Genomic DNA, 55,875 nt, shown 5'->3' on the forward strand with positions numbered 1-55,875 from the left:
GCGAGGTGATGACGGCCTATCTGGCGCGTATCGCCCGGCTCAACCCGCAGCACACCGCCATCGTGGCCCAGGCGGCCGACGACACCCTGCTGGCCCAGGCCGACGCCTGCGACGCCGAACTGGCCGCCGGCCGCAGCCGTGGCTGGCTGCACGGGCAGCCGGCGGCGATCAAGGACACCGGGCAGGCCACCGGCTTTGCCACCAGCTTCGGCAGCCCGCTGCTGGCGCGCCAGAGCGCGCGCGACGACAGCATCTACGTGGCCCGCATGAAGGCGGCCGGCGCCCTGGTGATCGGCAAGACCAACATGTCGGAGTTCGGCCTGGGATCGCACAGCTACAACCGGCTCTACGGCACCACCCGCAACGCCTGGGACCGCACGGTGTCGGCCGGCGGCTCCAGCGGCGGCGCGGCGGTGGCGCTGGCGCTGCGCCTGCTGCCAGTGGCCGACGGCTCGGACTTCATGGGGTCGCTGCGCAACCCGGCGGGCTGGAACCATGTCTACGGCCTGCGCCCCAGCCAGGGCCGCGTGCCCTCCTGGCCCCGGCCGGACCTGTTCGTCAGCCAGCTGGGTATTGATGGCCCCATGGCCCGCACCGTGCGCGACCTGGCCCACCTGCTGGAGACCCAGGCCGGCTACGACGCCCGCACCCCGCTGGCGCTGGGCGACGCCCCCGGCACGCCGATGGTGCCGCCGCCGCAGGACTGGGACAGCGGCCTGGCCGGCAAACGCATCGCCTGGCTGGGCGACCTGGGCGGCCACCTGGCGGTGGAACCCGGCATCCTGCCCCTGTGCGAAAGCGCGCTGGCCCGCATGGCGGAGGCTGGCGCCGTGGTGGAGCCCGCCACGCTGGACACCGACCTGGACGCGGTGTGGAACGCCTGGCTGGCCTGGCGCTGCGCGCTGGTGGCGCCCATGATCGGCCAGGCGCTGCAACTGCCCGGCGCGCGCGAGCAGATCAAGCCCGAGGCGCTGTGGGAATACGAACGCGCCCAAGGCCTGCAGCTGGGCGACTTCATGCGCGCCGCCCAGGTGCGCAGCGCCTTCTACACCCGCCTGGCCACGTTGCTGGAGCACTTTGATGCCCTGGCCCTGCCGGTGGCGCAGGCCTGGCCGTTCGACGCCAACCTGCACTGGCCCAAAACCGTGGCCGGCCGCGCCATGGACACCTACCACCGCTGGATGGAGTGCACGCTGTACGCCACCTTTGCCGGCCTGCCCGCCATCAGCCTGCCCGCCGGCTTCAGCCCCGACGGCCGCCTGCCGATGGGCATCCAGCTCATCGGCCGCCCGCGCGGCGACGCCGAACTGCTGGCGCTGGCGGCGGGGTATGAGGCCCGCATGCACGACCTGCTGGCGCGCCGGCCGCCGGAGACGCCGTGACCGGCGGCAGAAATCACTACATTAACCGTAGCAAACAATGACCTTTTTACGCTGGGTATCGGCTGTTTTCGCCTGAAAACCTGTCGAAAAGGGCCAAAGGGGTGGCGGTGGGCGGGAACTTGCGCTTGCTATGGTGACGAGGGGGCAGGTCACCTGTCCGACATGTCAGGCAGGACTGTCGGGCTCGGCGATGTCGAAGTGCAGTACTTCTTCGCGGGTACCCAGCTTGGTGTACAGCGCGACAGCGGGCTCGTCTTCAACATCTGCCTGGACGAAGACGACATGGGCGCCTTTGGCTCTCGATACTCTCTGAACCTCCCGGATCAGGGCAGTCGCGATGCCTTGTCTACGGAAAAGTTCGTCAACCGCAAGGTCGTAGATGTAGGTTTCGGATCGCGCCTGCTCGAATTTGACCAGAACATACGCCGCGAGCCCGCCGACAACACGGCCTTCAGAGACGGCTGCCACCGCAATGAAATCAGGCCTGGACAGCAGCGTCGCCAGGTAGGCGTCGTCTGGCTGCTTCTCGGTATACCTGGCGACGTCTTCAAAAGCGGCCCCGAACATGCCAAGCATGCGCCGCATCAGATCAATGTCCTCAGGCGACAAGACTCGAATCGCAACCGCCTGTTTCATGGCACTTGCTCCGGGAAGGGTGATTTGTGCGGCTTACGTTTGAGCTGAGGGGCCTCCAGCGAGGGGTTAGCCATCACCTGCCGCAGCACGTGCCTTCGCCTTCTCTAAGTCGCGTGACAGCCAAACAGCGATCATCGTCGGTACCAAGGCGCACGCCGCCATTGCGATGATCCATGCGAGGGGGACGCAAGCAAACTTCGAGTGAGCTTTCAGCAAGCTCTGGCCAAGCATTAGGGTCCACAACAATCCAAGAACAACAAGACCAAAGAACCTTAGTTTTCGAACCGTGAGTCCGCGGTAGCCGTTTAGGTACTTCCACTCACCGCCCGTTCGACGATTCAGTATGGCGAATACTCTGTCCTGAAAGTCACCGAACCTGCGGACTGAGTAGAGGAAAAAAGAGAAGGCTGCAATGGAAGCGATCGCAGCCACAAGTACCGACTCCGGAACAGCGTCCTTCCATCCTGAAATCATCAGACCCATCGGTGCGAGGGAGATCGCAACATACACGGTCTCATGATGCGATACACGGGTGTCCCAATGGCGGAACATTTCGAGTAGCTGCTCATTGGAGAGGCTGGCGGCCCGAAGCGGCCGGTTGAGTCCCTGAGACTTAGGCATTTAGAACACTTTCAGACAGGAGGCCTCTGCGGAGCAACGACGAAGCCAAGCAAATGCGAAGCTCAGGTGTCCATCGCCTGCGCCTTTCAGATTCAGCCAACCAAAACATCTCCGCAGCCGCCTGTGTAGACACGTCGACAAATTTAAGGTCACGTGTATCCTTGTCCCTAGCGTGGTGTTCCCACCTATATCGAACCTCTTGCTCATTGAGGTCAGTCGAAGCATCACCGAAGAACTTGAGGTCACGCACATCCTTGGCCCATGCAAGAAGGTGAACCGTGATCCCGGGGCTAGCAACGTGCTGCTTGTAGAGCCCCAGCTCTTCGCGAAGACCCCTTAGACCGAGCACGCTAAGTACGTGAAGTTGCTTCAGGTCGGAACGAGTGAAGTCCTTCCGGATCGCATTCTCGCCGACCCCATTCGTGAGACGTCCACCGTACCACCCAACTACGTCGTCCTCCGGGCTAGAGCGGACGCCGAGGACAACAGTCTTGCCTGAGTTGCAGTACACCGTAAGACCAAGTCCCAGGGGATTCGGGAAGGACTCTACTGGGACGAACGGCTTGGCCTTTAGCAAGTACTCGTTGAGGCAAGTTGGGGTGCTGTCACCTAGCGCACTCTTGTGAGTAGCCAAGAAGTCAAACCATCGGTAGACGTGCGCAGAAACCGACATCTTTAAGGGAGCGTTGGAGTCGATGGTCATTTGCCTGAGTCCGACGTTTGCCTTGTCCTTTGCTCCCCGATCTCTCCACTGCCTGAAGTTCTTCGCGCGAATCTCGCTTCTGACGGTCGCCGGCAGTTCGTACATGCCCGAGAGGGTCAAGTCAATGCTGGCGAGAGAAAGTAGATCACCGTCTATTGGAGTCGATGGATGAGCAAAGAGTGTCCCGACGGCATCTTCATACTGCTTCCACTGTGAGGCAAGAGGCGATGATCGTTGGTCGGTCGTAGGCATGACGGCATGAATGTGATGGCTAACGAATGAAAGGGACTTTCCCGTCCCGAATGATCCGCGTAGTTGCGGCATGCGGCATCCGGGTGCCACGTTGGGAAGTGCGAAATCTCATCGCATCACTTGATTTGTGAGAGGGGAATTCATAACCGTTAACGCCATCGGCGTCGGTTTTGACGAGACCATCCCCACGATGACGTCAATGCTTCCTGTTCTTACCCAATCCATAGGCGCCACCACTAACAACTCGGCCGCGATCGAATACATCATCGCTGCTGCCGCCATCGAATCCAGATTTCGCGCGCCAATACGCCTCGCGTTCGCGATCAGACTTAAACATGTTTTGTGGCTCCGAAAGACCGACTAGAGCCAGCATTTCCAAGGGCGCAGGCGATTTGTGAGCGGTTGCATAGTGGCTTTTTATCTCAGAAAGCTTAATTCCATGTTTACACGACGCGCATTTGACAACTGTTCCCAAATATACCCGCCGCGCCTGATTAACAATCTTCAAATTGTCACCAGCGGCTGACTGTCTTTCCTTTTCTGCCGAGTGGGCGCGGGCAAGGTGTCGCTCAATATTACGCCTCGCAACGGTCTGGCCGCACTTTGGGCAGGCGACCATCTCGGTTTCAATCTTGCTCTCTAGAGATTTCATGGAAACTGCTAACGCAGAAGTCACCGGCGCTGCGCGGCTTTATCGCGCAACGTCCGTGTGGACTGCCGGGTTATGCCTCGCGGATTCACAAAGTAAGTACTAAAAGTTCTACCAATTATCCGCAAGCGCCTTTGCCAAAGTTCCGAAGACTGGTTCAACAGTGGTGCACGGTCCGTCCGATCCCTTTTGCTTAAGAACCAATACCACCTGATTCGTCTCAATGTCTGTAAGCATTAGCGTGAAGTGATGAATATTGAAGTCCGTAAAGGCACATTTCATGGGGCTATATTGAGTTTGTAAGCTGATACCCCAGCGGGTTGTTGCCTCATTGTATTTTGCGATGCGGTTCGGACTTTGAAGCTCAGTTATCTGCTGCTGGGTTGGCATCGGTTTGACAACAAAACCATTTTCAGCAAGAGAGATGCTCATTTCGGCAATGTATGGTGTTTTGTTGAGGAAGGTAACTATTTTTTTGCCCTTTTCTGGCTTGCTTAGATTGCTTACCGTTACAGGTCCGCTAGACATCATTACGCAGCCCGCCAGCAACCATACTACGAGGCCAAGCAAAGAGAGTCTGAATGCGTTCATACGGGTACTCCTGAGTTAATTTTTTCGGGCACAACTTGAAGTAGAGGTATCTGCGCGTCTCCAGTGGACTGCCGGGCTGCGGGCGTAGTGTTCGCACAGATGGCTTTCATCTTCTTGCGGAGCTTCTTCCATTCCTCGCTTTCCCAAGTAGCTGTGCCGAGCCTGTCACAGTAATCGGTAAGTGAGCCGTCCATTTCTCTAAGGAAGACCGTTGCATCGATGGTCTTAGTGGGAGCATCAAACAGCGTGCCCAAGTCTCGCCGGATGTGCCACCCACCAGTAGTTTCGGCTTGATGCATGATGCCGCAGCGAACGTGTGCGTAAAACGCTTGAGCGTGCCCACGGAACGGCAAGAAGCGGTCTTCTCGATCGAAGAATTGGCAGAACGCTAAGGCGCTGTCGGGAGATTTACGCCAGCCATTCCAGAAAGACACCAATGCTTCAATCATGAGGCATGCGGAGGCCATCATGATGAAGCCGCTCTTCTTGGGGTTGTTGTCGAAGGGCAGGATGTACCGCTCATAGAAACGCTCACGGATAAAGGTAGCAATTCCATTTCCGTCCTTGGCTTTCTCCATTGCAAGATACTGACTCACAGTGGTTGACCTGGACAGCAGAGAATTTCGTTCAGACGCGTTCATTCAGGGTCGCTCTAGGAGGCATAACGCAATGTTTCCCGCAAATTCTGCCGGATAAGCTGGACCGCGCGGGATATTCTGGGCGCGGGTTCCTCCGGAAAATTGTTGTACATCAAGAGATTGCAAGCCTTTTACTGGACAAATTGACAGGCATAAAGCACCCCCGAAACCCGGCAGCCCACAGTTGCATCGCCCCGGCTGTTTCAATACCGCGTTGGGCTTGGTGTGGATGGTTGACGGCTTGGCGCGGGTGCAGAACCCGGCGCGGCCCCGGGTGGAGTACCACACCGGGCCTGATCGGCCCTGAAAATAGTCCTGTTTTCATAGCAAACAATGACCTTTTTGCGGTGGGTATTGGGTCTTTTAGCCTGAAAACCTGCCGGAAGAGGGCAATGGGGCGATGAAGGTCGGGTGATTCGGGTTGGTGAGGCCGGTGAGGCTGCCAGGGGCCGGTCAATGGCGCCTTGCAGGCGGGAGTCGCGAAGATGCTCAGCGTCGACGCTACGCGGCGACGCGCTTGCGCGGCGTCCGGCTTGCGCGACTTGTCAAACCTTGCGTTTCTTGCGCAAAAGCCACCATGCTTGCCGGCGCTTTGTTGACGGCCTCGGACGGCGGGAACGCTTTCGAAATCTCGGGTTGCAAAACAACGTCATTGCTTCCCTGAGTGAAGTGTTTCAGGTACTTACCCATTACGCCCTTGCCGAGTTGATCGCGCTTCAATTCGGGGATGTCTTGATCAGCCATTTTGGTAGATGCCTTTTTCATACCATGTTGCCTTTCTTGCGCTGATGATTCGAATGCCGTTGCGGCGCTCCGTATGGATCACCACCAAAAGCCGCGCCTTGCTTGAGATTCCGTCGGTCCGACTTGGATCTTCGACGTCGGTGCGATCGGTGTCCTCTGGGGGGAGTGCCATCGCATGACCAAAAAAATGCTTACCGTTTCATCGAACGATACACCGCGTTTCAGCAGACTAGGGCTCAGTCTTTCCGCCTCCGCCGCGAAGGCTTCTTATCAGACTAGCGATTTGCTCCGCCCCATCGAACGTCGACGGGATGCCGGTTTCATCTGGCATCAGTCCGCTAAACACCAACGCTTCAAACTTGGACAGGGCAGAGGAATCTTGAGCTTTGACGCGCGATGCGTATTCAGCATAGCTTTCTATAAACTGACAGAGAGCAATTCTCAGGTCCAGTTGCAGAAGCTGCGCCCTAACAGAACGGAAATGACTCAGCACGACACGGAAGAAGTAGAGCAAGATCAGTTCAACGGCAACTATTGTTGGAAGCGTGTATGCGAGGGTCAGCTTGTGGCTCTCGATGATGTCTAGCTTGGTGACGACGAACACGATCTGGCCCAAGGGCGCGGCAACCATGAGCAAAGCGATGACCACTAGCCAGAAGAACGCGAAGGCGCGTTCACTTTCCTTCTTCCCGTGGAGCGCCTGAAATCCGTTCACGAGACCGACAAAGTTGTAGGCTGAAGTGACCTTCTTGAGATTCTGGTCAAGTGCGTCCAGTCGAGCTTGCCTGCGACTAGCGTCAGTGTCCCAATCATCCTTAAGCTTGCGAGCGGCCTCAACGGTGTCGGCGAATTTTCTGTAGTCGCCGATAGACGGATGGTTGATCAGGCGCTTTGCGACCTGTGCCGGCATTGCGTATGCGGCGAACACAAGCTGTTGACGGTCATTTCCAGAAAAGCCCTCCAAATTGTCATGAACAAAGTTCATGATCCGCCGAAGCTCAAAGCTCGGATCGGCTGGTTGGGCGAAATCCAACTCGCAAATGAATCGGTATGCCGAGGTGAAGATTGAGCGAAGCGCTGCTTCACGTCTATCGTTTGGTTCATTCGAGTAGCCAGAGACTTCGCTTAGGAAGTTGTTGCCAATCCATTCAATGTTAGTGACGCAAAGCTCGTCAAACTTTTCGGCATGCGAGATCATGAGATCCAGAATCTGCGCTAGGTTGTGAACAAGTCCTTCAGGGCTCACTGCGCCCTCGGGGAGCGCCCGCAACGCGTTGGCGAGAATGCGCAAATGGCGCATGTTCGACGGGTGCGCGAAAAATTGCCGGGGCGCTTCGGTCGTCATGGTTGTGACTTTCAACGCCTAATGAGGCCGTGCAAAAACCCCAAATCCAGCCGCAGGTGGGTGCAGGGTTGCGATGATGTTTTCTTTCATGGCCTCTTTTCCTCGGGTAGTCGATGTCGGTTGACCAACCCGTCCCAGTGGGCTACTGATCGGTCCTTTGGCGCTCATTCTGACACCGAACATCACCTAACCCCGACCCTACCTATCCAGATCGCACCCAACCAGTTTCGCGATGTTTTTCGCCAGACAATACAGTGGGCTCTGCACCCCCACCCTGTGTCGCCGGCGCAACGTGAAGCAGTTGAGTCGCTTGTTGTTTTGCCGGATCTTGCCAAATGCCGGCACAACCGTGCCAATGCGCTGGCTGCAGAGCCTTCTTCCCGCGGAGATAACGATGCGTCGTTTCATCGCCTGGCGCGGGTCAATTGCGACTTCTTTGCTCTTTTCTCGAAAATCGGCACCGGCGCGGCCCCAGGTGAAAGACCTCACTCGGCTTGGTCGGCCCTGAAAAAATCCCATTTTTTATAGCAAATAGTGACCTTTTTACGACTGGTCCTGTGGCCTCCACAGTTGTATCGCCCCGGCTGTTTCAGTACCGCATTGGGCTCGGTGTGGATGGTTGAGTGCCTGCCGCGGGTGCAAGTCCCGGCGCGGCCCCGGGTGGAAGACCGCACAGTTCCCGGGTGGCCATGAAAATAGTCCTGCTTTCATAGCAAACAATAACCTTTTTACGATGGGTATTGGCTCTTTTTGCCTGAAAACCTGCCAAAAAGGGCCAAAGGGGTCGCGGTGGGTGGAAAGTTCCGCTTGGTTGGGTGATATGGAGGCCGATCAATGCGGCACACCTATGAAACCGTTGATGCTCACACCACCAAAACCGACAGAAAGCCGAGAGCCAAGCCGAGAGAAAGAGGCGCGGGCGCGGCGGACGTCAGGAGCGAACTATGCGAGCGGCCGATCCAGCGCAATTCATCCTTCGAACTCTTGAACCAACCAGCCCAAACGTACTTCTCCTCTAGGCGTGAGCCTAAGATGACCGTGACGGCGGCCACGAGAACCAATGCGAAGAATGCCGAGGGATAGAGTGAAAAGTGGTCGGCTGCCGTCCCGCAAACCGCATAGCCAAGCCAGAAAGTCAGAGCGACCCCGGCGAGATAGACAACGCCTTTAAGAACGCGTGGCACGTGAGTGAGAGTGATCACGCCATTGAACGTTGGAGTTGAGCCGCGAGCGCCGGTGTGGTGCTTGGCCCGCTGAATGGATGATGAGCCACTCCGGCAAGCGGGCCAAGTGCCACGCCGGCGGAGGTCCGCTTGACCGACCTGTTAGAACACATCGCCCCCTCTTTCACTGCGTCCACAGCCTGTCTGCACGGAGAACCTTGAGCAGTTTGAACCACCGCTCGTCTTCATTCGAATTCGGGTTCTCTTCGCTTCGATAGGCTTCACCCGCGGCGTCGTAACCGTTACCTTCGTGTCCGCCAGCTTCGTACCATGCCACTTCCGCGCGGGTAAGTGCATCCGCCTCCTCCGGCATACCGGCGCGACGGTAGTGCTCGCGAACGAGTCTCATGTCCTCGCTCCCTACGTTTTCAAGTGCGAGCCACGAGCTGAACTTGCAATGCGTTTCGAACCTGAGAACGTACCTGGCAATCGCATATCCATCCGGAAGCCTCTTGTACTGAGATGGTGCTAGGTCCAGTATGTCAAGCTGAATAGCCAATCCCTCCATGAAGACGCTGAAGGGCTCTTCGTCGGGAATCTTCCAAAACTCCAGAAAAGCGGGCTCCACCAAGGCAGTAATTTGGCCCGGGTCTTGAACGTGGGGATTGAAGCTCAAGATCGTTTGCCCAGGCTTCAGCTTTGCGCGCAATGCGGCATGCTGCGCCTGCATTTCAAGCAAACTCTTACGCGCCTCAGCGATGGCCGGAATCACGACTGCTGGATTCAAAGCTCTTCTCCCAATGCGTTCTAACGTGGAATTCACCGGCGGCGTGACATTTGCGGCTTTTATGCAAATGTCATGACGTCCGCGTGCAATGTTATGTTAGACGCAGGACTAGCTATGGCAGCTGGTGCTTATTAGTTGCGTTGCATTTAGGATTTGACCGAGGAGTACCAAAGGTTCTCATTTCTTCGCATAAAGTTGATTACAGCCATTCTCCTTTCATCGTCGTCCTCAAACTCACGCTTTACTGACTTATATGATGATTCCGCGGCGTCTGTATCTTCTTCGTCTAAAATGCAGGAGTTCAGTGCGGCTTGTAAAGCGTCTGCCTCACCGTGCAGGCCGATTTTTCTGTACGCAGCTATGGCAAGTGGGAGTTCTTCCGTTCCTGCGTTTGTTAAGGCGCTCCAACCATCACAGTCATAGCCATCTTCAAGGCTAAAAATTGGCCATAGGATACTTATAGCCTCTGGTAGTTCTTTCAATGCTTCGGCCATGCCCCCCTCAAACCGACATGAGAATACTACCGGGAGATAATTCATGTAGTCATAGTACAAGTCATCGTCCAGTTTCCAAAACTCAAGCGGGAAAGGGTCTTGGAGCTTCCTTTCAGGATAAAAGTTGTACATGTACTCTCTGAGTTCTTCTAGCAAAGCCCTAATCATTCTGCCTCCTAGGAAAAATTGGCTCAGGTTTTCAAAGGTCTAACGCAATGCATCCCGCAAATTCTGCCGGATAAGCTGGACCGCGCGGGATATTCTGGGCGCGGAATCCGCCAGAAAATTGTTGTACATCAATGAATTGCAAGCCTTTTACTGGGCAAATCCACAGGCATAAAGCACCCGCGAAACCCGGCACCCCATAGCTGCATCGCCCCGGCTGTTTCAATTCCGCTTTGGGCTCGATGTGGATGGTTGACGGCCTGCCGCGGGTTCAAGTCCCGGCGCGGCCCCGGGTGGAAGACCGCACCGGGCCCGGGTGGCCCTGAAAATAGTCCTGCTTTCATAGCAAACAACGACCTTTTTGCGCTGGGTATTGGCTCTTTTCGCCTGAAAACCTGCCGAAAAAGGCCCAAAGGGGTGGCGGAAGGCGGGAAGTTCCTGTTGGTACGAGAATAAGGGGGCAGGTCACGTAGTCCTTCACGCGTGAGAAGGACCGGCGACCAAGCGTCTTCTCTAAGACAGCCTTGAGTGGATAGTACTGCGCCAGGTCGGTCCGAATATCGGACATAGCGATCTAACAAACGAAAGGGGCTTCCCCGTCCCAAGTGATACGCGCAGTTGCGGAGTGCGGCATCCAGATGCCACGACGGAAAGCGCGATCTCTCATCAACTCACTCGTTTTGTGGAACGGGAAGCCATGACCATTGTCACCATCGGCATTGATCTCGCCAAGAATGTCTTTGCCGTCCAGAGTCAGGCGCCGTAGCGGGTCCACTTGAATGATGGGTTAGGCCGTGCCGCCCCGACAACTATCGTAGTAGCCTCAACAAACCTCGGTTCGAAATCCACTCGTCGAGCTTTGACGATTGCCAAGTAGGATTCCACTTGACGTTCTTTCCAAAGGTCCATTCAGTTGCTGAGTCCTCTATCACGGTAATTAGACCGTCTGCGCCATAGCCTGACTCTCCGGACATTCGTCCGTTCCATTTGATTTCGACCTTCAATCTGTAAGTCGAATCTGTGTAGTCGAAGCCCACGAGTTTCGTGCCGATGGACTGGCCTCCATCGTAGGATCGAAACACCACAAACTTACCCAGTTCTTCTGCGAGGGCCATCGCTCGACCACGCACGCGCTCTTGTCGTTGCCGGTCTGCCGCGGCTTGCTGTTCGGCATCGGCGCGTTGCTGGGCAAGCCTCGCCTCTTCGGCTCGGCGTTGTTCTTCTTCCCGTCGAGTCCGCTCAGTTTGCTCCCAAGAAGCCAACGCAACCTTGTACCTTTCGCTTTCAGAGCGTGCGTGCTCCAGGAGATCCCGAATGCTTGTCGCGACGTCAGCAATTTCTGCCTTTGTTTTCCCACTATCGATTTGGCATCGCTTGAATCGTGATGCGATGTTCGAACCCTCCGCGTACTCGCGCTTCCTCTTGTTGAATACCGCAAGAAGTTGCTGTTGCGCGCTGTAGTCGGGGCCAACGACTTTGATCAGATCCCTTGCCGCCGCAGCCGGCGCATTGTCAAAGTTGCAGGCCTCTGCCAAGAATGCGTAGTAGGAAGCGTGCTTTAGGAGTGCACTCGCGCGCTCTGCGGGGAAGGCAGGAGGGGCCGGGCGAGGTGTTTGCGCCAACGCGGCGCTCGCGACGCTTGCAATCCAAAGTACAGAGATGATTCTTCGCACAGTTGCCATAGGCTCCTCCTCAATTGATACAAAACTTTATATTGACGAACGCGCTTGCTTCCTTGCGCGGCCCAACGTTCAAGCTAACCGGCAGCCAAAAGCGCAGCTTTTGGCTGCCCAGCGACCGAAGGGAGCGAGGTTGAGCGCCATGTTAGATGCATGTTATGGACGCGCTCTGTTTAACTTTGATCTCAAGAGCACGACCATCATTGTCTTCGACTACCCATGCCGCTTGCTCGTCGCTGTAACGACAAATTGAAAGCGATGGGGACTCCAAAGCATTGGTTATAACGGCCAGACGGTAATCATTCGCCTGTTTCGTAAATGCGTTGTACTCATTTGGAGTTAGCTCAACTGAAAATTCTGCCCCAGAAAGGCCCTTGACCTCAATGCGGAGTGAACACCTTCCAGATTTCGCAACGAGATCCCAGCCGACATTATCTTTTTCGACACTCACGACATCGTAGCCAAGGTTTTCGAAATGCGTGCAGCAAACGCGGATAGCAGCTTTCTCTACTTTGGCTTTCCTCTCTTGATCTTGTGGCTTACCGTGCTTTGGCTTACGCGGAGATTTACCGCCTTCGATCAATTTGCGCACTTCTTTGACGAGTGGCGAACTCTCTGGGCTGTCCGCATACCAAACATTGCTTTGCCCCATCCCCCCTTTCACTTGGCGCGGTATTTCAAATACGCGGGCATCTATGGGAAGGAGCGTCGCACTGCCTACAGGTGCCGTAATTCGGTATCCATCAATTCTATTTTGAGATTGAGCGCGGGGAGCTTTCTTGAATCGCTGGTAGTCCCGAAACACCGTCGCATCTTTGTACCAACCGACAATAGTTGTGCCCCCGCCTGGCCGAGTGGCCGTCCAAATGACCGTTGTTCCTGCTATCGAATCATCTCCGCTGTTTGCGCCAAGGCGGTCGAGATTGATCTGTGCGCCAGGTGCTTGCACGTAACCATACAGCGTGTCGTTATCTGGACTGAAGTTGCAGACTTCATATCCCCTTCCTTCCTTTTTGACGTAGGCGCCACCGCCGCTGATGTGATCGCCAGATAGGAGGCCTTGGTATCGCTCCATCCAGCCGACGTTACAGAACAAAATTGGCATAAAGGCTCCTATATGCATCTAACGCAATGCATCCCGCAAATTCTGCCGGATAAGCTGGACCGCGCGGGATATTCTGGGCGCGGAATCCGCCAGAAAATTGTTGTACATCAATGAATTGCAAGCCTTTTACTGGACAAATTGACAGGCATAAAGCACCCGCGAAACCCGGCAACCATCGTTGCATCGCCCCGGCTGTTTCAATACCGGGTTGGGCTCGATGTGGATGGTTGACGGCCTGCCGCGGGTGCAAGTCCCGGCGCGGCCCCGGGTGGAAGACCGCACCGGGCCTGGGTGGCCCTGAAAATAGTCCTGTTTTCATAGCAAATAATGACCTTTTCACGCTGGCTATTGGCACATTTTCCGTCGAGAGGCCGCGCCAGGCGGGTGGGTGGCCTGGGCCAGTTCGGTCAGGATGCCGCAGTGGGCGGCGTCGCTGGCGCCGGCGCATTGCTGGCGCAGCGCCTTGAGCTGTTTTTCCAGTTGGCGCAGTTCGCGGATGCGGGTGGCCACGTGGGTGATGTGGGCGTCCAGCAGCGTGTTCACGTCGGTGCAGGGCGCCTGGGGGGCGTCCTTGACGCGCAGCAGCGCCCGGATTTCGTCCAGCGTCATGTCCAGCGAGCGGCAGTGGCGCACAAAGACCAGCCGCTCGGCGTGGTCGGGGCTGTAGAGGCGGTAGTTGCCGTCGCTGCGCGGCGCGGCGGGCAGCAGGCCCTCGCGCTCGTAGTAGCGGATGGTGTCGACCGGGGTCTGGGCCGCGCGGGCCAGTTCGCCGATTTTCATGGTGGGGTTCTTTCTGCGCCACCCTGCGGGCGCCACGCACTGCAGCATACCGCTTGACTCTGGAGCCGCTTCAGGGTTTCCAATGGCGTCATTGTCACTGGAAAGCCTTTTTATGTCCGACTCTTGCTGCAGCCACGGCTGCGCCGCCCCGCCCGCCAGCCAGAGCCCGCGCTACCGCCGGGTGCTGTGGGTGGCGCTGCTGATCAATCTGGCCATGTTTGGTGTGGAGCTGGCTGGCGGCCTGCAGGCCGGGTCGGTGTCACTGCTGGCCGATGCGGTGGACTTTTTCGGCGACGCGGCCAACTACGGCATGTCGCTGGCGGTGCTGGGCCTGGCACTGACCTGGCGGGCACGGGCGGCGCTGGTGAAGGGGCTGAGTATGGGCGCCTTTGGGGTGTTTGTGCTGGGCCGCGCGGCCTGGTCGGCCATGGCCGGCACGGTGCCCGAGCCGGTAACGATGGGCGCCATCGGGGCGCTGGCGCTGGTGGCCAACGTGACGGTGGCCGCCCTGCTCTACGCCTGGCGCGAGGGCGACGCGAACATGCGCTCGGTGTGGCTGTGCAGCCGCAACGACGCCATCGGCAATGTGGCGGTGATGCTGGCCGCGCTGGGTGTGTTCGGCACCGGCAGCGGCTGGCCCGACCTGGCGGTGGCACTGGTGATGGGCGTGCTGGCGCTGAGCGCAGCGGTCGCGGTGATCCGGCAGGCGCGGGCGGAGTTGCGCCCGGCGCCGGCGGGCGCCTGAACGTGGCGCCGCCCGTGCGGCGCACACAGCGGGGCATCGATTCGATATCTTTGTAATAGCAAACAATGACCTTTTTACGATGGTTATCGGCACTTTTTTCTTGAAAAGTCCGAAACCCGCGGGTTTCCGGCCCGCGGCAGCCCCGCTGGTGGCCGCCTTTTCAGTCAGCCGTCCGCCGGCCCGTCCAGGCCGAACGCGGCGCTCAGGGCGCTGCAAAAGGCCGGCGGGCCGCTGAGGGTGAGGGCCACGGTGAGCCGCGACGGCGCGGCCGCGTCACCGTGCCAGACCAGGCAGCGGGCGGCGGCGTCGTAGTGCAGCGTGGCGTCGGTGGCGGATTCGACGAGCTGCAGGTCATAGTCCCAGTCGCCGCCCTCGCCCACCGGGCCACACGTGCCCCCGTAGGTGGTGTGCGCCCAGTCGAGCACTCGCACGATGTCGGCCGCCAGCGCGTCCCGGTCGGCGGGGCGCACGCTGGCCAAGGCGTCGAAGGTGGTGACGCCGTCGTCACCCTCGCTGGTGTCGAAATCCAGCCAGCGCAGCGGTGTCATGGCGGCCCCTGTACCGGCGGGTTCAGTACGTGCCGGGGTAGGCGCCGCCGTCGGGCAGGATGTTCTGCCCGGTGATGTAGGCCGCCTGCTGGCTGCACAGGAAGGCGCAGATGGCGCCGAACTCCTCGGGGGTGCCGTAACGGCCGGCCGGTATCTGCGCCTGCTGGGCGCGGCGGATGTCGTCCACGCTTTTGCCGGTTTTGGCGGCGGCCGCCTGCAGCGTGGTGGCGATGCGGTCGGTGTCGAACTTGCCGGGCAGCAGGTTGTTGAGGGTGACGCCCTGGGCCGCGATGCCGCTGCGGGCCACGCCGGCGACAAAGCCGGTCAGGCCGCTGCGCGCGCCGTTGGACAGGCCCAGGATGTCGATGGGCGCCTTCACCGCGCTGGAGGTGATGTTGACGATGCGCCCGAAGCCGCGCGCGGCCATGCCGTCCACCGTGGCCTTGATGAGTTCGATGGGGGTGAGCATGTTGGCGTCCACCGCCTTGAGCCACGCGTCGCGGTCCCAGTCGCGGAAGTCGCCGGGGGGCGGGCCGCCGGCATTGGTGACGACGATGTCAAAGTCGGTGCCCGGACCGCCGGCCACGCCAAAGACGGCGGCGCGGCCTTCGGCGGTGGTGATGTCGGCAGCCACGGCCAGCACCTGCGCCCCCGACGCGGCCTGTGCGCGCAGCTCGCCCGCGGTGCGGGCCAGCGCCTCGGCGCCGCGCGCCACGATGACCACATGCACGCCCTCGCGCACCAGCGCCAGCGCGCAGCCGCGGCCCAGCCCTTTGCTGGCGCCGCAGACCAGCGCCCATTTGCCCGTGATGCCCAGATTCATGGTGGTGTCTCCTTGTCGGTGATGCGATAAAAAAAGGGGTTCAGGCCGGGTCATCGACCCGCGGCGCGGCCGGGCGCGGCAGGCGGGTCACGACAAACACGCCCGCCACCACCAGCACGGTGCCGGCGATGACCCAGGTGTTGAGCGGCTCGTCCAGCAGCACCACACCCATGAAGATGGTGGCCATGGGGCCGATCATGCCGGTCTGGGCCGTGAGGCCGGGGCCGATGCGCTCGATGGCCATCATCACCAGCAGCACCGGCAGCGCGGTGCACAGGGTGGCATTGAGCAGCGACAGCCACAGCACCGGCGCCGGCACCGCCGCCGATGCCAGCGGCCGCAGCAGCGCAAACTGCGCGATACACAGCACACAGGCCACGGTGGTGGCCAGGCCGGCGAGGCGCAGGGCGCCCAGGCGGCGCACCAGCTCGCCGCTGTAGCTCAGGTACAGGGCATAGCTGATGGTGCTGAGAAACACCAACAGGGAACCCCAGGCCACGGCCTTGCCGTCGAGCGTGAGCTGGTGGCCGAACACCAGCACCACCCCGCAATAACTCACCGCCATGCCCACCGCCCGGTGGCGGCCGATGCGCTGGCCATACAGCACCCAGCCCAGCAGCAGCACCAGCGTGGGGTTGAGGTACAGAATCAGCCGCTCCAGCGAGGCGGTGATGTACTGCAGCCCGACAAAGTCCAGGTAGCTGGCCAGGTAGTAGCCGGTGAACCCCAGCCACAACACGCCAACCGCCTCACGCCCGGTAAGCCGCGGCTTGCCCCGCCCGGCCCACCAGGCCATCAGGGCAAACAGCGGCAGCGCAAACAGCATGCGGTACATCAGCAGGGTGACGGCGTCCACCCCATGCCGGTAGGCCAGCTTGACGATGATGGCCTTGCCGCTGAAGGCAATAGAGCCCGCCGCGGCCAGGGCCAGGCCGGGGAGAAAGCTGGGGGGACGTTCAGAAACCAACGGCCTGCCCATCCCGTCGCGGGTCGCTGGCGGCCACGTAGCCTTCTGCGGCCGGATCGCCCAGGCGCCAGATGAACTGGCCAGCGCCGAAATCCTGGTAGGGGTCGTCGATGACGCCGATGCGGTGGCCCAGGGTGCGCAGGCCCGCCACCGTGGCCGGGTCCATGGCGGCTTCGACGTTGATGTCCAGCCCGGTGTTGACCCGCCAGCGTGGCGCGTCGCAGGCGGCCTGCGGGTTCTGGCCGTGGTCGATCATGCGCACCAGGGTCTGCACATGGCCTTGCGGCTGCATGTTGGCGCCCATCACACCGAAACTCATCACCGGCTGGCCGTCTTTCGTCAGGAATGCCGGGATGATGGTGTGAAACGGCCGTTTGCCCGGCGCGACCAGGTTGGCCGGGTTCGGTCCGGCCGGATCGGTGCTGAAGCCGTGGCCGCGGTTTTGCAGGCTGATGCCGAAGCTGGGCTCGACACAGCCCGAGCCAAAGCCCATGTAGTTGCTCTGGATGAAGCTGACCATCATGCCGCGCTCGTCCGCGGCGGTGAGGTAGATGGTGCCGCCGCGGGCCGGGTTGCCGGGGCCGAAATCCTGCGCCTGTGTCATGTCGATCCGTCGGGCACGGCTGTGCAGGTAGGCGCCATCGAGCATTTGCGCGGCGGTCACCGCCATCGACGAGGGCTCGGCCACGTAGCGGTAGACGTCGGCAAAGGCGAGCTTCATGGCCTCGATCTGCAGGTGTTGCGCGGCCACACCGTCGGGCGGCAGGCGGGCCAGGTCGAAATGCTGCAGCATGCCCAGCGCCATCTGCGCCGCGATGCCCTGGCCGCTGGGCGGGATTTCATGCAGGCTGTACCCCCGGTAGTCTTGCGCCAGCGGCGTCACCCACTCGGGGCGGTGGGCAGCCAGGTCGGTCGCGGTGAGGCTGCCACCGTGCGCAGCGGAAAAGCGCGCGATGGCCTGGGCAATCTCGCCCTGGTAAAACGCGGCGCCCCGGGTGTCGCCGATGGCCCGCAAGGCCCGCGCCGCGGCCGGAAAACGGAACCGTTCGCCCACCTGCGGCGCCCGCCCGTTGGGCAAAAAACTGCCGGCAAAGCCGGGCTGGCCTTGCAGCTCGGCCACCGCGGCAGCCCATTTGCGCTGCACCACCACCGGCACGGCATAGCCGCGCTCGGCGATCTCGGCCGCCGGTGCCATGAGGTCGGCAAACGGCAGGCGGCCGAAACGTTCGCTCAGCGCCACCCAGGCACTGACGGCGCCGGGCACGGTGACAGCGTCCATGCCGCGCTTGGGCGGGGTGCGGGCACCGGTGCCGTAGCGGCGGTGGAAATAGTCCGGCGTCCAGGCCGCCGGCGCGCGGCCACTGGCGTTGAGGCCATGCAGCGCCTGCCCGTCCCACAGGATGCAGAACGCGTCGCTGCCCAGGCCGTTGCTGACGGGTTCGCACACCGTCATGGCGGCGGCGGTGGCGATGGCGGCGTCCACCGCGTTGCCACCCTGCGCCAGCATGCGCAGCCCCGCCTGCGCCGCCAGCGGGTGCGAGGTGGCCACGAGGTTGCGGGCAAACACCGGCAGGCGCGCGCTGGGATACGGGGTAGTGAAATCGAGCATGGCGGTGAGGGATTATGAAAGTGGACGATCCAGGCTGCAGTCACCCGGTCGTCAGCCCGGTTTCCTGGCGCGGCGCAGACAACAACGGCACCCGAAGGTGCCGTTGCCGGAACGCCTGCACGCGGCTTATTCCTCGACGAAGGCTTCCTCGCGCTTGGACTTCACGCTCGGAGAGAGTACGACCACCAGCAATATAAAGGCGGCAGCCAGCAGGCCGGCGGAGAGCGGACGGGTCACAAACACGCTCCAGTCGCCCCGCGACAGCAACAGGGCCCGGCGCAGGTTTTCTTCCATCATCGGCCCGAGGATGAAACCGAGCAGCAGCGGCGCCGGCTCCGTGCCGAGCTTGATGAACAGGTAGCCGATCACCCCGAACAGCGCCACCATCCAGATGTCCCAGGTGTTGTTGTTGGTGGAGTACACACCAATCGCACAGAACAGCACAATGGCCGGGAACAGCCAGCGGTAGGGCACGGTGAGCAGCTTGATCCAGATGCCGATCAGCGGCAGGTTCAGGACCACGAGCATCAGGTTGCCGATCCACATCGAGGCGATCAGGCCCCAGAACAGCTCGGGGTTGCTGGTCATGACCTGCGGGCCGGGCTGGATGTTGTGGATGGTCATGGCGCCGACCATCAGCGCCATCACCGCGTTGGGCGGAATACCCAGCGTGAGCAGCGGGATGAAGGAGGTCTGCGAGCCGGCGTTGTTGGCCGATTCCGGTGCGGCCACGCCACGGATGTTGCCCTGACCGAAGGGGACCTCGCCCGGCTTGAGTTTGGTCTTCTTTTCGATGGTGTAGGCCGCAAACGCGGCCAGCAGCGCGCCACCGCCGGGCAGGATGCCCAGCGCGGAACCCAGTGCGGTACCCCGCAAAACCGCCGGGGTCATGCGCTTGAAGTCTTCCATCGACGGGTAGATGTGGGTGACCTTGCCGGTGAACACCTCACGTTTTTCTTCCGAATGCGACAGGTTCTGGATGATCTCGCCGTAGCCGAAGACGCCCATGGCGATCACGATGAAGCCGATGCCGTCGGTCAGTTCGGGGATGTCGAACGAGAAGCGTGCCACGCCCGAATTGACGTCCGTGCCCACCAAGCCCAGCAGCAGGCCCAGCACGATCATGGCGACCGCCTTGAGCAGCGAGCCCGAGGCCAGCACCACCGCGCCGATCAGACCCAGGATCATCAGCGAGAAGTATTCGGCCGGGCCGAACTTGAAGGCCACTTCGGTCAGCGGCGCCGCAAAGGCCGCCAGGATCAGCGTGCCCACACAACCGGCGAAGAACGAGCCCAGACCGGCCGCCGCCAGCGCGGGCCCTGCCCGCCCCTTGCGCGCCATCTGGTAGCCGTCCAGCACCGTCACCACCGAGGACGATTCACCCGGCAGGTTGACCAGAATCGCGGTGGTGGAGCCACCGTACTGGGCCCCGTAATAGATGCCGGCCAGCATGATCAGCGCCGCCAGCGGCGGCAAGGCGTAGGTGGCCGGCAGCAGCATGGCAATGGTGGCCACCGGCCCGAGGCCCGGCAACACGCCGATCAGGGTGCCCAGCAGGCAACCGATGAAGGCATAGATCAGGTTCTGGAATGTGAAGGCGACGCCGAAACCCAGCGTCAGGTTGTTGATCAGATCCATGACGGGTTTCCTCAGCCGGTGATGAAGGTCGGCCAGACCGGGAACTGCAGCTTGAGCAGCATGATGAAGGCGCCGTAGCTCATGAGCGCGAGGACGGTGGCAACGATCAGCACTTCCTTGAAGTTGAAACGCTCACCGGCCAGGCTGGCGACCAAGGTCAGGCCGTAGATCGCGACGATCAGGCCCATTGCCGGCACGCCAATGGAGGGCAAACCGCCCAGCAGCACCCCGAACAACAGGTTGGCGCCGATGATGAAACACAGCGGTCGCCAGGCGAAGGCGCCGATCTTGTCTCCGCCGGGCCGGCCGGAAATCAGCGCCTGGGCGGTAATGATCATCCCCAGGATGGCCAGCACGATACCCAGCAGCAGCGGGAAATAGCCGGGCCCCATGCGGGCACCGGTACCGATGTTGTAGGTCGTGGCACCGAAGGCAAAGGCGCCGCCCACAATGGTGAACATCAAACCCGAGAAGAAATCCTTCTCACTTTTTATCAACACGCTGTGTCTCCTTTTCCGGCGAATGGACGACACCATTGTGTACGTCAAAAGCCTTGCGCCCGATGTGGGTTCCACCTATGGTGTGGTCCCGGTGTCGCCCCGGGCGACTCGCACCGGACGTGCAGCGGACGGCACTCAGTCCAGGGGGGGCGTGTTCGACAGCACTTCATCCAGGGTCGTCACCCCTTCGGCCACCCGCAACGAGCCGGCCAGCCGCAGGGGGCGCATGCCGTCCGTCACGGCCTGGCGGCGCAATGCCTCCAGCCCGGCGCCGGCGGTGACCTGCTGCTTGAAGGACTCGCTGATCACCAGCAGTTCATACAGGCCCATGCGGCCCAGGAAGCCAGTCATGCGGCAGTCGACACACCCCACCGGCCGGTAGGGGCGGTAGCCGCCGCTGAGTTTCCAGGGTTTGATGGCGTCGGCCGTGAGGGTGCCGTCGTTGCCCGCGTCGGCTTCCTTGCAGTTCACGCACAGGGTCCGCACCAGCCGTTGCGCCAGCACCCCCAGCACCGTGGCATTGATCAGATAGGACGGCACACCCAGCTCCTGCAGCCGGGTAATGGCCGAGGGCGCGTCGTTGGTGTGCAAGGTCGAGAACACCAGGTGCCCGGTCAGCGCGGCCTGGATGGCCATCTCTGCCGTCTCCAGGTCGCGGATTTCGCCCACCATGATGATGTCCGGGTCCTGGCGCATCAGCGCGCGCAGGCCCTCGGCAAAGCCGAAATCCAGCTGGGGTTGCACCTGCGTCTGGTTGAAGGCCGGTTCGATCATTTCGATCGGGTCTTCGACGGTACTGACATTGACCGCTTCGGTGGCCACCCGGCGCAACGTGGAATACAGCGTGGTGGTCTTGCCGGAGCCGGTCGGCCCCGTGACCAGCACGATGCCATACGGCCGCTTCACCAGCGATTCCCAGCGCTCTGCGTCATGTGCCGAAAAGCCCAGATCGGACAGATCCTTGACGGTGGTGTCGGGATCAAAAATCCGCATCACCATCTTCTCTCCGAAGGCGGTGGGCAGTGTGGACAGGCGCATCTCCACCTCGTCGCTGCGGCCGGCGCCCCCTTGCGGGCGACGGGTCTTGATGCGGCCGTCCTGCGGGCGACGCTTTTCCATCACGTCCATGCGGCCGAGCAGCTTGATGCGCGAGGTCATGGCGTTGAGCACCCCGATCGGCACCTGGTAGACCGGGTGCAGCACGCCGTCGATGCGAAAGCGGATCACGCCCTGCTCGCGCCGGGGCTCCAGGTGGATGTCGCTGGCCCGCTGGTCAAAGGCGTAGCTCCACAGCCAGTCCACCACCTGCACCACGCCCTGGTCGTTGGCGTCGAGCTGGCGGTTGCTGCGGCCGAGCTCGACCAGTTGCTCGAAACTGCCGGCACCATTGTTGGCACCGGCCTTCTGCACCGCACGCACCGAGCGGGCCAGCGCAAAGAATTCGGCCGTGTAGCGCTGGATTTCGCCGGGGTTGGACAACACCAGCCGCACCGACCGGCGGGACTGGCGCTCCACCTCGGCCACCCAGTCGGTGATGAAGGGCTCGGACGTGGCCACCACCACCTCCTGCGCGGTCACCTGCACCGGCAGAACCCGGTGGCGCTCGGCATAGGCGGCGCTCATGGTGTCGGACACCCGGCCGACATCGACCTTGAGGGGGTCAATGCGCAGGTAGTCCATGCCGACATGGCCGGCCAGCCACTGGGTCAGCGCCTCGACGTCCATGGGCCGGTTGTCACCGGCCCGCTGAACGCCGACACTGGCCAGCCGTACCAGCGGATGCTGCACACTTTCCGCCTGGGAGCAGCGCGCCATCGTGCGCCGGGCTTCGGCATCGGTGATGACACCGTCGGCCAGCATCCATTCCAGCAGCTTGCGCCAGTCCAGGGGACCGACATGGGCGCTGCGCGACAGGGCTGTGGGAGAAGGCGGTGGTTTCATCGGTGGACGGGTTTGAAGACTCGCAGCCATTTGGACGCCGGCAGACGCCAGCGAGTTTCGATGGATTGTGCGCGTTCGGCAAGTTCGGCACGTTTGGGGCGGCAGGGCGTGCGCTGCGCCAGCACCACCGTGTTGCCTTCGCGCGTCGGCTTGAAGGCCCAGACCGCCTCGGCGCCGAAGGCGGCCGAGATCTTCTCCAGGCTGCGCTCGTAGCTGGAGGATCGGCCGAACAGGTTCACGGTCATGGCGCCGTCCTCGGTCAGCAGCGTTCGGCAGTGGCGGTAAAAGTCCTCGTCGTCGAGCACCGGGGCGGCCGCTTCCTGGTCATACAGGTCCACTTGCAGCGCGTCCACCGTGCCTCGCCAATGGTCGCTGGCCGCGACTTCGGCGGCATCGCCCAGCACCACCGACAGGCGCGAATCGTCGGCGGGCAGCTTGAACCACAGGCGGCAGGCTGCGACCACCTGTGGGTTGAGTTCAATGGCCGTGGTCCGGGTCCGCAGCGTCTTGCGACAGAACTTGGTCAACGCCGCCGCGCCCAGCCCGAACTGCATGGCGTGCCGGCGCGCGACGCTGGGCGGGTCGACAAACAGCAGCCAGGCCATCATGCGCTGGACGTACTCCAGATCGAGCTCGTAGGGCGCGTCCAGACGCATGGAACCCTGCACCCATTCGGTGCCCAGGTGCAGGTAGCGCCGGTCGCCCCAGTCGGAGAAGTTGACGTCGGGCAAGGGGGGGCTGGTTTTTCGGGGGGTTCGTGCCATGTCGATAAAAAATGCTGCACTTCAGGCCGGCAGTCCAGGCGGTTCAAAGTCCACGCGCCGGGCAGCCCCACAAAAGTGGCGCCACACCAGCAACACACCAGTGTCGCAAATCACGGGCGGCCGCCCCGGGTGCCCGGGTCGGTGCCCGCCTGTCGTGAAACGGTCACCGGACTGGGCATGATGGCACCTTTGCATCACCAAGGAGTTCGGACATGAATACGGAAGCCATCTGGCAGTTTCTGAGCACACAAGGCATGGATTTTGGCCTGAAGGTCCTGGGCGCACTGGCCGCCTGGATTGTCGGCCGCTGGCTCATCGGCATGGTCGTCAACCTGCTGGGCCGGGCCTTTGCCCGCGGCGGCAAGGTGGACGAAACCCTGGCCAATTACCTCAAATCCATTGTTTCGGTCATTCTCAACATTGTCCTGATCCTGGCGATTCTGGACATCTTCGGCGTCAAGACCACCTCCTTTGCCGCGCTGCTGGCCGGCGCCGGTCTGGCCATCGGCACCGCCTGGGGCGGGCTGCTGACCCATTTTGCCGCCGGGGTGTTCATGCAGGTGCTGCGCCCCTACAAGGTGGGTGATTTTGTCTGCGCCGGTGGCGTTACCGGAACGGTAAAGGAACTGGGCCTGTTCGGTACCACCATCGTCACCCCGGACAACGTGGTCACCATTGTCGGCAACAACAAGGTGTTTTCCGACAGCATCCAGAACTTCAGTGTGTTGCCGGTGCGGCGTGTCGACTGTACCGCCAAGGTGGCCAACGGCGTGGACGTGCGCGACGCCATCAGCCGTCTGAAGGCGGCGGTGGTGGCCATCCCGAATGTCGCGACCAGCCCGGCGCCGGACATCGAGATCTTGCAGTTCACGCCCGAAGGCCCGCTGCTTTGTGTACGCCCCTACACCCACACCGACCACTATTGGCAGGTCTATTTCGACACCCACAAGGCCGTGGTGTCAACCTTTGGCGCGGCCGGATACCCCGTTCCGGAGACGCCGGTCGCCCACCGGACGCTCTGAGGCAAAAAATCGGGTCTTTTGCGCCGATACCCAGCGCAAAAAGGTGCTGTTCAGCTATTGTTTTTGACAAAACGCGGCATCGGGCAACAAGCGCGCCAGGCCCGGCAGGGCCTGCAATGCGTTCGCAGCGGTGGCGTCGGCCATCGCCGCTGGGGTCAGCCCCCGCAGCGCCGCCACGGTGGCGCCGATGCGCGGCAGTTCGGCTGGTTCGTTGCGGCCCTGGGCCCGACCGGCGGCGCGATCGGCGGCGCGGACATAACACCAGTGCGGGGGAATATCGGGCGCGTCGGTTTCCAGCACCAGCGCTGACAGCGGCAGCTCGATGGCCAGGCGTCGCAACTGCAGCGCGCGCTCGTAAGTGACCGCGCCGCCAAAGCCCAGCTTCAGACCCAGCCCGAGAAACGCCTGCGCCTGCTGCACGCTGCCATTGAAGGCGTGCGCGATGCCGCGCCAGGCGCCCCCCCCGGTGGCGGCGGCGGCGTCGCGCAACCCCTTGAGCAAGGCGTCCGCCGAGCGGCGCACATGCAGGATCACGGGCAGGTCGAAGCGCCGGGCCAGCCGCAACTGCTCGCGGTAAAACCATTCCTGGCGGGCGCGCATGGCGGGGGTGGCGAGCGCCGGGACAAAAAAGTCCAGGCCGATCTCACCGACCGCGACCAGGTGCGGGTCATCCCGGTGTCGCGCCAGCGCATCCGCCAGAGCCGTCAGATCGTCGTCGCGCGCGTGCGGCACAAACAAGGGGTGAATCCCCAGCGCATAGGCATCTGTGCCGGCAAGCGCCAGACCGCGAACGGTGTCGAATCCGGCCCGATCGACCGCCGGCAGAACCAGGCACTGCACCCCGGCTTGCGCGGCGCGGGCACGCACCGCCGTCCGATCGGCCGAGAACTCGGGGGCGTCCAGGTGGCAATGGGTATCGATCCACAGGGTCATGCGGCCATGATGCCATCGTTGGCCCCAGGGGCTGTGCAGCCGGCCCGTTTCCGTGGTACCGTCATTTCCGACTGCACCTGTTGTCCACCATCACCGGGAGGCTTCATGCGAAGGACCGCGCGCTACAGCCGCAGCCCACCTGACCACGCCGCAAGCGTGGCGGCTTCTGCGCCGCCGGACCCGGCTGGGACGCAAGCGCCCTCCCCGCCCCGGCTTGCGGCGGGCTCTGCCGCCGCAGTCCCGCCGGATGCGCTGGGCCGGTGGCGGCGTCTCCTTGGGCGGCGTCCGGCCAACTCCGCGCTGTGGGCGGCCATCGTTGTGCTCACGCTGGCGTGGCTGGGCGTGGTGTGGCAGCAGCAGCAGGTCGGCACCCGTACTCTGACCCAGAAAGACATCGCCGCCGCCGTGCGCCATTCGCTGGAAAACGACAGTCTGCCCTCGGCGGTCGCCCGTGCCGCGGCGAGCGTGGCACCGTCGGTGGTCCAGGTCACCGGCTGGCGCCGGCATCCCAAGACCGGCGCCGAGGTTGAACACGGTGTGGGCACCGGCGTGGTCATCGTGGACAAAGGCATCATCCTGACCAACCTGCATGTGGTCCAGCAGGCGCAGTCGGTCAAGGTGCGGTTTGCCGACGGGCTGGAGTCCACGGCCTCGGTGACCGGCGTTCAGGCCGAAAACGACCTCGCCGTGCTGCAGGCCCACAAGATCCCCGATGACTTGCACGCGGCCACGCTGCGCTCCACCCAGAACCTGCAGCCCGGCGAAACGGTCGTGGCCATCGGTTTCCCTTTCGGCATCGGGCCGTCGGTGTCGGCTGGTGTGGTTTCCGGGCTGGGCCGGCGCTTTGTCTCGCCCGACAGCGGCGAAAAGCTCACCAACCTGATCCAGTTCGACGCAGCGGCCAACCCCGGCAACTCCGGCGGGCCGCTGATCACCCTCGACGGCGAGGTCGTGGGCATCGTCACCGCCATCCTCAACCCGACCCCGGCCCGCACGTTCCTGGGCATCGGCTTTGCCGTGCCCATTGAAAACGCCGCGTCGGCCGTTGGCATGCCGCCGTTCTGAGACAGCCCATGAATCCCCAATACACCGCCGCCGACACCGCCGCCTGGATGGAGCAACTGCTCTACGAGGTCAAACGCGTGGTGGTCGGCCAGGACCGCTTTCTGGAGCGGGTGATGGTGGCGCTGCTGGCGCAGGGCCACCTGCTGGTGGAGGGTGTGCCGGGCCTGGCCAAGACCCTGACCATCAAGACCCTGGCGCAGACGCTGCAGGGGAGCTTCCGGCGCATCCAGTTCACGCCCGACCTGGTGCCGGCCGACCTGGTCGGCACCCGGATCTGGAACCAGAAAAGCGGCGACTTCAGCACCGTGCTGGGCCCGGTGTTCGCCAACCTGCTGCTGGCCGATGAAATCAACCGCGCACCGGCCAAGGTGCAGAGCGCCCTGCTGGAGGTGATGCAGGAGCGCCAGGTGACGATTGCCGGCGAAACCCACCGGGTTCCCAGCCCGTTTCTGGTCATGGCCACCCAGAACCCGATCGAAACCGAGGGCACCTACCCGTTGCCCGAAGCCCAGGTGGACCGCTTCCTGATGAAAGTGCTGGTCGATTACCCCAGCGACGAGGAAGAACTGGCCATCGTGATGCGGGTCACCGGCCCGCCTGCGACACCGCAGGCGGTGGCCACCACCGACCAGCTGGCGGCGCTGCAGGCGCAATGCCGTGATGTCTATGTGGACCCGGCCCTGATGCAGTACGCCGTGCGCCTGGTCTCGGCCACGCGGCGCCCGGCCCAGGCCGGCCTGAAGGACCTGGAGCCGCTGCTCAATGCCGGCGCCAGCCCGCGGGCCACCATCGGCCTGGTCGAGGGCGCCCGGGCCCTGGCCCTGCTGCGCGGCCGTCGCTATTGCCTGCCGGACGATCTGACCGATCTGGCCCCCGACGTCCTGCGCCACCGGCTGATCCTGTCCTACCAGGCCCTGGCCGACGGGCGCAGTGCCGACGATCTGGTCACGCGTATCCTGGCCCACATCCCGGCCCCGCCCCGGCCGCTGGAACATGACAGCACGCTGGCTGCCTGACTGGCTGCGACCCGCGCCCGCAGCCGCTGCGGCGGCGCCGACGCCGGCCGCTCCCGACCACCATGACCCGCAGTGGCTGCTGCGCCATCTGGAATGGACAGTCATCCGCCGGCTCGACGGCGCCTTGCAAGGCGACTGGCGCACCCTGTTGCGCGGCCAGGGCATCGACCTGGCCGACCTGCGCGAATACCAGCACCACGACGATGTGCGCCACATCGACTGGAACGTCACCGCCCGCTTGCAACAGCCCCATGTCCGCGTGTACACCGAAGACCGGGAAATGACCGCCTGGTTCCTGGTCGACTGCAGCGCATCGATGGATTTCGGCTCCGCCCACACCCGCAAACGGGAAACCGCCACCGCCTTTGTCGCCGTCATGGCCCGCCTGTTGACCCGCCACGGCAACCGGGTCGGCGCACTGCTGCACGACGGCAGCGCCGACCGCGCGATTGCGGCCGGCGGCGGCCGGGGGCAGGTACTGCGCCTGTTGCACGCGCTGGTGCCACCGGCGGGCCCACGGCCGGCGGCCCCGACCCAGCTGCACACCTGGCTGGGCCGGGCCGGCCATGCGCTCAAGCGGCGCTCGGCCTTGTTTGTCGTCAGTGATTTCATCAGTGCGCCCGGCTGGGAGGGGCCGCTGGGCCAGCTGGCACGCCGCCATGACGTGGTCGCCATCCGTGTGGTCGACCCGCTGGACCGGCAGCTGCCGCCGCTGGGGCTGCTGCCGCTGCGCGACGCCGAAACGGGCGAGGTTCAGCTGGTCGATACCCGCGACCCGGGCTTTCTCCGCCGGCTGGCCGCACTGACCGAACGGCGCGAGCAGGCACTGCAAGCCGCGTTTGCCCACGCCGGTGTCGATGTGCTGGAGTTGTCCACCACCGAATCGCTGCCACAGGCCCTGCTGCGATTTGCCGACCTGCGCCGCCACCGCCAGCGCGTGGGGGCCCTGTGGCCGGCCCATTTGCGACGGAGCGCCTGACGATGGTGTTTCAATGGCCCGAGATGCTGTGGGCGCTGGCCGTGCTGCCGCTGCTGGTCTGGGCCTACTGGGCCATTTTGTGGCGCAGGGCCCGCCAGACACTGGCACTGTCGGACCTGAGCCTGGTGCGCGAAGCCCTGGCGGCCGGACCCGGATGGCGCCGCCATGTGCCCCCGGCCTTGATGCTGGTGGCGCTGGCGCTGCTGCTGGTGGCCGGTGCGCGGCCCATGGCGCGCGTCACCTTGCCGTCAAGCCAGAAGACCCTGATTCTGGCGATGGATGTGTCGGGCAGCATGCGGGCCACCGACGTCAAACCCAGCCGCATCGTGGCGGCCCAGTCGGCGGCGAAGAAGTTCCTGGAGACCTTGCCCCGGGATGTCAAGGTCGGTATCGTGGCCTTCGCCGGGGCGGCGCAGGTGGCGCAGTTGCCCACACTCAACCGCGAAGATCTGGTCACCGCCATTGACCGCTTCCAGCTGCAGCGGGGTACGGCCACCGGCAACAGCATCGTGATCTCGCTGGCCACGCTGTTTCCGCAGGCCGGCATCGAGCTCCAGCAGATGGGCCAGCCCGCGCGCTCGACCGCCCGCCCGCTGGACGCGCCGGCCGCGCCCGAGGCCAAGCCCAGGGAGTTCACGCCGGTGCCGCCCGGCTCCTACACCTCGGCGGCCATCATCATGCTCACCGACGGCCAGCGCACCACCGGCGTCGACCCGCTGGAGGCCGCCAAGATGGCCGCGGATCGCGGCGTGCGGGTCTACACCGTCGGTATCGGCACGGTCGATGGCGAAACCATCGGTTTCGAGGGCTGGTCCATGCGGGTGCGCCTGGACGAGGACACGCTGAAAAAGATCGCCCTGCAGACCCAGGCCGACTATTTCTACGCGGGCACCGCCGAGAACCTGACCGCGGTGTACGAAAAACTCGGCAACCGGCTCAGTGTCGAAACCCGCGAGACCGAGGTCAGCGGCCTGTTCGCGCTGGCCGGCGCGCTGCTGGTGCTGCTGGCGGCCGGTTTGTCGCTGCTGTGGTTCCGCCGGGTGTTCTGAGCGGCTTTGCGCCCTCGGGCAGGTTCATGCCTTGACAGCCGTCAAGCCGTTTCGCCACGACCGGCCTAGCATGCGGGCATGGCCATAACACAGGGGGAAGCGGTTTTCCGGGCCGAGGGGCTGACCAAGGTCTACCGCCTCGGGGATGTGGAGGTGCACGCGCTGCGCGGCATCGATCTGATGCTGTACGCCGGCGAATTCGTGGTGCTGCTGGGCCCGTCGGGCAGCGGCAAGTCCACGCTGCTCAACATCCTCGGCGGCCTGGACGTGCCCAGCGCCGGCCATGTCTGGTACCACGGAGAGGACCTCACGGCGGCGGGCGATGCGCAGCTGACGCAGTTCCGTCGCGACCATGTCGGTTTCGTCTTCCAGTTCTACAACCTCATTCCCAGCCTGACCGCGCGCGAGAACGTCGCCATCGTCACCGACATCGCGCCCCACCCCATGCCACCGGAAGACGCGCTGGGCCTGGTCGGGCTGCGTGAACGGCTGGACCACTTTCCGGCGCAGCTTTCCGGGGGAGAGCAGCAGCGCGTGGCCATCGCCCGCGCGATTGCCAAACGACCGGTGGTGCTGCTGTGCGACGAACCGACCGGCGCGCTCGATTCAGCCACCGGCATCCATGTGTTGCAGGCGCTGGAGCAGGTCAACGCCACCCTGGGGACGACCACCGTCGTGATTACCCACAACGTGGACATCGCCCGCATGGCCCACCGGGTGCTGACGATGGCCGACGGGCGCATCGTGCGCGAGGCCGTCAATGCCGAGCGGCTGGCGGCGAAGGAGTTGCGCTGGTGAAGGCGATCCACCGCAAGGCGCTGCGCGACCTGTGGCACATGCGCGGCCAGGCGCTGGCCATTGCGCTGGTGATCGCGTCGGGCATCGCCATGCTGGTGATGTCGCGGGCCACACTGGATTCGCTGGTCGATACCCGCGACCGTCTGTACGCCGACTACCGCTTCGCCGACCTGTGGGCCCAGGTTCAGCGGGCGCCGGAATCGCTGGCAGGGCGGGTCGCGCAGTTGCCCGGCGTCGCCGAGGTGGAAACCCGGCTGATCGCCGGTGCCAAGCTGGAGGTTCCCGGCTTCGGCGAGCCGGTCGAGGCGGTGGTGCAGTCCCTGCCCGACCAGGGGGAACCGGTGCAGAACCGGCTGTATCTGCGCGCCGGCCGGGCGCTGACCCCTCATGCCGACGACGAACTGCTGGTCAGCGATTCCTTTGCCCAGGCGCACCGGCTGGTGCCCGGCGACCGGCTGCGCGTGACACTGCGCGGACGCACCCAGTGGTTCACGGTCGTGGGCACGGCGGTGTCACCGGAACATGTCTACCAGATCAAGCCCGGCGCCATGTTTCCGGACTACCAGCGGTACGCCATTGTCTGGATGGGCCGCCGCGCCATGGCCGCCGCGCTGGACATGAACGGCGCCTTCAACCAGATCACCGCCCGCCTGGCGCCCGGCGCGAGCGAGGCGGACACCCTGGCCGCTGTCGACCAGGTGCTGGCGCGGGCGGGCTCGCGCGGTGCCCATGGGCGCATGGACCAGCTCTCGTACCGCTTCCTGTACGAAGAGTTTCGTCAGCTGGGCACCATGACCCGGGTGTTCCCGGCAATTTTTCTCGGCGTCGCGGCGTTCCTGCTCAACGTGGTGTTCACCCGGCTGGTCGGGGCACAGCGCGACCAGGTGGCGATCCTGAAAGCCTTCGGCTACCGCACCGCCGATGTGGTGCTGCACTACGCGCTGATCGTCTCGCTGATCGGCCTGGCCGGCAGCGCCCTGGGCGTGGCCGCCGGAGCCTGGCTGGGCACGCAGCTGGCGCAGATGTACCAGTTGTACTTCCGCTTTCCGTTCCTGCACTACCAGATCGGCGCTTCGGTGGTGGCCATCGGCGTGGCCGTCAGCTTGCTGGCGGCCCTGGCCGGCGCGGGCCGGGCGGTGCTGGCGGCGGCAGCCGAACCGGTGGCCTCAGCCATGCGCCCACCCGCGCCGGCGCGCTTTCGCCGTGCGCTGCTGGAGCGGCTGCTGCCCCGGCGCAGCCTGACCCAGCCGCTGCGCATCATCCTGCGCCAGATCGAGCGTCAGCCACTGCGGGCCGCGCTCACCGTGACCGGACTGGCCTTTGCCGGCGCCATCATGATGATGGCCCGCTTCCAGGACAGCTCCATCAATCACATGGTCGAACTGGCCTACCGGCTGTCGCAGCAACACGACCTGTCGGCCACGTTCACCGAACTGCGCCCGGCCCGCGCGGCACACGAACTGGGTGCACTGCCCGGGGTGCGCAAGGTCGAGGGCATCCGCCAGGTGCCGGTGCGACTGCGCCACGAGAACCACAGCCTCAAGACCGCCATCGAAGGCCTGCGGCCCGGCGGCGTGCTGCGCCAGCCCATCAACGACCGCCGCCAGCCGGTGGACATTCCGGCCGATGGCCTGGTGCTCAACGACTATCTGGCGCGACGACTGGGTGTGACGGTGGGCGACACCGTCTGGGTCGAAGTGCTGGAGGGCCGGCGCGCCTGGGTGCAGCTGCCGGTGGCGCATCTGGTGCGCGACCATGTGGGTCTGGCGGTCTACATGAACCTGGACGCACTCAATCGCGCCCTGGGCGACGGCGACGTGATCTCCGGGGTGCTGCTGACGGTGGAAGACGGCCAGGAGGCGGCCGTGTTCCACGAGCTGGACCGGCGCCCCGGTGTGCTGGGTGCCGGCTCGCGCCTGGCGTCGGTGGAGGCGCTGTACCGCAGCATCGCGCAGATGACCGGCCTGTTCATGTGGATCTCCATCCTCATGGGCGGGATCATCAATTTCGGCGTGGTCTACAACTCGGCGCGCATCGCGCTGGCCGAGCGCGGACGCGAACTGGCCAGCCTGCGGGTGCTGGGCTTCACCGAACGCGAAGTGGCCACCATCCTGCTGGGCGAACTGGCGGTGCTGGTCGCGCTGTCCATTCCGCTGAGTTTTGCGGTGGGCTATGGCCTGTCCTGGTACCTGGCAAGCAACCTGCAGTCCGACCTGTACCGGGTGCCGGTGCACATTCCCGCGTCGGCCTACGCGTTTGCCGCCCTGACCACGGTGGTGTCCGCCGTGTTGTCGGGCCTGGCCGTGCGCGAGCGTATCCACCATCTGGACCTGATCGGTGTGCTCAAGACCCGCGAGTGAGCCGCCGCCCCCGAACACCACCTGAAGCTGACCATGACTCCCCTCCCCCTGCGCAAGATCCTGATCTGGACGACCGCCGCCGCGGCGGCCGCCGCCCTGGTGTGGCTGACGCTGCGCGAACCGGTGCAACTGGCCAGCGTGGCCCCGGTCACGCGCGGCCCGCTGGAGCAGACCATCACCGAAGACGGCAAGACCCGGCTGCGCCAGCGCTATGCGGTGACCGCGCCCGTCGCCGGCCAGTTGCAGCGCGTGAGCCTGGCGGCCGGCGACCGGGTCGAGGCCGGCCAGGTGGTGGCCGTGATCGAGCCCGGATCGGCCGCGTTGCTGGACCCTCGCGCGCGCAGCCAGGCCCTCGGTGAACGCGACGCCGCCGAAGCGGCTTTGCAAGCGGCCGGCCAGCGCGTGCGCGCGGCCGAAAGCGGTGCGGCCATTGCCGCCCAGGAGCTGGCCCGCCAGCAGGCACTACGGGCGCAGGGCATGACCACGGCGTCGCAACGCGACCAGGCCCAGGCCCAGGCCGACAGCAGCGCCGCCGCCGTGGCCAGCGCCCGCGCCGACGAACTGGTCGCCCAGCGGCGGCTCGATACGGCCCGTGCCAGTCTGGCGCAGGCCGGCGCAGCCGCGCGCGGCGGGGGCGTCAGCGTGCGCGCACCGGTGGGTGGCGTGGTCGTGCGCCGCCACCTGGAGAGCGCCACAGCCGTCGCGCCGGGCCAGCCGCTGCTGGACATCGGCGACCCGACGCAACTGGAGATCGAAGCCGACGTGCTTTCGACCGACGCCGTGCGCCTGGCGCCGGGCATGAAAGCCCGCGTACTCCGCTGGGGTGGCGACGGCGTGCTGGAGGCGCAGATCAGCCGCGTCGAACCGGGCGGCTTCACCAAGGTGTCGGCGCTGGGGGTGGAAGAGCAGCGTACCCGGGTGGTGCTGCAGTTCACCGCGCCCGCCGAACGCCGGGTCCAGCTGGGCGACGCCTACCGGGTGGAGCTGGAGTTCATCCTGCGGCAGGACAGCGACGTGCTGCAAGTGCCTGGCGGCGCCCTGTTTCGCAGCGGCGATGGTTGGGCCACCTATGTGGTCGACAGCGGCGTCGCCCGCCGGCAGGCGGTGCGCATCGGCGCCCGATCGGCCACCGCCACCCAGATTCTGGACGGACTGCAGGCCGGACAGCAGGTGATTGTGCAGCCGGACGACCGCATCCACGACGGCACCCGGATCGAGGCCGTGCGACGCCCCTGAACAGCCCAAAAACCTCCCGGGCGGCGGATTTCACGCAAAAACTGCCAATACCCAGCGTATTTTGGTGCTTTTTTGCTACCGCATCTATAGCACCTCAGGGGCAATCCGACGCCCGCCGACGTGGCCTGGCGCGTCGGCAGGCGCCGCCTCGCGCCCGCCCAGACACTGGCTGAGCTGCTGTGCTGCGCTGCACAGGGCGGCGGTCATGGCCTCACGAAAGCGGGTTTCGGGCACCGTCAGCGTCAGCGCACCGGCCAGTTGGTCACCGGCCTGCCATACGGGTGCGGAAATACCCGTCAGTCCGGGCACCCGGTCACCGGCCAGCATGGCATGCCCCAGACGGCGGATGTGGTCGTAGGGTTCGCCGGTGGCACCCGAAAACGCCAGCAGGACCCGCCCGCCCGCGCCGCGATCCAGCGGCAGGATGTCACCCGCGCGGACATGGTCGCGCAGCAGCTGGGGGGAATCGACCCGCAGCAACACCCGCCGCTGCGCGCCGTCTCGGACGTGGAGGGCCACGCTTTCGCCGGTTTCGCGCACCAGCGCCTGCATCAATGGCAAGGCAAGGTCTTCGAGCGCGCCGCGCGCCGCCGGCAGCGCCGCCAGCCGGCCGATCTCCGGCCCCAGCGCCCAGCGCCCGTCCGGAGTGCGCCGCATCAGCCCGCCATGCGCCAGTGACGCCACCAGGCGCAATACCGTGCTTTTGTACAAGCGGGTGCGCTCGGCCAGCTGCGTCACGGACAAGGCCTTGTCCTCCGCGCGAAAGGCGGCCAGCAGGCAGATGGCGCGATCCACGGCGGCCGCACCGCCGGGCGCGGCCTGCTCGTCGGCCACGGAGGGATGGTTCGCTTTTTTGGGCATGGGTACAACACACACCGGCCGGCCACCGATTGACAGCCCGGTCGGCGCTCCGTATGATCGTTCCGATAGTCAGATTATCGTTCTATCTGATGGAACATACAAGTCCCTCAACACCCTCCCGGCAGTCCCCCGATGTCCTGATCAGCGAAGTCGGCCCGCGCGACGGTCTGCAGTCCGTGAAGGCCACCATGCCCACGGCCGACAAGTGCCGATGGATCGACGCGCTGGTGGCCGCCGGCCTGCGCGAGATCGAGGTGGCCTCGTTCGTGCCGGCTCGCCTGCTGCCGCAGATGGCCGATGCCGCCGAGGTGGTGCGCCATGCCCTGACGCACCCCGGCGTCACCGTCATGGCGCTGGTGCCCAACGTGCGCGGCGCCGAGGCCGCGCTGGCGGCCGGTGTGCACAAGCTCACCATTCCGGTGTCGGCGAGCGCCGCGCACTCGATGGCCAACGTGCGCAAGACCCGCGAAGCGATGGTGGCCGAGGTGCGCGCCATCGTGCGCTTGCGCGATGCGCTGGCGCCGGGCGTCAAGATCGAGGCCGGCATCTCCACCGCCTTCGGCTGCACGCTGCAGGGTCGGGTGCCGGAAGACGAGGTGGTTCGTCTGGCGGCCGAACTGGCGGAGGCCGGTGCCGACGAAATCGGCCTGTCCGACACCACCGGCATGGCCAATCCGGCGCAGGTGCGGCGCCTGTTCAACCGGGTGCGCGCCGAAATCGGCGAGCGCACCGGTGCGGCGCATATGCACAACACGCGGGGACTGGGCCTGGCCAATTGCCTGGCGGCGTATGACGTGGGTGTGCGCACCTTCGACAGTTCGCTCGGCGGCCTGGGCGGCTGCCCGTATGCGCCCGGCGCGTCCGGCAACGTCGTCACCGAAGACCTGGTGTTCCTGTTCGAGGCCATGGGCGTGCGCACCGGCGTGGACATCGAGCGCCTGATCGCGGCCCGCGCGCCGCTCCAGGCCGGCCTGCCCGGCGAGCCGCTGTACGGCATGACGCCCGAGGCGGGGCTGCCCAAGGGATGGCACGCCGCGGCATGAGCGCAGCCCCGGCCCGTCCCAAACAGGCTCGCATCGCGCCGCAAAGCATGGAGTTCATCCGATGAGCATCCCCGAATCCAATCTGCCCTACGCCGGCATACGGGTGGTCGAATTCACCCACATGGTCATGGGCCCGACCTGCGGCATGGTGCTCGCCGACCTGGGCGCCGAGGTCATCAAGGTCGAGCCGGTCGGCCAGGGCCGCCACGGCGACGCCACGCGCGCGCTGATCGGCTCGGGCGCGGGCTTTTTCCCGATGTTCAACCGCAACAAGAAAAGCCTGGCGCTCGACCTGCAGACGCCCGAAGGCAAGGAGGCGGTGCTGCGCCTGATCGCCACCGCCGACATCGTCAGCGAGAACTTCAAACCGGGCACCATGAAGAAGCTCGGGCTGGACTACGACAGCCTCAAGGCCCTGAACCCGCGCCTGATCTATGTCAGCCACAAAGGCTTTCTGCCCGGCCCGTACGAGCACCGCACCGCGCTGGACGAGGTGGTGCAGATGATGGGCGGCCTGGCCTACATGACCGGCCGTCCCGGCGACCCACTGCGCGCCGGCACCAGCGTGAACGACATCATGGGCGGCATGTTCGGCGCCATCGGCGCGATGGCAGCCCTGGCGCAGCGTGAAAAAACCGGGCGCGGCCAGGCCGTGCAAAGCGCGCTGTTCGAGAACAACGTGCTGCTGGTGGCGCAGCACATGATGCAGTTCACCGTCACCGGCCAACCGGCGGCACCGATGCCGGCGCGCATCTCGGCCTGGGCGGTCTACGACGTGTTCCAGGTGAAGGACGGCGAGCAGATCTTCCTGGCGGTGGTCAGCGACACCGCGTGGAAACTGTTCTGCGAGGCGTTTGGCTTCGACGACCTGCTGGCCGACGAGCGGCTGCGTTCCAACAACGACCGCGTGCGCGCCCGCGAATGGATGATGCCGATCCTGCGCGAGCGCCTGGCCGGCCACAGCGCCGCGGAACTCGCCGCCGTGTTCGAGCGCCACGGCCTGCCGTTCGCGCCGATCACCCGGCCGCAGGACCTGCTGAACGACCCGCACCTGAACGCCACCGGCGGCCTGGCCCCCATCACCCTGCCCGACGGACGCCCGGCGCAAGCGGTGCTGTTGCCGCTGACGCTGGACGGCGAGCGCCCCGGCGTGCGCCGGTCGCCGCCCCAACTGGGCGAGCACACGGCCGAATTGCTGCGCGAGCTGGGCTACGGCGACGACGCCATTGCCGCGCTGCAGGCCGCAGGCCGCGCCGACTGAGCCCGACCCGGTCGCCGCCGAAGGCCCGCCGATCGGGTTTTGGCATGTTTTGTGCCCATACCCAGCGAAAAAGGTCGCTTGACGCTATCTTTTCAGGATTGATCAAACCGCCTTGGCGGGCACCGGGCGGGGCAGGCGCAGGTCCGCGCCGACCGCCCAGGCCAGCAGCAGGCACAGAACCCACGCCAGCCACAGCGTCCAGACGGTGTGGGAGAGGAAATGCGCGCCCTGTGCCATGCGGGCCAGGCCCAGCACCAGGCCAGCCACCACCCCGGCCGCCAATCCGGCCCGCGCGGGCAGCGGGCCCGCCGGTCGCAAGGCCAAGGCCCACACCAGCCACAGGAAGCCGGCCGATGAATGGCCGGCCGGAAAACACTGGCCGGGCCGCAGGCCCGGCGGCAACGCATGCAGCAGGCCGCTGTACGGCGCAAAGCCGCCGAAATCGACGATGTCCCAGGGGCAGTAGCGGTTGGTGGCGTGCTTGAGCAGTGTGGTGGTCAGCGGAATGAGCAGCATGCCCAGGGCAGCCAGCAGCGCATTGCGCCGAGGCAACCAGGACAGCTCCCCGCGCCAGCCGCGCCAGCACAGCCACAGACAGGCCACCACCAGCAGGTAGGACGCCTGTTTGGCCCCGCGATGAAGCACGGCGTCGAAAAACCAGTGCTGGCGCAGCGGAAATGCGCGCGCTGCCGGGTCGTAGAACAGCTGCGTCAGCTGGCGGTCGATGTCGGTCAGCTCGAACAGCGCCAGCAGGACCGCCGCCGTCAAGGCCAGCATCAGCCACTGGGCGGCCCACCAGCGGGTCGGGTGACGGCGGGGGCCGGCACCGGATTCGGTGGCGGGTGTCGCGGCAAAAGAACTCATGGGTTCACGATCGGCACGGGGCGCTGAGATCCAGGCTGCGCTCGCGGGCGGTGGTTTCCACGTCGAGCAGGCCCAGCAGGGTGTGAAACAGGTTGTCGTGCGAGGCCGGACGGCTGGCCTGCTGGCGCAGGCATTCCGTATTGAGCCCGCTGCGGGCCGCAAAACCGGGCGAGAACCACATCACCATGGGCACCCGGGTCTGTTCGTCAGGCGCAATGGCATAGGGCACGCCATGCAGGTACAGCCCGCGCTCGCCCAGCGACTCGCCGTGATCGGAGACATAGATCATCGCGGTGTCGAAGCGCGACTGCAGCTGGACCAGCCATTCGATGGTCTGGGCCAGCACATGGTCGGTGTACAGCAGCGCGTTGTCATAGCTGTTGGCGATCTGCTCACGGGTGCAGCGGGCCAGATCGTCGTTTTCGCAGGTCGGCAGAAAACGCCGGAACTGCGGCGGATGGCGGCGGAAATACGAGGGACCGTGATTGCCCAGCTGGTGCATCACCAGGACCAGGTTGCCGGAGGCGTCGCGGACCAGGCGCTGGCTGCTGTCGAGCAAGGCCCCGTCCAGGCAGCGACCGCCGGTGCACAGCTGGGGATACTGCGCGGCATCGGGTTGCAGACTCTCCAGCCCGTCACACACCCCTTTGCAACCGGACTGGTTGTCGTTCCACACCACCCGCAGGCCGGCCCGGCGCAGCACATGCAGCAAGGACTCGCTGCGGCGGATGGCGTCCTCGTCATAGTTGCGCCGCCCTTGCAACGAGAACATGCACGGCACCGACACCTCGGTATTGGTGCCGCAGCTGCGCACGTCGGGGAAATTGATCACATCGCCGCGTGCCGCGAGCGCGGGCGTGGTGTCGCGCGCCTGCGGCCAGCCCTGGGCGCGGTTCAGGCCCCAGTTGGCCGCCCGCGCCGTCTCGCCGACCACCACCACCATCAGCACCGGTTTGCCCGCCTGGCTGGCACGCGCACCCAGCCGGGCGTCGGGAGCAATCACCTGGCGCGGCCCGGTCGCCACCTGCGCGTCCTGCACCAGCACCCGACCCGCCGACCAGACCACGGCGGCAGGCAGCAGCAGGTAGCGGATCTCCTTGTTGTTGCGCATCTGGCTGGCGAAATCCTTGAACACCGGCACCAGCGCCCCCAGCGCCAGCACCAGACACCCCAGCATCCACGCCGCGCGCACCGCGACCGCCCGGCCCAGCGGGCGCGGCCGAATGCGCACCCGCGCGATCAGCACCAGCGGCAGCACGGCGAACACCAGCAGATGCAGCGCGAAACGGACGGTCAGCAGTTCGCTGGCTTCGGCAACGTCGGTTCGCACCACATTGCGCAGCATGCTGGGGTCGAAATACACCCCGAAACGACTGCCGAAGTACGCGGCCGACGACGCCACCACCACCAGCAGGGCCAGCAGCGGGCGGGTGGTCCAGCGGTTCAGCCATGGCGCCAGCAGCAGCACCTGCACCGCAGTCAGCGCGACAGCCAGCGGCAGCCCGTAGGCCACCATGGCACCCAGCCCCTCGCGGCCGGCCACGAGGGCACGCCAGAACGCCATGTTGCAAAACAGCGTGAAATACAGGCACACGACCAGCAGCAGCACTTCCGTCGACAGCACCGGCCGCGTTGCCGGGTGCGCGCACAGACGGACCAGCCATCCGGCCGGTTCGGCTGGCGGCGGCGTGCGGGAGGAGGACGAAGAGGAGGAGGGAGCGGGACGGCGAAGGGAAAAAGGCACGAGCGGAGTCTCCGTGGCGGGACGTGAGCTCCGCGTGAGGCGATTGTGACTTTTTTGTGAAACCGCCGCTCAGCGCAGGGCAGGTGTCACCAGATCGATGGCGACGGCGGCGCCGGCAGGCTGGCGGTTCCAGGCCCGCACGCGCCAGCCGCAACTGGCCGCGATATGGCGCACCAGCGCCAGACCCAGACCGTGGCCGGCACCGCGGCCGCCTTGGGCAAAGGGTTCAAACCAGCGCAGCGGATCGCCCGGACCAAAACCCGGACCGTCGTCTTCCACGGTCAGCGTCACCCCGTCCCAGCCCACATGGACCGGACCGGCGCCGCCATGGCGCCAGGCGTTTTCCAGCAGATTGCGGACCAGCAAGGCCAGCAGGGTCGGGTCCGTCTCGATCCAGGCCGCTTCGGCGATTTCGACCTGCAGCGGCGGCGGCGCCTGCGCCACGCTGTCGGCCAGGCGGGCCCAGACCGATTCGACGCAGGCGCGCAGTGCCACCGGTTCGCGGGTGGCCGGCCTGGCCTCGCGGGCGAGCAGCAACAGGCTGGACGCCAGCTCGGTGATCCGGTCGGTGCCGGAGACAATGCGCGCGGCGCGTCGACGGGCACGCTCAGGCAGTGCCGGTTCGGCGCTGAGCATTTCGGCGTCGCTGCGGATGCCGGCCAGTGGTGTGCGCAACTCGTGCGACAGGTTGGCATTGAACAGGCGCTCGCGCTCGAGCGCCGCCGCCTGGCGGCTGCGCGCCGTATCGAGCGCCTGCGCCACGGCGCGCAGTTCGCCATCCAGCGGCATGTCGGCCAGCGCCCGCGTATCGCCCGCGTCGCCAACCCGCCGCGCCAGATCCTCCAGGCCGCCGGTCAGGCGCGCGGCAATCGCATGGACCAGCACAAATACCAGGGCGATCAGCAGCGTCGTGCCCAGCAGGAGGGCAGTCGCCACGGTCGCCAGGCGGCGCAGGTGCTCCGATTCGTCGTAGCGCAGCACCAAGCGGTCGGCATCGACTTGCCGCACCGCAACATGGTATTCGCGGCCGGCGTCGAAGACCTCATGGTTGCCGACCGGCAAAGCCGCCATGCGGGCGTCCAGCCCCGGCGGCAGGGGCTCGCCCGGCCGGACAAGAAACAGATCCATCTGCGGCGTCTGCGGGCCGGTCAGCCGGCCGAGCTGCCGGGTGAGCGCCATGCTGTGGTTCATCTGCGCATTGAGGGTGCTTTCGATGAACTCGTCTTCCAGGTCTTCGTACAACACGACCAGTGCCAGCCCTTGCGCCACCAGCAGCAGCACCAGCACGGCCGTCACCGACACGGCCATGCGCAAGCGCATGCCCGACGGCCAGCGCGGCCGCCACCACCGGCGCCGGGGCGCCTCAGTCGCGGGCGAGGCGGTAACCGAGTCCATGGGCGTTGATCACCCGTTCGCCGGGCGAATCACCCAGCGCGCGGCGCACGGTGTGCAGCAGGCTGCGCAGGCTGTCGCTGGTGTCGTTCTCATGGCCCCAGACGGCAAGCTCCAACTCGCGGCGCGAAAAGACACGGTCCGGGTGCGCCATCATCAGGGCCAGCAGACGCATCGCCTTGGGCGGCAGGATCAGGGTCTGGCCGGCGCGGCGGATCTCCTGGCGTTCGGGGTCGTACTCCAGCGCGCCGAAGCGCAGCAGCCCGATCGGCGGGCCCAGGCCCTGGCGGCGGACCAGCGCGAGCAGGCGCGCTTCGACCTCCTGCAGCGCAAACGGCTTGACCAGGTAGTCATCCCCCCCGGACTCGAAACCCAGCAACTTGTCTTCCAGGCGGTCACGCGCGGTCAGCACCAGCACCGGCACCGGGTTGCCGGCCGCGCGCAGGCGCCGCACCAGGCTCAGGCCATCACCGTCGGGCAGGTTGCGGTCCAGCACCAGGGCGTCGAAGGGCTCGGCTTCCAGCAGGCGGCGTGCCAGGCCAATGCCGTCGGCCCAGTCGCAGCGGTGCCCCCGTGATTCGAGGTACTCGAACAGGTTCTCGGCGATCGTGCGATCGTCTTCAATGATCAGCAGGCGCATCGCGTTCCACCATACTGCACCACGGCGGGCGGTGTTACTGCCCGCCCAGCAGGACCGCCAGTTCAGCCGCGCCCAGCACGCGAATGCCGTGCTCGGCCGCGAACCGCCTGGCCTGCGGCGTCAGCTCGCCCAGACTCACCACGGCCGCATCGGTGGCTTCGGCTGCGGGCAGCGCGGCCTGCAGTTCGCGCAGGCTCTCGATGCCCACGCTGGCCGCTTTCCAGCGCCGCGCACTGACCAGCGTCGTCGCAGACCCTTTGCGCACCACGAAGTCGGCCGCAGTGGCGGCGGCTCCCTGCGGCCGGGTGACCGCCACCCCCTGCCCTTGCCACGCGTCGTCCAGTGCGCCGGCAAAGGTCCGCCAGGGCATGGCCGCGACCCGGTCACGCAAGGCAGCAACCTGCCGTTCGCCCGGCCGGCCCCACTGCGCGCGCAGGGCCATGCCGCCGATCACCAGGAACGGCAGACCCGCCGCCATGCCCCAGGGAGCCAGGTCGGACGGCAGCAGCGCGGCCATCAGCGCCGCCAGCGCAGCCGCCACCGCCACACTGATCCACCACGGCGAGCGCAGCAGAATGGCAAACAGCGAGTTTTCGGCCATACGCAGCTTCACGGCGAGTCCTTTGCGACGGAAATCTCGGACAGGCGCCCGGCCACCAGGCGCAGCCGGCGGTCGCAGCGGGCGGCCAGCGCCTCGTCATGGGTCACCAGCACAAAGGCCGTGCCCTGTTCGCGCGCCAATGCCAGCATGCCGTCGAACACCCCGTCGGCGGTGGTGCGGTCGAGGTTGCCGGTCGGCTCGTCAGCCAGCACACAGGCCGGGCGCGTGACCAGGGCGCGGGCAATCGCCACGCGCTGGCGTTCACCGCCGGACAACTCCGCCGGGCGATGCGCCAGTCGCGCGGCCAGACCCACCGCCGCCAGCACCTGCTGCGCCGCGGCGCGCGCCGCCGGGCGGCTCTCGCGGCGGATCAGCAGCGGCATGGCCACGTTGTCCAGCGCGCTGAATTCGGGCAGCAGATGATGAAACTGGTAGACAAACCCCAGGTGCCGGTTGCGCAACACCCCTTGCTGGGCCGCCGACAGCCCCGCCAGATTCTGCCCCTGCAGCCACACCTGTCCGGCCGTGGGCGCGTCCAGCCCGCCCAGCAGATGCAGCAGCGTGCTTTTGCCCGAACCGGACGCACCGACAATGGCCAGCGTTTCGCCGGCAGGCACCGTCAGGTCGACCCCGTGCAGCACCGTGACGTCCAGCGGCCCCTCGTGGAACCGGCGGGTCAGGCCGCGACATTCAAGAACCACCTCACTCATAGCGCAGCGCCTCCGCAGGATTGACGCGGCTGGCCCGCCAGCTTGGGTACAGGGTGGCGACAAAGGCCAGCACCAGCGAAATGACGGTGATCGGCACGATGTCGCTTTGTTGCGGGTCGCTGGGCATGCGGTTGATGAGGTAGATCTCCTTGGGCAGGAAACTGGCCTGGAACAGCCGCTCCAGCGCCGGCACGATCACATCGATGTTGAACGCCACCCCCAGCCCCAGCAGCAGGCCGGCCAGGGTGCCGATCACCCCCACCATCGCGCCCTGCACCACAAAGATCCCCATGATGGAGCGCGGGCTGGCGCCCAGCGTGCGCAGGATGGCGATGTCGGCGCGCTTGTCGGTCACCGTCATCACCAGGGTGGACACCAGATTGAAGGCCGCCACCGCCACGATCAGCGTCAGGATGATGAACATCATGCGCTTTTCCAGCTGCACGGCGGCAAACCAGGTGCGGTTCTGCCGCGTCCAGTCGCGCACCAGCAGGTCACCGCTCAGGCTGCCCGCCAGGTCCGCCGCCACGGCTCGGGCCTGGTGCAGGTCGCGCAACTTCAGGCGCACGCCAGTGGGCCCTTCCAGCCTCAGAATGCGCGCCAGATCGGCCTGGTGGGCCATCGCCAGCGACGAGTCGTATTCGTAGTGGCCGGAACTGAAGGTGCCCACCACGGTCATCTGTTTGAGCCGCGGCACCACACCGGCCGGTGTCACCTGCCCGCCCGGCGCAATCAGCGTCACCACGTCGCCTTCGCCGACGCCCAGATTGCGGGCCAGGTCCACTCCCAGCACCACCCCGAACGCGCCCGGCTCCAGGCGTGCCAGCACCGTGCCCCGTAACGCGCCGGCCAGTTCGGTCACCGAGGGCTCCAGCGCCGGGTCAATGCCGCGCACCAGGACCCCTTTCATGTCGTCGCCACGCGCCAGCAGCGCCTGGCCGACCACAAACGGCGCCGCCCCGACCACCGCCGGGTGGGCGCGGGCCTCGCGCAGGGTGCGCGCCACATCGGCCAGCGCCTGGCCGTCGGGGCTGTACAGCTCGATATGCGAGACCACGCCCAGCATGCGGTCGCGCACCTCTTTCTGAAAGCCGTTCATCACCGACAGCACAATGATCAGAGCGGCCACGCCCAGCGCAATGCCCAGCATGGACACGCCGGAAATGAACGAAATGAAGCCGTTGCGGCGGGTGGACCGGCCGGCGCGGGTGTAGCGCCAGCCCAGCAACAGCTCGTAGGGAATCGGCATCGAAAAAGCGGCGTGAACAAAATAAGGGCGGCGGCGCGGGCGCCGGCAGCGCCGATTGTGGCATCCCGGACAATACCGGCATGTATCCCCCACCCGCCCAGGACCATCTGATCATCGCCCACGCCGCGCCATCCGGCCCGGCCTGTCGCGCCGCGCTGCGCACGCTGCGCCTGCCTCACCTGGAGCGCCTGCTGGCCCGCCTGACCGAGACCGGCCACGGCGCCGATCCGGAGGCCCCCCCGCCGGTGTTGTCCCAGCCCTGGGACCGCCTGCTCGCCAGCGCCCTCGGCCTGGACGGCGACGCCGCGCGCGCACCCTGGGCCGCGCTGGCGCGGGGCACGCACGGACTGTCCGACGACAGTATGGCCTGGGCCTGGCTCACGCCCTGCCATTGGCAGGTCGGCATGGACCAGGTCGTGTTGCACGATCCGGCCGGGCTGGGCCTGGTGCCGGCCGAAGCCGAGGCGCTGCGCCAGGCAATGGTGCCCTGGTTTGCCGAAGACGGCATCACGCTGCTGTGCGATCCGGACGATCCCGGGCGCTGGCTGGCGCGGGGCGCGGTGTTCCGCGACCTGGCCTGTGCCACACCCGAGCGGGTCATCGGCCGCGACGTGCGCGCCTGGCTGCAGGCAACGGCGCAGCCACCGGCCTTGCAGCGACTGCAAAGCGAAATGCAGATGCTGCTCTACACGCACCCGGTCAATGACGAGCGCATCGCACGCGGCCAGTTGCCGGTCAACGCGTTCTGGATCAGCGGCGCCGGGGCTTTGCCGACCGGGTTCACGCCCCGGCCGGCACCGCGACTCGACACCCGCCTGGCCGCCGCCGCGCTGGCCGACAACGCGCCGGCCTGGTGCGCCGCCTGGCAGGCCCTGGACGCCAGCGAATGTGCCCGCCTGGGTGAGCGGCTGGCCCAGGGTCAGGCGGTGCGCCTGGACCTGTGCAGCGACCGGGCCTGGCGGTGCCTGGAGAGTCGCCCCCTGGCCCTGTCACGCCGGATTTCTGGTCTTTTCGGGCCAAAGCCAGCGTCAGAAGGTCTCCTTTCGCTATGAAATTCATTGTTCGCGACTGCCCCCCACGGGCCGCCTGGGCGCTGGAACAGGCCGGCGTGCACCCGCTGCTGGCCCGCCTCTTTGCCGCGCGCGGTGTGGCCGGCGCTGACGACCTGGACGACGGACTGGCCCGCCTGCTGCCGCCCGACCAGCTGCGCGGCGCGCGCGACGCGGCCGTGCTGCTGGCCGATGCCATCGCCGCCGATCGCCGGCTGTGTTTTGTCGCCGACTACGACTGCGACGGCGCCACGGCCTGTGCGGTGGGCATCCGCGGGCTGCGCCTGCTGGGGGCCCGCCAGGTCGACTACCTGGTGCCTGACCGGGTGGTGGACGGCTACGGTCTCACGCCGCCGATTGCCCGGCGGGTGAAGGAGCGCGGCGCCGCGCTGCTGATCACGGTGGACAACGGCATCGCCAGCGTCGAGGGTGTGGCCGAGGCCCGGCGCCTGGGGCTGCAGGTCCTGGTGACCGACCACCATCTGCCGGGACCTGAATTGCCGCAGGCCGAAGTGACCGTCAACCCCAACCAGCCGGGTTGCCCCTTCCCCAGCAAGGCGCTGGCCGGCGTGGGGGTGATGTTCTACGTGCTGCTGGCGCTGCGCGCCGAGCTGCGCCAGCGCGGGGTGTTTGCCGCGGCCAGCCAGCCGAAGCTGGACACCCTGCTGCCGCTGGTGGCCCTGGGCACCGTGGCGGACGTGGTCAAACTGGACGCCAACAACCGCCGCCTGGTGGCCCAGGGCCTGCGGCGGGTGCGCGCGGGGCAGATGCCGGCCGGACTGGCGGCGCTGTTCTCGGCCGCCGGGCGCAAGCCACACACCGCCAGCACCTTTGATTTCGGCTTCGCGCTGGGCCCGCGCATCAACGCGGCCGGACGGCTGGCGGACATGACCCTGGGCATCGAATGCCTGCTGACCGACGACCCGGCCCGCGCGGCCGAGCTGGCGCAGCAGCTGGACGCCATCAACCGCGAGCGGCGCGAGATCGAAGGCGGCATGCGCGAGCAGGCGATGCTGATCGCAGAAAGCCTGTTCGAGGAAGGCGACGCGCCGCCGCCCGCCGTGTGTGTGTTCGACCCCGAGTTCCACGAGGGCGTGGTGGGCATCGTGGCCTCGCGCCTCAAGGACAGGCTGCACCGCCCGACCTTTGTGTTCGCCGCCAGCAGCGCGCCGGGCAAGACGCGCGAGCTCAAAGGCTCCGGCCGTTCAATTGCCGGATTTCACCTGCGCGATGCGCTGGACCTGGTGGCCAAACGCCACCCCGGGGTGTTGCTGCGCTTCGGCGGCCACGCCATGGCCGCCGGCTGCACCGTGGCAGCGGAACAGCTGCCGACCTTCGAGCAGGCCCTGGCCCAGGTCGCGCGGGAGTGGCTGGATGCCGCCACGCTGCAACGGCGCCTGGAAACCGATGGTCCGCTGGCGCCCGAGTACCGGCGCTCCGATGTGGTGGACGCCCTGCAACGCGAGGTCTGGGGCCAGGGCTTTGCGCCGCCGCTGTTCAGCGAGGAGATCGAAGTGTTGAGCCAGCGCCTGGTCGCCGAAAAACACCTGGCGCTGAAAATGCGCCACCAGGGTCAGCCCGTGGACGGCATCTGGTTCGGCCACACCGAGCCGCTGCCGCCGCGGGTGCGTCTGGCATTCCGCCTCGACGCCGACGAATGGCAGGGCGTGCGCCGGGTGCGTTTTCTGGTCGAAGGCGCCGAAATCTGAGGGTTTGCAGCGAAAACGGGCGATACCCAGCGTGAAAAGGTCGCTTTCAGCTATATATATTATAGCGATCAGGGCTTGACGCCGTTGCGCGCCTTGTCCTGCAGGCGCGCCAGCACATGCGGCGAGACAAACTGCTCGACGGCGCCGCCGAGCAGCGCGATCTCGCGCACGAAGGTGCTGCTGACGAACTGGTATTTGTCGCCCGGGGTCAGAAACACGGTCTCGACATCGGGCATCAGGTTGCGGTTCATGCCGGCGAGCTGGAATTCGTAGTCGAAATCGGTCACCGCCCGCAGGCCACGGATCATGGCCTTGCCGTTGCGCGCGACAACAAAGTCCCGCACCAGCCCGGAATAACTCTCCACCGTGACCTGCGGCCAGGGGCGCACCGATTCGCGCACCATCTCCATGCGTTCTTCGAGCGTGAACAGCGGCTTCTTGTGGTACCCCGCGGCCACCGCAATGATCACCCGGTCGAACAGCTGGCAGGCGCGGCGCACCAGATCTTCATGGCCGAGGGTGATCGGGTCAAACGTGCCGGGATACACGGCAAGCACAGAGGGCATCACAGGTCTCCTCGCGCCGGGCGGGCGCGCTGGGGTTGGCGTTTTGCGGCCGATTATGCCGCCGGGTGTGCCGGTGCCGACGGCAGCCGCTCCAGCAGATGGGCATGGACCGCGCCGGCCTTGAGGTGGCGCAGCAGCCGCAGGCCCAGGGGCAGCAGCCGCTCGGTTTCCCAGGCCTGTGGGGCTTCCAGATAGATCAGCCCGCCTTGCGGGCGCACGGCGTGCACGGCGGCTTGTAACGCCGGCTCGAACAGACCGGCGTCAAAAGGCGGGTCCAGCAGCACCAGATCCAGGCTGCCCGGTGGCTGCGCCTGCAACGCGCGCACCCCGTCGGCCTGCTGCACCTGCACGGTGTTCGCCTGCAGGCGGCGGCAGACCGCCTCCAGGCTGGCCACCAGGCTGCCGTCGCGCTCGACCAGCACCACCGCGCTTGCCCCGCGGGACGCCGCCTCCAGTCCCAGCGCGCCTGTGCCGGCAAACGCATCCAGGCAAATCCAGCCGTCCAGGTCGCCCCCGCCCAGGTGAGTCAACCAGTTGAACAGGGTCTCGCGCACGCGGTCAGGCGTGGGGCGCAGACCGGGCCGGTCGGCCACCGGCAGTCGGCTGCGCTTCCACAGGCCGCCGATGATGCGCACCTCGTGCGTCGCCCGCTTCACCGCCCGGGCCGGGGCGGCGGGCGGGGACTTGGCCGTGGCGGCGGCAGGACGGGAGGGGCGGGACATGGCGCAAGGATAACCCCGCCAGCGCGCGACAGGTAGCACCCCCGGCGCCGCTTGCGTTCGCGCAACGCACCGCGCCGTCGCTGGCGGTATGCTGGCAAAGGGACGGCGGCCGGTGCCGCCGCGCCCGGTCACCACAGGAGGTTTCATGCCCTACGGGTTTTTTCGGCCGCACCCGATGCTGCAGGCGGTCCGCCGCACTGGCCAGGCCAAAACGGCCGGCGTCGCCCGAAGGGTCTCCTGTCATCCGGGTGTAACCTTGGGGTCATGGTGAACCCGTCCAGTGCCCCGACCAGCGACCCCGTGCCCGACGCTGGTGCGCCGCCCCCCGCCAACGCCGCCCGCCTGGCGGTGCGCCGGGTGGCCATAGACACCTGGCATGAAAACGTGGTGTACCTGCACCGCGATTGCGCGGTCTATCGCGCCGAAGGCTTCCAGGCCCTGTCCAAGGTCGAAGTGCGCGCCAACGGACGCCTGATCCTGGCCACCGTCAATGTGGTCGACGACACCCGCATCGTCGGCTGCGAGGAACTGGGCCTGTCGGAAGACGCTTTTGCCCGCCTGGGCGTGGAAAGCGGGCACCACGCCAGCATTTCACAGGCCGAGCGGCCACGCTCCATGGACGCGCTGTTTCGCAAGATGAACGGCGAACGCCTGGACCGGGACGACTTCCGGGGCATCGTGGCCGACATTGCCGGCCACCGCTATTCCAAGATCGAGCTGACCGCCTTTGTTGTGGCCTGCAACCGCGCCGAACTCGATCGCGAGGAGGTCTACTACCTGACCGAGGCGATGGTCGCCACCGGCCGCCGGCTGGACTGGCATGAGCCGCAGGTGGTCGACAAACACTGCATCGGCGGTATTCCGGGCAACCGCACCTCCATGCTGGTGGTGCCCATCGTGGCCGCCCACGGCCTGTTGTGCCCCAAGACGTCCTCGCGGGCGATCACCTCGCCGGCGGGTACCGCCGACACCATGGAGGTGCTGGCCGGCGTGGAGCTGCCCTTCGAGCGGCTGCGCGAGATCGTGCGCGAACACCGCGGCTGCCTGGCCTGGGGCGGCACGGCCGACCTCTCGCCCGCCGACGATGTGCTCATTTCGGTCGAACGGCCCCTGTCCATCGACTCGCCCGGCCAGATGGTGGCGTCCATCCTGTCCAAGAAGATCGCGGCGGGTTCCACCCACCTGGTGCTGGACATCCCCATCGGCCCGACCGCCAAGGTGCGCTCCATGCCCGAAGCGCAGCGTCTGCGGCGATTGTTCGAATACGTCGCCCACCGGCTGCATCTGTCGCTGGATGTGGTCATCACCGACGGCCGCCAGCCCATAGGCAACGGCATCGGCCCGGTCCTGGAGACGCGGGACGTGATGCGGGTGCTGCAATGTGACCCCCGGGCGCCGAATGACCTGCGACAGAAGGCGCTGCGCCTGGCCGGGCGCCTCATCGAATGCGACCCGGACGTGCGCGGCGGCGACGGCTTTGCCATTGCCCGCGACATCCTCGATTCCGGCCGGGCCCTGGCGCGCATGAACGCCATCATCGACGCCCAGGGCCGACGTGGCTTCGACCCCGAGCAGCCGCCGCTCGGGCCCTTGGTGCATGAGGTGCGGGCGCCCGCCGACGGCGTGGTCACCGGCATCGACAACTTCCAGATTGCGCGTATCGCCCGGCTGGCCGGCGCGCCCAAGGTCCAGGGGGCCGGGGTGGATCTGGCCTGCAAGCTGGGCGACAGCGTGCGCGCGGGAACCCTGCTGTACCGGGTGTACGCCGGTTTCGGCGCCGATCTGGCCTTCGCCCGCCAGGCGTGTGAACGCGCCACGGGATACCGCCTGGGCACCGCCGCCGAGGTGCCCCGGGTTTTTGTGGAGTTCTGACGATGGACTGTTTGCTCCATTTCACCGACGAATCGACACTTGCCGGGCAGATCGCCGCCGTGTGGGGCGTGACGGCCCTTCCCATCGAGCGGCACCGCTTCCCCGACGGCGAGCTGCGCCTGCGCCTGCCGGCGACGCTGCCGCCGCGGGTGACGCTGCTGCGCTCGCTGGCCAACCCGAACGAGAAGCTGATCGAGCTGGTGCTGGCCGCCGGCACCGCCCGCGAGCTGGGCGCCAGCCACCTGACCCTGGTCGCGCCTTACCTGGCCTACATGCGCCAGGACATCGCCTTCCACCCCGGCGAAGCCGTCAGCCAGCGCCTGGTCGGTCGCCTGCTGGCGGGCCTGTTTGACCGGGTCATCACCGTCGATCCACATCTGCACCGGGTGGCCACCCTGGGCGAAGCCATTGCCTGCGCGCAGCCGGTGGCGCTGAGCGCGGCGCCCTTGCTGGGTGCGCTGGTGGCGAGCCGCCGCCCCGGGGCCATGCTGGTCGGGCCCGATGAGGAATCGGCGCAATGGGTCGCGCAGGCCGCGCAGGCGCACGGCCTGGCGCACCGGGTCTGCCGCAAAGTGCGCACCGGCGACCGCGCGGTCCAGGTGGCGCTGCCCGAGGGCCCTTACGCCGGCCGCGCCGTGGTGTTGCTGGACGACATGTGCAGCACCGGCCACACCGCAGCGCAGACGGCCGCGGCCCTGCTTGCCGCCGGGGCCGCGTCGGTCGATATCGCGGTCACCCACGCGCTGTTCGCCACCGGAGCCGAAGCCACGCTGCGCGAGGCGGGCATCGGCGAAATCTGGAGCACCGACTGCATACCCCACCCGAGCAATGCCGTGGCCGTCGCACCCCTGCTGGCCGCCGCACTGCGCGAGGTCGCGGAATCGACCGAAACCTGATCCATGTCAAGGAAGCACCCGGGCGGCTGGCGCACCATGCCTGCCGTGCCGCACCGGCGTGGTGCGCCTGGAGTTTTCCGACCATGACCATTGACCTCGACGCCCCGCTGACCAATTTTTCCCATTGCCATGAAGGCATCGTCTCGCACCTGGATAGTTTTGCCCAGTTGTCGGCTTTGCTCGAACCGGCCGCGCGGGCGCGGGCGATTGCGCAGGAAACCGTGTCGTTTTTCCGCGCCGCCGTGTTCGAGCACCATTCCGAAGAGGAGCGCGAGCTGTTTCCCGCCGTGCTGTCCAGCGCGCAGCCCGGGGAGGAGCGTGACAAGATCGCCAACATGGTCGAATGGCTGACCCAGGAGCACCGGGACGTGGAATCCCTGTGGAAGCAGCTGGAGCCGGCGCTCAAGAAGGTGGCCAAAGGCCAGGATGCCGCCATCGATGGCTCGGCCATTGCGCACCTGGTCACCAAGTACAAGGCCCACGCGCACTTCGAAGAAGCGGAATTTCTGCCGCTGGCCGAAACCATTCTGGGCCGCAACGGCAATCACATGGCGGCGCTGGGCCTGTCGCTGCACATGCGCCACCAGCCCCGCTTTTTCGGCCATATCTGAGCCTGTTGGGTGAACCGGGCGCCACCCGGTCGGCACGAATCGGGCGGCCTGTTGCCGCTGCACAGGCGGTTCAGCGCGCCGCGCCACCCACCACCACGGTGACCAGCCTCTCGGGCTGGATGATGCGGGCAAACGCCGTGCGGATGTCCGCCGTTGTCAGCGCACCGACCCGATCCGTCCAGCGGTCCAGGTAGTCCAGCGGCAGGCCGTTCCAGGCGATATTGGCGACGTTGTCCAGCAACTTGCGGTTGCTGTCCACACGCAGCGCAAAGCCACCGATCAGGTTGTCTTTGGCCGCCTGCAGTTCGGCCTCGGTCGGTCCCTCGGCGACAAAGCGGCGCAAGACATCCTGCGAGACCTGCACCGCCAGCGGTGCCTGGTCGGGCCGCGTCTGCAGGCCGATGGTGAACGCGCCGGCGTGTCGCCCCGGCGCGAAATAGCTGTAGACGCTGTAGCTCAGGCCGCGACGCTCGCGCACCTCTTCGGTCAGGCGCGAGACAAAACCGCCACCGCCCAGGATGTGGTTGCCGACAAACAGCGCGAAAAAGTCCGGATCGGCCCGGCGCATGCCGGGTTGCCCGATCAGCACATGGGCCTGTGCCGACTCGAAGGGCAGCGCCAGCGTCTGGGGCGCCGCCAAGGCACTCACTTCCGGCACGCTCGGCAGGGCGCCGCAGCCGGTGGCGGGCAGATGGGCCAGGAGACGACGCACCAGGGCGTCCGCCTGTTGCCGGGAGACCGCCCCGACCAGGCTCACCCGTGCCCCACAGGCACGCAGGACACGCCGGTGGCTGGCCCGCAGGTCGTCGACGCTGATGCGCGCCAGTGTGGCCTCGGTGACTTCGTACCCGTAAGGATGGTCGCCATACACCGCCCGTGCAAAGGCAAGCCCGGCCACATGGGCCGGACGGGTGCGGGCCTCGCGCAGATCGGCCCCCAGGCGCTCGCGCTCGCGTTGCCAGATGTCGGCGGGGAAGGCGGGCTGCGCCATCTGGCGCGCGGCCAGGCTCACGGCACGATCGAGCAGGTCCGGCCGGGTCAGCGTCCGCAGCGAAAAGCCGAGCCGGTCCGATCCGGCACTGGCGCCGAACTGTGCGCCCAGATCGGTCCAGGCCTCGGCCAGCTGGTTTTCGTCGAACGCCGGCTCGGCCCCGGACGCCGCAATCCCGCGCGACATCAGCGCCGCCATCGCGCTGGCCAGCCCGGCCTGGGCGGCCGGGTCGCGCCGGCTGCCGGCATCGAAATCAATCTGCACATCCAGCATCGGAATGGCCGGACTTTCGACCAGAAACACCTGCGCGCCGCTGGCCTGCGTCCACTGCTGCACGGGCAGCACCGCCAGCGCCGATTTCATGCAAAAGAGGCCGATACCCAGTGCAAAAAGGTGCTTTATAGCTATATTTTTCATATCAATCCATCCCTCAGTGACGGGCACCGACCGGGGCAAGGCGGGGTTTCCGGTTGGGGTCCGGCGGCAGCGGCACCAATTCCGCCACGGTCAGCCCGTCATCGCCGAAATACCGCCGGGCCACGCCCTGCACCTCCTCGGGGGTGACGGTGCGCAGCTGGTCCAGCAGGCGCTCGCTGCTGTCCAGGGGCAGGCCCAGCGCCCAGGCGCTGCCCAGTTCGCGGGCCTGGTTCATGATCGAATCCAGTTTGTAGACCGCGCCGGCGGTCCACTGGGTCCGCACCCGCTCCAGCTCGGCGGCACTGACACCGTCGCGCGCGACACGGGCCACCTCGGCGCGCAGCGCGGCCTCCAGTTGCGCCACCGTTTTTCCCGGCGCAGGCACGCCGTCGAGGACAAATTGCTGCGGCCCGCGGCCCATAAGCCCGTGCCAGGCACCGACACTGTCGGCCAGGCGGTCGGCGCCCTGGGCCAGTGCCCGCTCCAGCCGCGCACCAGGATAACCATCCAGCACGGCCGACAGCAGGGTCAGCGCCAGCGCGTCGCGCTGGCTCTCGCCGGCCTCCATGCGCACCAGATGCGGCGTCTTGAACGCCAGCGCCACATAGGCCTGCTCGGCACTGGCCTTGAGGACCAGCCGGCGGGGACCCTGTTGCGGCGGCTCGGCGCGGGGTTTGGCCGGCTCGACGGGACGGGCGGCGATCGGGCCGTAGTGGCGTCGCGCGAGCTCGAAAACGGCCTGCGGATCGACGTCACCGGCCACCACCACCGCGGCGTTGGACGGGCTGTACCAGCGGCGGTGGAAGGCCCGCACGTCGTCGGCGGTCATGGCCTCCAGGTCACTCATCCAGCCCACAATCGGGCGACGCACCGGCGAGGCCACAAAGGCCGTGGCGGCCAGCTGCTCGTAAAGCAGGGCGCGCGGATTGTCCTCGGTGCGCAGGCGCCGCTCTTCCTTGACCACCTCGATCTCCTTGCGGAACTCATCGTCGGGCCACTGCATGTTGCCAAAGCGGTCGGCCTCCAGCGTCATCACCTCTTCGAGGCGGGAGGACGGAATCTGCTGGAAGTAGCCGGTGTAGTCACGTGCGGTGAAAGCGTTTTCGCGCCCGCCCAGCGCCGCCACACGGCGCGAGAACTCGCCGGGCTTGAGCGTCGCCGTGCCTTTGAACATCATGTGCTCCAGCACATGGGCAATGCCGCTGGTGCCGTCCACTTCGTCCACCGAACCGACCCGCACCCACAACATGTGGACGGCGGTGGGGGCGCGACGGTCCGGTTTGACGATCACCGTCAATCCGTTGGGCAAAGTCTGGGAGTAAACCGCCGCGCGGGATGGCGCCGCGGCAACCGGCGACGGGGCGGGTGCGCCGGACGGTCCCATCTGGGCCCACGCGGCAAGCGGCACCGACACGGTCAGAACGAACCCGAGCATCAGCGGGGCAAGGAGAGGATGGCGTTTCATAGAATGGCTGGGATTCTAGAAACGTCCAAATGTTCAGTTTTTTCCGGAAAAAACCCGCCGCGACACCGCCGCCGACCGAAGCCCCGATCACGGCAGCGACGGCGGAGGGACTCGCCCCCCTGCTTTCACCCCCTCCCGAGGGGCTGGCGCCGGCGTCGGCGCCTCTTGCACCTGCCGCTGCGACACTGGCACCCGCACCTGCGGACCCGGAACCCACGGCGGTACCCACCGCACCACCCGCAGCGGACCCCACACCGGAACCCACGCCGGCACCTGTGGCGACACCAACGCCAACGCCCACACCGACGCCCGCGCCCGCCCAGGCACCGGAACCGGTAACCCCCACCCCGTCTCCCTCGCCCCTGCCCGGCCCCACCCCTGCGCCCACCCCTGCGCCCACCCCTGCGCCGACTCCCGCGCCGACGCCTGCACCAACACCTGCAGCCCCGCCTGCGCCCGTGTCCACCCCCGCGCCGCTGGCCTCGCCGTCGCCCGCGCCTTTACCTGCCGCCGGGCCGGTTCGTGCCGGCTGGATGGATCGGCTGCGTGCCGGGCTGCGCAAGACCGGCAGCAGCATCGCGACGGTGTTCACCGGAACCCGCATCGACGACGCGCTCTACGAGGAGCTGGAAGCCGCCTTGCTGATGGCCGATACCGGGGTCAAGGCCACGGAATTTCTGCTGGCTGACCTCAAGTACCGCGTCAAAGAGGCCAAGGCGACCGATCCGGCCGCCGTCAAGGGCCTGCTGGCCGAGGCGGTTGCGCATTTGCTGACACCACTGCAGAAAACACTGGTCGTCGGGGACCGGCAGGACAACCTGGTCGAAGGCCGCCACGGCACCACCGTCATCATGGTCACCGGGGTCAACGGCGCCGGCAAGACGACGTCGATCGGCAAACTCACCCGCCACCTCAGTGACCATGGCGCCTCGGTGTTGCTGGCGGCGGCCGATACGTTCCGCGCCGCGGCGCGCGAGCAACTGGCCGTCTGGGCGACCCGCAATACGGTGGAGATCATCAGCCAGCAAGGCGGCGATCCGGCCGCCGTCAGTTTCGATGCGGTCAGTGCCGGCCGTGCCCGCGGCAAAGACGTGGTGCTGGTCGACACCGCCGGGCGTCTGCCCACCCAGTTGCACCTGATGGAAGAGCTGCGCAAGATCAAGCGCGTGGTGCAAAAAGCCGACGCCACCGCGCCCCACGAGGTGCTGCTGGTCATCGACGGCAACACCGGCCAGAACGCGCTGACGCAGGTCAAGGCCTTCGACGACGCGCTGGGCCTGACCGGTCTGGTGGTAACCAAGCTGGACGGGACGGCCAAAGGCGGTGTGCTCTGCGCCATCGCCCGGGAGCGCCCGGTGCCGGTCTATTTCATCGGGGTCGGCGAAAAACTCGAAGACCTGCAGACCTTCAATGCCCGCGAGTTTGCGCAGGCCCTGGTGCAATGAGCGCCCGGCGTCAGCGGCTGGTCTCGTCGTTTTCGCTGTA

At 66.1% G+C, this 55,875-nt stretch carries 56 protein-coding genes (2 of these 56 only partly in view); 19 read left to right on the forward strand and 37 right to left on the reverse strand.

The genetic code is table 11. The features are described 5' to 3' along the window. On the forward strand, window positions 1-1,382 hold the 3' portion of the coding sequence (locus AC2EBU_RS07215) for an amidase (RefSeq protein ID WP_484609683.1). Its footprint begins 76 nt before the window's first position; only the last 1,382 of its 1,458 coding nucleotides appear in the window; its start codon lies beyond the left edge, outside the window; it ends in the stop codon at window positions 1,380-1,382. Between the two features lie 165 nt (window positions 1,383-1,547). Here AC2EBU_RS07215 and AC2EBU_RS07220 read toward each other — a convergent pair whose 3' ends face one another. The 9 genes from AC2EBU_RS07220 to AC2EBU_RS07260 form a co-directional block, all read right to left on the reverse strand. After that, the gene (locus AC2EBU_RS07220) at window positions 1,548-2,018 is read right to left on the reverse strand and encodes an AAC(3)-I family aminoglycoside N-acetyltransferase (protein ID WP_484609684.1); all 471 of its coding nucleotides are present in this window, start codon (window positions 2,016-2,018) and stop codon (window positions 1,548-1,550) included. A gap of 66 nt (window positions 2,019-2,084) precedes the next feature. Further along, window positions 2,085-2,639: a hypothetical protein gene (locus AC2EBU_RS07225; RefSeq protein ID WP_484609685.1), complete on the reverse strand. Its 555-nt coding sequence runs from the start codon at window positions 2,637-2,639 to the stop codon at window positions 2,085-2,087. Further along, on the reverse strand, window positions 2,632-3,594 hold the full coding sequence (locus tag AC2EBU_RS07230; protein ID WP_484609686.1) for an immunoglobulin domain-containing protein: 963 nt from the start codon (window positions 3,592-3,594) through the stop codon (window positions 2,632-2,634). Before AC2EBU_RS07230 ends, AC2EBU_RS07225 begins: the two co-directional genes overlap by 8 nt. A 196-nt stretch (window positions 3,595-3,790) precedes the next feature. After that, complete coding sequence (locus AC2EBU_RS07235; RefSeq protein WP_484609687.1) at window positions 3,791-4,246, reverse strand: hypothetical protein; 456 nt, start codon at window positions 4,244-4,246, stop codon at window positions 3,791-3,793. Window positions 4,247-4,354: 108 nt separating this feature from the next. Continuing rightward, window positions 4,355-4,834, reverse strand: a complete 480-nt coding sequence (locus AC2EBU_RS07240; protein ID WP_484609688.1) for a hypothetical protein — start codon at window positions 4,832-4,834, stop codon at window positions 4,355-4,357. After that, a complete protein-coding gene (locus tag AC2EBU_RS07245; protein ID WP_484609689.1) occupies window positions 4,831-5,412 on the reverse strand; it encodes a hypothetical protein in 582 nt (193 codons plus the stop codon). The genes AC2EBU_RS07240 and AC2EBU_RS07245 overlap by 4 nt, the downstream gene beginning before the upstream one ends. Window positions 5,413-5,973: 561 nt before the next feature. Then, on the reverse strand, window positions 5,974-6,216 hold the full coding sequence (locus AC2EBU_RS07250) for a hypothetical protein (RefSeq protein ID WP_484609690.1): 243 nt from the start codon (window positions 6,214-6,216) through the stop codon (window positions 5,974-5,976). Next, on the reverse strand, window positions 6,209-6,388 hold the full coding sequence (locus AC2EBU_RS07255; protein ID WP_484609691.1) for a BrnT family toxin: 180 nt from the start codon (window positions 6,386-6,388) through the stop codon (window positions 6,209-6,211). Before AC2EBU_RS07255 ends, AC2EBU_RS07250 begins: the two co-directional genes overlap by 8 nt. A 57-nt stretch (window positions 6,389-6,445) precedes the next feature. Continuing rightward, the gene (locus AC2EBU_RS07260; protein WP_484609692.1) at window positions 6,446-7,561 is read right to left on the reverse strand and encodes a hypothetical protein; all 1,116 of its coding nucleotides are present in this window, start codon (window positions 7,559-7,561) and stop codon (window positions 6,446-6,448) included. A 120-nt stretch (window positions 7,562-7,681) separates the two neighbouring features. Between AC2EBU_RS07260 and AC2EBU_RS07265 the strand changes: the two genes are divergently transcribed. Next, window positions 7,682-8,089: a hypothetical protein gene (locus AC2EBU_RS07265; RefSeq protein WP_484609693.1), complete on the forward strand. Its 408-nt coding sequence runs from the start codon at window positions 7,682-7,684 to the stop codon at window positions 8,087-8,089. A 335-nt stretch (window positions 8,090-8,424) separates the two neighbouring features. On the opposite strand, the gene AC2EBU_RS07270 is transcribed toward AC2EBU_RS07265, so the two are convergent. The 6 genes from AC2EBU_RS07270 to cadR form a co-directional block, all read right to left on the reverse strand. Then, on the reverse strand, window positions 8,425-8,763 hold the full coding sequence (locus AC2EBU_RS07270) for a hypothetical protein (protein ID WP_484609694.1): 339 nt from the start codon (window positions 8,761-8,763) through the stop codon (window positions 8,425-8,427). A gap of 145 nt (window positions 8,764-8,908) precedes the next feature. Beyond that, window positions 8,909-9,496 (reverse strand): hypothetical protein, encoded by a 588-nt coding sequence (locus AC2EBU_RS07275; protein ID WP_484609695.1) that lies wholly within the window; start codon window positions 9,494-9,496, stop codon window positions 8,909-8,911. Between the two features lie 161 nt (window positions 9,497-9,657). Next, window positions 9,658-10,173, reverse strand: a complete 516-nt coding sequence (locus AC2EBU_RS07280) for a DMP19 family protein (protein ID WP_484609696.1) — start codon at window positions 10,171-10,173, stop codon at window positions 9,658-9,660. An 806-nt stretch (window positions 10,174-10,979) separates the two neighbouring features. Then, the gene (locus AC2EBU_RS07285; RefSeq protein ID WP_484609697.1) at window positions 10,980-11,852 is read right to left on the reverse strand and encodes a hypothetical protein; all 873 of its coding nucleotides are present in this window, start codon (window positions 11,850-11,852) and stop codon (window positions 10,980-10,982) included. 142 nt (window positions 11,853-11,994) lie between these two features. Next, the gene (locus AC2EBU_RS07290; RefSeq protein WP_484609698.1) at window positions 11,995-12,954 is read right to left on the reverse strand and encodes a protein NO VEIN domain-containing protein; all 960 of its coding nucleotides are present in this window, start codon (window positions 12,952-12,954) and stop codon (window positions 11,995-11,997) included. Window positions 12,955-13,299: 345 nt separating this feature from the next. Next, window positions 13,300-13,734 carry a Cd(II)/Pb(II)-responsive transcriptional regulator gene (gene cadR / locus AC2EBU_RS07295; RefSeq protein ID WP_484609699.1) on the reverse strand — a complete coding sequence of 145 codons (435 nt, stop codon included), beginning with the start codon at window positions 13,732-13,734 and terminating at the stop codon, window positions 13,300-13,302. 112 nt (window positions 13,735-13,846) lie between these two features. Here cadR and AC2EBU_RS07300 point away from each other — a divergent pair, with 112 nt between their 5' ends. Further along, on the forward strand, window positions 13,847-14,479 hold the full coding sequence (locus AC2EBU_RS07300; protein ID WP_484609700.1) for a cation efflux transmembrane domain-containing protein: 633 nt from the start codon (window positions 13,847-13,849) through the stop codon (window positions 14,477-14,479). Window positions 14,480-14,643: 164 nt separating this feature from the next. On the opposite strand, the gene AC2EBU_RS07305 is transcribed toward AC2EBU_RS07300, so the two are convergent. The 8 genes from AC2EBU_RS07305 to AC2EBU_RS07340 all read right to left on the reverse strand — a co-directional run bounded on the left by AC2EBU_RS07305 (window position 14,644) and on the right by AC2EBU_RS07340 (window position 23,269). Continuing rightward, the gene (locus AC2EBU_RS07305; RefSeq protein ID WP_484609701.1) at window positions 14,644-15,027 is read right to left on the reverse strand and encodes a hypothetical protein; all 384 of its coding nucleotides are present in this window, start codon (window positions 15,025-15,027) and stop codon (window positions 14,644-14,646) included. Window positions 15,028-15,049: 22 nt separating this feature from the next. Further along, the gene (locus AC2EBU_RS07310; RefSeq protein ID WP_484609702.1) at window positions 15,050-15,850 is read right to left on the reverse strand and encodes an SDR family oxidoreductase; all 801 of its coding nucleotides are present in this window, start codon (window positions 15,848-15,850) and stop codon (window positions 15,050-15,052) included. Window positions 15,851-15,890: 40 nt separating this feature from the next. Then, window positions 15,891-16,829 (reverse strand): DMT family transporter, encoded by a 939-nt coding sequence (locus AC2EBU_RS07315; RefSeq protein ID WP_484609703.1) that lies wholly within the window; start codon window positions 16,827-16,829, stop codon window positions 15,891-15,893. Continuing rightward, a complete protein-coding gene (locus tag AC2EBU_RS07320) occupies window positions 16,807-18,426 on the reverse strand; it encodes a gamma-glutamyltransferase family protein (RefSeq protein WP_484609704.1) in 1,620 nt (539 codons plus the stop codon). Before AC2EBU_RS07320 ends, AC2EBU_RS07315 begins: the two co-directional genes overlap by 23 nt. Window positions 18,427-18,552: 126 nt before the next feature. Further along, window positions 18,553-20,064 (reverse strand): tripartite tricarboxylate transporter permease, encoded by a 1,512-nt coding sequence (locus AC2EBU_RS07325; protein ID WP_484609705.1) that lies wholly within the window; start codon window positions 20,062-20,064, stop codon window positions 18,553-18,555. Window positions 20,065-20,075: 11 nt separating this feature from the next. Then, window positions 20,076-20,564, reverse strand: coding sequence for a tripartite tricarboxylate transporter TctB family protein (locus tag AC2EBU_RS07330; protein WP_484609706.1), 489 nt, complete (start codon window positions 20,562-20,564; stop codon window positions 20,076-20,078). A 135-nt stretch (window positions 20,565-20,699) separates the two neighbouring features. Then, window positions 20,700-22,505 (reverse strand): type IV pilus assembly ATPase TfpB, encoded by a 1,806-nt coding sequence (tfpB, locus tag AC2EBU_RS07335; protein WP_484609707.1) that lies wholly within the window; start codon window positions 22,503-22,505, stop codon window positions 20,700-20,702. Next, window positions 22,502-23,269, reverse strand: a complete 768-nt coding sequence (locus AC2EBU_RS07340) for a spermine/spermidine synthase domain-containing protein (protein WP_484609708.1) — start codon at window positions 23,267-23,269, stop codon at window positions 22,502-22,504. Before AC2EBU_RS07340 ends, tfpB begins: the two co-directional genes overlap by 4 nt. 212 nt (window positions 23,270-23,481) lie before the next feature. Between AC2EBU_RS07340 and AC2EBU_RS07345 the strand changes: the two genes are divergently transcribed. Then, window positions 23,482-24,291 carry a mechanosensitive ion channel family protein gene (locus AC2EBU_RS07345; protein WP_484609709.1) on the forward strand — a complete coding sequence of 270 codons (810 nt, stop codon included), beginning with the start codon at window positions 23,482-23,484 and terminating at the stop codon, window positions 24,289-24,291. A gap of 54 nt (window positions 24,292-24,345) precedes the next feature. On the opposite strand, the gene AC2EBU_RS07350 is transcribed toward AC2EBU_RS07345, so the two are convergent. Further along, the gene (locus AC2EBU_RS07350) at window positions 24,346-25,224 is read right to left on the reverse strand and encodes a TatD family hydrolase (protein ID WP_484609710.1); all 879 of its coding nucleotides are present in this window, start codon (window positions 25,222-25,224) and stop codon (window positions 24,346-24,348) included. Between the two features lie 105 nt (window positions 25,225-25,329). Here AC2EBU_RS07350 and AC2EBU_RS07355 point away from each other — a divergent pair, with 105 nt between their 5' ends. From AC2EBU_RS07355 to AC2EBU_RS07385, 7 genes are all read left to right on the forward strand, one after another. After that, entirely contained in the window at window positions 25,330-26,289 is a 960-nt protein-coding gene (locus AC2EBU_RS07355) for a S1C family serine protease (RefSeq protein WP_484609711.1), read from the forward strand. A gap of 8 nt (window positions 26,290-26,297) precedes the next feature. Next, a complete protein-coding gene (locus AC2EBU_RS07360) occupies window positions 26,298-27,305 on the forward strand; it encodes an AAA family ATPase (protein WP_484609712.1) in 1,008 nt (335 codons plus the stop codon). Then, window positions 27,298-28,284, forward strand: a complete 987-nt coding sequence (locus AC2EBU_RS07365) for a DUF58 domain-containing protein (protein WP_484610136.1) — start codon at window positions 27,298-27,300, stop codon at window positions 28,282-28,284. Before AC2EBU_RS07360 ends, AC2EBU_RS07365 begins: the two co-directional genes overlap by 8 nt. Before the next feature lie 2 nt (window positions 28,285-28,286). Continuing rightward, the gene (locus tag AC2EBU_RS07370) at window positions 28,287-29,333 is read left to right on the forward strand and encodes a VWA domain-containing protein (protein WP_484609713.1); all 1,047 of its coding nucleotides are present in this window, start codon (window positions 28,287-28,289) and stop codon (window positions 29,331-29,333) included. Window positions 29,334-29,411: 78 nt separating this feature from the next. After that, complete coding sequence (locus tag AC2EBU_RS07375; RefSeq protein WP_484609714.1) at window positions 29,412-30,131, forward strand: ABC transporter ATP-binding protein; 720 nt, start codon at window positions 29,412-29,414, stop codon at window positions 30,129-30,131. Then, on the forward strand, window positions 30,128-32,491 hold the full coding sequence (locus tag AC2EBU_RS07380; protein WP_484609715.1) for an ABC transporter permease: 2,364 nt from the start codon (window positions 30,128-30,130) through the stop codon (window positions 32,489-32,491). The genes AC2EBU_RS07375 and AC2EBU_RS07380 overlap by 4 nt, the downstream gene beginning before the upstream one ends. 33 nt (window positions 32,492-32,524) lie before the next feature. After that, entirely contained in the window at window positions 32,525-33,727 is a 1,203-nt protein-coding gene (locus tag AC2EBU_RS07385; RefSeq protein ID WP_484609716.1) for an efflux RND transporter periplasmic adaptor subunit, read from the forward strand. 84 nt (window positions 33,728-33,811) lie between these two features. On the opposite strand, the gene AC2EBU_RS07390 is transcribed toward AC2EBU_RS07385, so the two are convergent. Further along, complete coding sequence (locus AC2EBU_RS07390; protein ID WP_484609717.1) at window positions 33,812-34,588, reverse strand: IclR family transcriptional regulator; 777 nt, start codon at window positions 34,586-34,588, stop codon at window positions 33,812-33,814. An 89-nt stretch (window positions 34,589-34,677) separates the two neighbouring features. On the opposite strand from AC2EBU_RS07390, the gene AC2EBU_RS07395 reads away from it, so the two are divergent. Next, a complete protein-coding gene (locus tag AC2EBU_RS07395) occupies window positions 34,678-35,631 on the forward strand; it encodes a hydroxymethylglutaryl-CoA lyase (protein ID WP_484609718.1) in 954 nt (317 codons plus the stop codon). A 67-nt stretch (window positions 35,632-35,698) separates the two neighbouring features. Continuing rightward, window positions 35,699-36,892: a CaiB/BaiF CoA transferase family protein gene (locus AC2EBU_RS07400; protein WP_484610137.1), complete on the forward strand. Its 1,194-nt coding sequence runs from the start codon at window positions 35,699-35,701 to the stop codon at window positions 36,890-36,892. A gap of 102 nt (window positions 36,893-36,994) precedes the next feature. On the opposite strand, the gene AC2EBU_RS07405 is transcribed toward AC2EBU_RS07400, so the two are convergent. The 7 genes from AC2EBU_RS07405 to AC2EBU_RS07435 form a co-directional block, all read right to left on the reverse strand. Then, window positions 36,995-37,756 (reverse strand): phosphatase PAP2 family protein, encoded by a 762-nt coding sequence (locus tag AC2EBU_RS07405; protein ID WP_484609719.1) that lies wholly within the window; start codon window positions 37,754-37,756, stop codon window positions 36,995-36,997. A gap of 4 nt (window positions 37,757-37,760) precedes the next feature. Then, window positions 37,761-39,500 carry a phosphoethanolamine transferase gene (locus AC2EBU_RS07410; protein ID WP_484609720.1) on the reverse strand — a complete coding sequence of 580 codons (1,740 nt, stop codon included), beginning with the start codon at window positions 39,498-39,500 and terminating at the stop codon, window positions 37,761-37,763. 69 nt (window positions 39,501-39,569) lie between these two features. Further along, window positions 39,570-40,895: a sensor histidine kinase gene (locus tag AC2EBU_RS07415; RefSeq protein WP_484609721.1), complete on the reverse strand. Its 1,326-nt coding sequence runs from the start codon at window positions 40,893-40,895 to the stop codon at window positions 39,570-39,572. After that, entirely contained in the window at window positions 40,864-41,532 is a 669-nt protein-coding gene (locus AC2EBU_RS07420; RefSeq protein ID WP_484609722.1) for a response regulator transcription factor, read from the reverse strand. Before AC2EBU_RS07420 ends, AC2EBU_RS07415 begins: the two co-directional genes overlap by 32 nt. Before the next feature lie 34 nt (window positions 41,533-41,566). Continuing rightward, a complete protein-coding gene (locus AC2EBU_RS07425; protein WP_484609723.1) occupies window positions 41,567-42,145 on the reverse strand; it encodes a restriction endonuclease in 579 nt (192 codons plus the stop codon). Next, window positions 42,142-42,843 carry a lipoprotein-releasing ABC transporter ATP-binding protein LolD gene (gene lolD / locus AC2EBU_RS07430; protein WP_484609724.1) on the reverse strand — a complete coding sequence of 234 codons (702 nt, stop codon included), beginning with the start codon at window positions 42,841-42,843 and terminating at the stop codon, window positions 42,142-42,144. The genes AC2EBU_RS07425 and lolD overlap by 4 nt, the downstream gene beginning before the upstream one ends. Further along, entirely contained in the window at window positions 42,836-44,092 is a 1,257-nt protein-coding gene (locus AC2EBU_RS07435; RefSeq protein ID WP_484609725.1) for a lipoprotein-releasing ABC transporter permease subunit, read from the reverse strand. Before AC2EBU_RS07435 ends, lolD begins: the two co-directional genes overlap by 8 nt. A gap of 80 nt (window positions 44,093-44,172) precedes the next feature. Here AC2EBU_RS07435 and AC2EBU_RS07440 point away from each other — a divergent pair, with 80 nt between their 5' ends. Together AC2EBU_RS07440 and recJ are read left to right on the forward strand one after the other, a co-directional pair. Continuing rightward, window positions 44,173-45,144, forward strand: a complete 972-nt coding sequence (locus AC2EBU_RS07440; protein ID WP_484609726.1) for a phosphoglycerate mutase — start codon at window positions 44,173-44,175, stop codon at window positions 45,142-45,144. Beyond that, a complete protein-coding gene (recJ, locus tag AC2EBU_RS07445; RefSeq protein ID WP_484609727.1) occupies window positions 45,141-46,850 on the forward strand; it encodes a single-stranded-DNA-specific exonuclease RecJ in 1,710 nt (569 codons plus the stop codon). Before AC2EBU_RS07440 ends, recJ begins: the two co-directional genes overlap by 4 nt. A 68-nt stretch (window positions 46,851-46,918) precedes the next feature. Here the strand turns inward: recJ and coaD are convergent, their stop codons facing one another. Together coaD and rsmD are read right to left on the reverse strand one after the other, a co-directional pair. After that, window positions 46,919-47,419 (reverse strand): pantetheine-phosphate adenylyltransferase, encoded by a 501-nt coding sequence (gene coaD, locus AC2EBU_RS07450; protein WP_484609728.1) that lies wholly within the window; start codon window positions 47,417-47,419, stop codon window positions 46,919-46,921. 50 nt (window positions 47,420-47,469) lie between these two features. Further along, window positions 47,470-48,138, reverse strand: a complete 669-nt coding sequence (rsmD, locus tag AC2EBU_RS07455) for a 16S rRNA (guanine(966)-N(2))-methyltransferase RsmD (protein ID WP_484609729.1) — start codon at window positions 48,136-48,138, stop codon at window positions 47,470-47,472. A 264-nt stretch (window positions 48,139-48,402) separates the two neighbouring features. Between rsmD and AC2EBU_RS07460 the strand changes: the two genes are divergently transcribed. The 3 genes from AC2EBU_RS07460 to AC2EBU_RS07470 all read left to right on the forward strand — a co-directional run bounded on the left by AC2EBU_RS07460 (window position 48,403) and on the right by AC2EBU_RS07470 (window position 51,517). Next, window positions 48,403-50,010, forward strand: a complete 1,608-nt coding sequence (locus AC2EBU_RS07460) for a thymidine phosphorylase family protein (protein ID WP_484609730.1) — start codon at window positions 48,403-48,405, stop codon at window positions 50,008-50,010. Window positions 50,011-50,012: 2 nt separating this feature from the next. After that, window positions 50,013-50,906 (forward strand): ribose-phosphate diphosphokinase, encoded by an 894-nt coding sequence (locus tag AC2EBU_RS07465; RefSeq protein ID WP_484609731.1) that lies wholly within the window; start codon window positions 50,013-50,015, stop codon window positions 50,904-50,906. Between the two features lie 83 nt (window positions 50,907-50,989). After that, the gene (locus AC2EBU_RS07470; RefSeq protein ID WP_484609732.1) at window positions 50,990-51,517 is read left to right on the forward strand and encodes a hemerythrin domain-containing protein; all 528 of its coding nucleotides are present in this window, start codon (window positions 50,990-50,992) and stop codon (window positions 51,515-51,517) included. A 70-nt stretch (window positions 51,518-51,587) separates the two neighbouring features. Here AC2EBU_RS07470 and AC2EBU_RS07475 read toward each other — a convergent pair whose 3' ends face one another. Beyond that, window positions 51,588-52,871 carry a M16 family metallopeptidase gene (locus AC2EBU_RS07475; RefSeq protein WP_484609733.1) on the reverse strand — a complete coding sequence of 428 codons (1,284 nt, stop codon included), beginning with the start codon at window positions 52,869-52,871 and terminating at the stop codon, window positions 51,588-51,590. Between the two features lie 67 nt (window positions 52,872-52,938). Continuing rightward, a complete protein-coding gene (locus AC2EBU_RS07480) occupies window positions 52,939-54,390 on the reverse strand; it encodes a M16 family metallopeptidase (protein WP_484609734.1) in 1,452 nt (483 codons plus the stop codon). Between the two features lie 275 nt (window positions 54,391-54,665). Between AC2EBU_RS07480 and ftsY the strand changes: the two genes are divergently transcribed. Continuing rightward, window positions 54,666-55,835, forward strand: coding sequence for a signal recognition particle-docking protein FtsY (ftsY, locus tag AC2EBU_RS07485; protein ID WP_484610138.1), 1,170 nt, complete (start codon window positions 54,666-54,668; stop codon window positions 55,833-55,835). Window positions 55,836-55,845: 10 nt separating this feature from the next. Here the strand turns inward: ftsY and AC2EBU_RS07490 are convergent, their stop codons facing one another. After that, window positions 55,846-55,875: the 3' end of a zf-HC2 domain-containing protein gene (locus tag AC2EBU_RS07490; protein ID WP_484609735.1), read on the reverse strand. The gene runs 189 nt beyond the window's last position; 30 of the gene's 219 nt are visible here — the last part of the coding sequence; the start codon falls outside the window, past its right edge; it ends in the stop codon at window positions 55,846-55,848.

It is taken from the genome of Curvibacter sp. T50, from assembly GCF_057219955.1.

Coding starts and splice junctions, on each gene's coding strand:
- AC2EBU_RS07220 (WP_484609684.1), bottom strand. CDS start 2,018: ATGAAACAGGCGGTTGCGATTCGAGTCTTGTCGCCTGAGGACATTGAT.
- AC2EBU_RS07225 (WP_484609685.1), bottom strand. CDS start 2,639: ATGCCTAAGTCTCAGGGACTCAACCGGCCGCTTCGGGCCGCCAGCCTC.
- AC2EBU_RS07230 (WP_484609686.1), bottom strand. CDS start 3,594: ATGCCTACGACCGACCAACGATCATCGCCTCTTGCCTCACAGTGGAAG.
- AC2EBU_RS07235 (WP_484609687.1), bottom strand. CDS start 4,246: ATGAAATCTCTAGAGAGCAAGATTGAAACCGAGATGGTCGCCTGCCCA.
- AC2EBU_RS07240 (WP_484609688.1), bottom strand. CDS start 4,834: ATGAACGCATTCAGACTCTCTTTGCTTGGCCTCGTAGTATGGTTGCTG.
- AC2EBU_RS07245 (WP_484609689.1), bottom strand. CDS start 5,412: ATGGAGAAAGCCAAGGACGGAAATGGAATTGCTACCTTTATCCGTGAG.
- AC2EBU_RS07250 (WP_484609690.1), bottom strand. CDS start 6,216: ATGGCTGATCAAGACATCCCCGAATTGAAGCGCGATCAACTCGGCAAG.
- AC2EBU_RS07255 (WP_484609691.1), bottom strand. CDS start 6,388: ATGGCACTCCCCCCAGAGGACACCGATCGCACCGACGTCGAAGATCCA.
- AC2EBU_RS07260 (WP_484609692.1), bottom strand. CDS start 7,561: ATGACGACCGAAGCGCCCCGGCAATTTTTCGCGCACCCGTCGAACATG.
- AC2EBU_RS07280 (WP_484609696.1), bottom strand. CDS start 10,173: ATGATTAGGGCTTTGCTAGAAGAACTCAGAGAGTACATGTACAACTTT.
- AC2EBU_RS07285 (WP_484609697.1), bottom strand. CDS start 11,852: ATGGCAACTGTGCGAAGAATCATCTCTGTACTTTGGATTGCAAGCGTC.
- AC2EBU_RS07290 (WP_484609698.1), bottom strand. CDS start 12,954: ATGCCAATTTTGTTCTGTAACGTCGGCTGGATGGAGCGATACCAAGGC.
- cadR (WP_484609699.1), bottom strand. CDS start 13,734: ATGAAAATCGGCGAACTGGCCCGCGCGGCCCAGACCCCGGTCGACACC.
- AC2EBU_RS07300 (WP_484609700.1), top strand. CDS start 13,847: ATGTCCGACTCTTGCTGCAGCCACGGCTGCGCCGCCCCGCCCGCCAGC.
- AC2EBU_RS07305 (WP_484609701.1), bottom strand. CDS start 15,027: ATGACACCGCTGCGCTGGCTGGATTTCGACACCAGCGAGGGTGACGAC.
- AC2EBU_RS07310 (WP_484609702.1), bottom strand. CDS start 15,850: ATGAATCTGGGCATCACGGGCAAATGGGCGCTGGTCTGCGGCGCCAGC.
- AC2EBU_RS07315 (WP_484609703.1), bottom strand. CDS start 16,829: ATGGGCAGGCCGTTGGTTTCTGAACGTCCCCCCAGCTTTCTCCCCGGC.
- AC2EBU_RS07320 (WP_484609704.1), bottom strand. CDS start 18,426: ATGCTCGATTTCACTACCCCGTATCCCAGCGCGCGCCTGCCGGTGTTT.
- AC2EBU_RS07325 (WP_484609705.1), bottom strand. CDS start 20,064: ATGGATCTGATCAACAACCTGACGCTGGGTTTCGGCGTCGCCTTCACA.
- tfpB (WP_484609707.1), bottom strand. CDS start 22,505: ATGAAACCACCGCCTTCTCCCACAGCCCTGTCGCGCAGCGCCCATGTC.
- AC2EBU_RS07340 (WP_484609708.1), bottom strand. CDS start 23,269: ATGGCACGAACCCCCCGAAAAACCAGCCCCCCCTTGCCCGACGTCAAC.
- AC2EBU_RS07345 (WP_484609709.1), top strand. CDS start 23,482: ATGAATACGGAAGCCATCTGGCAGTTTCTGAGCACACAAGGCATGGAT.
- AC2EBU_RS07350 (WP_484609710.1), bottom strand. CDS start 25,224: ATGACCCTGTGGATCGATACCCATTGCCACCTGGACGCCCCCGAGTTC.
- AC2EBU_RS07355 (WP_484609711.1), top strand. CDS start 25,330: ATGCGAAGGACCGCGCGCTACAGCCGCAGCCCACCTGACCACGCCGCA.
- AC2EBU_RS07360 (WP_484609712.1), top strand. CDS start 26,298: ATGAATCCCCAATACACCGCCGCCGACACCGCCGCCTGGATGGAGCAA.
- AC2EBU_RS07370 (WP_484609713.1), top strand. CDS start 28,287: ATGGTGTTTCAATGGCCCGAGATGCTGTGGGCGCTGGCCGTGCTGCCG.
- AC2EBU_RS07375 (WP_484609714.1), top strand. CDS start 29,412: ATGGCCATAACACAGGGGGAAGCGGTTTTCCGGGCCGAGGGGCTGACC.
- AC2EBU_RS07385 (WP_484609716.1), top strand. CDS start 32,525: ATGACTCCCCTCCCCCTGCGCAAGATCCTGATCTGGACGACCGCCGCC.
- AC2EBU_RS07390 (WP_484609717.1), bottom strand. CDS start 34,588: ATGCCCAAAAAAGCGAACCATCCCTCCGTGGCCGACGAGCAGGCCGCG.
- AC2EBU_RS07395 (WP_484609718.1), top strand. CDS start 34,678: ATGGAACATACAAGTCCCTCAACACCCTCCCGGCAGTCCCCCGATGTC.
- AC2EBU_RS07405 (WP_484609719.1), bottom strand. CDS start 37,756: ATGAGTTCTTTTGCCGCGACACCCGCCACCGAATCCGGTGCCGGCCCC.
- AC2EBU_RS07415 (WP_484609721.1), bottom strand. CDS start 40,895: ATGGACTCGGTTACCGCCTCGCCCGCGACTGAGGCGCCCCGGCGCCGG.
- AC2EBU_RS07420 (WP_484609722.1), bottom strand. CDS start 41,532: ATGCGCCTGCTGATCATTGAAGACGATCGCACGATCGCCGAGAACCTG.
- lolD (WP_484609724.1), bottom strand. CDS start 42,843: ATGAGTGAGGTGGTTCTTGAATGTCGCGGCCTGACCCGCCGGTTCCAC.
- AC2EBU_RS07435 (WP_484609725.1), bottom strand. CDS start 44,092: ATGCCGATTCCCTACGAGCTGTTGCTGGGCTGGCGCTACACCCGCGCC.
- AC2EBU_RS07440 (WP_484609726.1), top strand. CDS start 44,173: ATGTATCCCCCACCCGCCCAGGACCATCTGATCATCGCCCACGCCGCG.
- recJ (WP_484609727.1), top strand. CDS start 45,141: ATGAAATTCATTGTTCGCGACTGCCCCCCACGGGCCGCCTGGGCGCTG.
- rsmD (WP_484609729.1), bottom strand. CDS start 48,138: ATGTCCCGCCCCTCCCGTCCTGCCGCCGCCACGGCCAAGTCCCCGCCC.
- AC2EBU_RS07460 (WP_484609730.1), top strand. CDS start 48,403: ATGGTGAACCCGTCCAGTGCCCCGACCAGCGACCCCGTGCCCGACGCT.
- AC2EBU_RS07465 (WP_484609731.1), top strand. CDS start 50,013: ATGGACTGTTTGCTCCATTTCACCGACGAATCGACACTTGCCGGGCAG.
- AC2EBU_RS07470 (WP_484609732.1), top strand. CDS start 50,990: ATGACCATTGACCTCGACGCCCCGCTGACCAATTTTTCCCATTGCCAT.
- AC2EBU_RS07475 (WP_484609733.1), bottom strand. CDS start 52,871: ATGAAATCGGCGCTGGCGGTGCTGCCCGTGCAGCAGTGGACGCAGGCC.
- AC2EBU_RS07480 (WP_484609734.1), bottom strand. CDS start 54,390: ATGAAACGCCATCCTCTCCTTGCCCCGCTGATGCTCGGGTTCGTTCTG.